Origin of the sequence: Afipia broomeae ATCC 49717 (assembly GCF_000314675.2) — a bacterium.
Classification (GTDB): domain Bacteria; phylum Pseudomonadota; class Alphaproteobacteria; order Rhizobiales; family Xanthobacteraceae; genus Afipia; species Afipia broomeae.
Window position 1 is genome coordinate 1,481,134 of record NZ_KB375282.1, and the last position, 57,671, is coordinate 1,538,804.

Annotated in this window: 42 protein-coding genes (1 of these 42 running past the window's edge); 24 read left to right on the top strand and 18 right to left on the bottom strand. The window is 58.5% G+C overall.

Annotation, left to right across the window (positions count from 1 at the left end; genetic code table 11):
• The first annotated feature begins 133 nt into the window (after positions 1 to 133).
• Positions 134 to 5,968: an Ig-like domain-containing protein gene (locus HMPREF9695_RS25235; RefSeq protein WP_157223912.1), complete on the top strand. Its 5,835-nt coding sequence runs from the start codon at positions 134 to 136 to the stop codon at positions 5,966 to 5,968.
• A gap of 106 nt (positions 5,969 to 6,074) precedes the next feature.
• On the opposite strand, the gene HMPREF9695_RS06845 is transcribed toward HMPREF9695_RS25235, so the two are convergent.
• From HMPREF9695_RS06845 to HMPREF9695_RS06875, 7 genes are all read right to left on the bottom strand, one after another.
• A complete protein-coding gene (locus HMPREF9695_RS06845) occupies positions 6,075 to 6,542 on the bottom strand; it encodes a hypothetical protein (protein ID WP_006020095.1) in 468 nt (155 codons plus the stop codon).
• Between the two features lie 116 nt (positions 6,543 to 6,658).
• Positions 6,659 to 7,747: a transglutaminase-like cysteine peptidase gene (locus tag HMPREF9695_RS06850; protein WP_006020096.1), complete on the bottom strand. Its 1,089-nt coding sequence runs from the start codon at positions 7,745 to 7,747 to the stop codon at positions 6,659 to 6,661.
• Positions 7,748 to 7,976: 229 nt separating this feature from the next.
• Positions 7,977 to 9,227 carry an HlyD family type I secretion periplasmic adaptor subunit gene (locus tag HMPREF9695_RS06855; protein ID WP_006020097.1) on the bottom strand — a complete coding sequence of 417 codons (1,251 nt, stop codon included), beginning with the start codon at positions 9,225 to 9,227 and terminating at the stop codon, positions 7,977 to 7,979.
• Positions 9,214 to 11,406 (bottom strand): type I secretion system permease/ATPase, encoded by a 2,193-nt coding sequence (locus HMPREF9695_RS06860; protein ID WP_051054967.1) that lies wholly within the window; start codon positions 11,404 to 11,406, stop codon positions 9,214 to 9,216. The genes HMPREF9695_RS06855 and HMPREF9695_RS06860 overlap by 14 nt, the downstream gene beginning before the upstream one ends.
• A gap of 188 nt (positions 11,407 to 11,594) precedes the next feature.
• Positions 11,595 to 13,109 (bottom strand): TolC family outer membrane protein, encoded by a 1,515-nt coding sequence (locus HMPREF9695_RS06865; protein ID WP_051054999.1) that lies wholly within the window; start codon positions 13,107 to 13,109, stop codon positions 11,595 to 11,597.
• A gap of 514 nt (positions 13,110 to 13,623) precedes the next feature.
• Entirely contained in the window at positions 13,624 to 14,553 is a 930-nt protein-coding gene (locus HMPREF9695_RS06870) for a response regulator transcription factor (RefSeq protein WP_006020100.1), read from the bottom strand.
• On the bottom strand, positions 14,543 to 17,929 hold the full coding sequence (locus HMPREF9695_RS06875; protein WP_041711453.1) for a hybrid sensor histidine kinase/response regulator: 3,387 nt from the start codon (positions 17,927 to 17,929) through the stop codon (positions 14,543 to 14,545). Before HMPREF9695_RS06875 ends, HMPREF9695_RS06870 begins: the two co-directional genes overlap by 11 nt.
• A gap of 159 nt (positions 17,930 to 18,088) precedes the next feature.
• Here HMPREF9695_RS06875 and urtA point away from each other — a divergent pair, with 159 nt between their 5' ends.
• From urtA to HMPREF9695_RS06920, 9 genes are all read left to right on the top strand, one after another.
• Positions 18,089 to 19,351, top strand: a complete 1,263-nt coding sequence (gene urtA / locus HMPREF9695_RS06880) for an urea ABC transporter substrate-binding protein (RefSeq protein ID WP_006020102.1) — start codon at positions 18,089 to 18,091, stop codon at positions 19,349 to 19,351.
• Positions 19,352 to 19,461: 110 nt separating this feature from the next.
• Complete coding sequence (gene urtB / locus HMPREF9695_RS06885) at positions 19,462 to 20,388, top strand: urea ABC transporter permease subunit UrtB (RefSeq protein WP_006020103.1); 927 nt, start codon at positions 19,462 to 19,464, stop codon at positions 20,386 to 20,388.
• 13 nt (positions 20,389 to 20,401) lie between these two features.
• Positions 20,402 to 21,598, top strand: coding sequence for an urea ABC transporter permease subunit UrtC (gene urtC, locus HMPREF9695_RS06890; RefSeq protein ID WP_006020104.1), 1,197 nt, complete (start codon positions 20,402 to 20,404; stop codon positions 21,596 to 21,598).
• 9 nt (positions 21,599 to 21,607) lie between these two features.
• The gene (gene urtD / locus HMPREF9695_RS06895; protein WP_006020105.1) at positions 21,608 to 22,363 is read left to right on the top strand and encodes an urea ABC transporter ATP-binding protein UrtD; all 756 of its coding nucleotides are present in this window, start codon (positions 21,608 to 21,610) and stop codon (positions 22,361 to 22,363) included.
• Positions 22,364 to 22,385: 22 nt separating this feature from the next.
• A complete protein-coding gene (gene urtE / locus HMPREF9695_RS06900; RefSeq protein ID WP_006020106.1) occupies positions 22,386 to 23,075 on the top strand; it encodes an urea ABC transporter ATP-binding subunit UrtE in 690 nt (229 codons plus the stop codon).
• Positions 23,076 to 23,105: 30 nt separating this feature from the next.
• The gene (fmdA, locus tag HMPREF9695_RS06905) at positions 23,106 to 24,335 is read left to right on the top strand and encodes a formamidase (RefSeq protein WP_006020107.1); all 1,230 of its coding nucleotides are present in this window, start codon (positions 23,106 to 23,108) and stop codon (positions 24,333 to 24,335) included.
• An 89-nt stretch (positions 24,336 to 24,424) separates the two neighbouring features.
• Positions 24,425 to 24,763 (top strand): FmdB family zinc ribbon protein, encoded by a 339-nt coding sequence (locus tag HMPREF9695_RS06910; protein WP_006020108.1) that lies wholly within the window; start codon positions 24,425 to 24,427, stop codon positions 24,761 to 24,763.
• A gap of 516 nt (positions 24,764 to 25,279) precedes the next feature.
• Positions 25,280 to 26,110, top strand: a complete 831-nt coding sequence (locus HMPREF9695_RS06915) for an FkbM family methyltransferase (protein WP_006020109.1) — start codon at positions 25,280 to 25,282, stop codon at positions 26,108 to 26,110.
• Positions 26,111 to 26,116: 6 nt separating this feature from the next.
• Entirely contained in the window at positions 26,117 to 27,877 is a 1,761-nt protein-coding gene (locus HMPREF9695_RS06920; RefSeq protein WP_006020110.1) for an ABC transporter ATP-binding protein/permease, read from the top strand.
• A gap of 115 nt (positions 27,878 to 27,992) precedes the next feature.
• Here HMPREF9695_RS06920 and HMPREF9695_RS06925 read toward each other — a convergent pair whose 3' ends face one another.
• From HMPREF9695_RS06925 to HMPREF9695_RS06935, 3 genes are read right to left on the bottom strand one after another with little or no spacing between them, the layout of a single operon-like run.
• Complete coding sequence (locus tag HMPREF9695_RS06925) at positions 27,993 to 28,478, bottom strand: hypothetical protein (RefSeq protein ID WP_006020111.1); 486 nt, start codon at positions 28,476 to 28,478, stop codon at positions 27,993 to 27,995.
• Between the two features lie 53 nt (positions 28,479 to 28,531).
• Complete coding sequence (locus tag HMPREF9695_RS06930) at positions 28,532 to 30,142, bottom strand: MDR family MFS transporter (RefSeq protein WP_006020112.1); 1,611 nt, start codon at positions 30,140 to 30,142, stop codon at positions 28,532 to 28,534.
• Positions 30,143 to 30,146: 4 nt separating this feature from the next.
• On the bottom strand, positions 30,147 to 31,355 hold the full coding sequence (locus HMPREF9695_RS06935; RefSeq protein ID WP_006020113.1) for an HlyD family secretion protein: 1,209 nt from the start codon (positions 31,353 to 31,355) through the stop codon (positions 30,147 to 30,149).
• Positions 31,356 to 31,493: 138 nt separating this feature from the next.
• Here HMPREF9695_RS06935 and HMPREF9695_RS06940 point away from each other — a divergent pair, with 138 nt between their 5' ends.
• Positions 31,494 to 32,120, top strand: coding sequence for a TetR/AcrR family transcriptional regulator (locus HMPREF9695_RS06940; protein ID WP_245258724.1), 627 nt, complete (start codon positions 31,494 to 31,496; stop codon positions 32,118 to 32,120).
• A 406-nt stretch (positions 32,121 to 32,526) separates the two neighbouring features.
• Positions 32,527 to 34,767: an NADP-dependent isocitrate dehydrogenase gene (locus tag HMPREF9695_RS06945; protein ID WP_006020115.1), complete on the top strand. Its 2,241-nt coding sequence runs from the start codon at positions 32,527 to 32,529 to the stop codon at positions 34,765 to 34,767.
• Between the two features lie 24 nt (positions 34,768 to 34,791).
• On the opposite strand, the gene HMPREF9695_RS06950 is transcribed toward HMPREF9695_RS06945, so the two are convergent.
• Positions 34,792 to 37,008, bottom strand: a complete 2,217-nt coding sequence (locus HMPREF9695_RS06950) for a TonB-dependent receptor (protein WP_006020116.1) — start codon at positions 37,006 to 37,008, stop codon at positions 34,792 to 34,794.
• Between the two features lie 410 nt (positions 37,009 to 37,418).
• Between HMPREF9695_RS06950 and HMPREF9695_RS06955 the strand changes: the two genes are divergently transcribed.
• Positions 37,419 to 38,384 carry a 2-hydroxyacid dehydrogenase gene (locus HMPREF9695_RS06955; protein ID WP_006020117.1) on the top strand — a complete coding sequence of 322 codons (966 nt, stop codon included), beginning with the start codon at positions 37,419 to 37,421 and terminating at the stop codon, positions 38,382 to 38,384.
• Between the two features lie 45 nt (positions 38,385 to 38,429).
• Here HMPREF9695_RS06955 and HMPREF9695_RS06960 read toward each other — a convergent pair whose 3' ends face one another.
• From HMPREF9695_RS06960 to HMPREF9695_RS06975, 4 genes are all read right to left on the bottom strand, one after another.
• Positions 38,430 to 38,687: a hypothetical protein gene (locus HMPREF9695_RS06960; protein WP_006020118.1), complete on the bottom strand. Its 258-nt coding sequence runs from the start codon at positions 38,685 to 38,687 to the stop codon at positions 38,430 to 38,432.
• 439 nt (positions 38,688 to 39,126) lie between these two features.
• Entirely contained in the window at positions 39,127 to 39,384 is a 258-nt protein-coding gene (locus tag HMPREF9695_RS06965) for a hypothetical protein (protein ID WP_006020119.1), read from the bottom strand.
• 138 nt (positions 39,385 to 39,522) lie between these two features.
• Entirely contained in the window at positions 39,523 to 41,052 is a 1,530-nt protein-coding gene (locus HMPREF9695_RS06970) for an ABC transporter substrate-binding protein (RefSeq protein WP_006020120.1), read from the bottom strand.
• 87 nt (positions 41,053 to 41,139) lie between these two features.
• Positions 41,140 to 41,751, bottom strand: a complete 612-nt coding sequence (locus HMPREF9695_RS06975) for a hypothetical protein (RefSeq protein ID WP_006020121.1) — start codon at positions 41,749 to 41,751, stop codon at positions 41,140 to 41,142.
• A gap of 669 nt (positions 41,752 to 42,420) precedes the next feature.
• Here HMPREF9695_RS06975 and minC point away from each other — a divergent pair.
• From minC to minE, 3 genes are read left to right on the top strand one after another with little or no spacing between them, the layout of a single operon-like run.
• Positions 42,421 to 43,113: a septum site-determining protein MinC gene (minC, locus tag HMPREF9695_RS06980; protein ID WP_006020122.1), complete on the top strand. Its 693-nt coding sequence runs from the start codon at positions 42,421 to 42,423 to the stop codon at positions 43,111 to 43,113.
• An 18-nt stretch (positions 43,114 to 43,131) separates the two neighbouring features.
• Positions 43,132 to 43,947, top strand: coding sequence for a septum site-determining protein MinD (minD, locus tag HMPREF9695_RS06985; protein WP_006020123.1), 816 nt, complete (start codon positions 43,132 to 43,134; stop codon positions 43,945 to 43,947).
• Positions 43,944 to 44,225: a cell division topological specificity factor MinE gene (gene minE / locus HMPREF9695_RS06990; RefSeq protein WP_006020124.1), complete on the top strand. Its 282-nt coding sequence runs from the start codon at positions 43,944 to 43,946 to the stop codon at positions 44,223 to 44,225. Before minD ends, minE begins: the two co-directional genes overlap by 4 nt.
• Positions 44,226 to 44,337: 112 nt before the next feature.
• On the opposite strand, the gene HMPREF9695_RS06995 is transcribed toward minE, so the two are convergent.
• The gene (locus HMPREF9695_RS06995; protein ID WP_006020125.1) at positions 44,338 to 45,114 is read right to left on the bottom strand and encodes an SDR family oxidoreductase; all 777 of its coding nucleotides are present in this window, start codon (positions 45,112 to 45,114) and stop codon (positions 44,338 to 44,340) included.
• 21 nt (positions 45,115 to 45,135) lie between these two features.
• A complete protein-coding gene (locus HMPREF9695_RS07000; RefSeq protein WP_006020126.1) occupies positions 45,136 to 45,837 on the bottom strand; it encodes a GntR family transcriptional regulator in 702 nt (233 codons plus the stop codon).
• Positions 45,838 to 46,013: 176 nt separating this feature from the next.
• Here HMPREF9695_RS07000 and HMPREF9695_RS07005 point away from each other — a divergent pair, with 176 nt between their 5' ends.
• The 5 genes from HMPREF9695_RS07005 (at position 46,014) to kce (ending at position 52,699) form a co-directional block, all read left to right on the top strand.
• Entirely contained in the window at positions 46,014 to 47,270 is a 1,257-nt protein-coding gene (locus tag HMPREF9695_RS07005; RefSeq protein ID WP_006020127.1) for an ABC transporter substrate-binding protein, read from the top strand.
• A 104-nt stretch (positions 47,271 to 47,374) separates the two neighbouring features.
• A complete protein-coding gene (locus tag HMPREF9695_RS07010) occupies positions 47,375 to 48,253 on the top strand; it encodes a branched-chain amino acid ABC transporter permease (protein ID WP_006020128.1) in 879 nt (292 codons plus the stop codon).
• Positions 48,254 to 48,264: 11 nt separating this feature from the next.
• Entirely contained in the window at positions 48,265 to 50,784 is a 2,520-nt protein-coding gene (locus tag HMPREF9695_RS07015; protein ID WP_006020129.1) for a branched-chain amino acid ABC transporter ATP-binding protein/permease, read from the top strand.
• A gap of 18 nt (positions 50,785 to 50,802) precedes the next feature.
• Positions 50,803 to 51,741, top strand: coding sequence for a 3-hydroxyacyl-CoA dehydrogenase (locus tag HMPREF9695_RS07020; RefSeq protein ID WP_041711459.1), 939 nt, complete (start codon positions 50,803 to 50,805; stop codon positions 51,739 to 51,741).
• A 34-nt stretch (positions 51,742 to 51,775) separates the two neighbouring features.
• Positions 51,776 to 52,699 carry a 3,5-dioxohexanoate:acetyl-CoA acetone transferase gene (gene kce, locus HMPREF9695_RS07025; RefSeq protein ID WP_006020131.1) on the top strand — a complete coding sequence of 308 codons (924 nt, stop codon included), beginning with the start codon at positions 51,776 to 51,778 and terminating at the stop codon, positions 52,697 to 52,699.
• A gap of 89 nt (positions 52,700 to 52,788) precedes the next feature.
• Here the strand turns inward: kce and HMPREF9695_RS07030 are convergent, their stop codons facing one another.
• Positions 52,789 to 53,184, bottom strand: coding sequence for a hypothetical protein (locus tag HMPREF9695_RS07030; RefSeq protein WP_006020132.1), 396 nt, complete (start codon positions 53,182 to 53,184; stop codon positions 52,789 to 52,791).
• 286 nt (positions 53,185 to 53,470) lie between these two features.
• Here HMPREF9695_RS07030 and HMPREF9695_RS07035 point away from each other — a divergent pair, with 286 nt between their 5' ends.
• From HMPREF9695_RS07035 to HMPREF9695_RS07045, 3 genes are all read left to right on the top strand, one after another.
• On the top strand, positions 53,471 to 54,826 hold the full coding sequence (locus tag HMPREF9695_RS07035) for a nucleotide sugar dehydrogenase (protein ID WP_245258725.1): 1,356 nt from the start codon (positions 53,471 to 53,473) through the stop codon (positions 54,824 to 54,826).
• On the top strand, positions 54,807 to 56,090 hold the full coding sequence (locus HMPREF9695_RS07040; RefSeq protein ID WP_006020134.1) for a glycosyltransferase family 4 protein: 1,284 nt from the start codon (positions 54,807 to 54,809) through the stop codon (positions 56,088 to 56,090). Before HMPREF9695_RS07035 ends, HMPREF9695_RS07040 begins: the two co-directional genes overlap by 20 nt.
• A gap of 257 nt (positions 56,091 to 56,347) precedes the next feature.
• Positions 56,348 to 57,671: the 5' portion of an alginate lyase family protein gene (locus tag HMPREF9695_RS07045; protein WP_167540046.1), read on the top strand. 455 nt of this gene lie beyond the right edge of the window; only the first 1,324 of its 1,779 coding nucleotides appear in the window; its start codon is at positions 56,348 to 56,350; its stop codon lies off the right edge, out of view.

A 57,671-nucleotide genomic window follows, 5' to 3' on the forward strand; every position in this document is an offset into this window, starting at 1 on the left:
CGACACCAACAGCCTGGGGACGGCGGCGGTCGGCTCGCATGCCTCCGGTAATCTGATCGCTGGCACTATCAGCAGCGGTACAGGTACCGGCGGCGCCGACAAGCAGGGCGCTGACGGCGCTCACATCGGTGGCGTGACGAGTGGTGTTTCTGACGGCAATGGGGGCTTCAACGTCACCGGCACGTACGGCACCCTGCATATCGATGCCAATGGCAATTACGACTATACTCGCACGTCCAACTCCGGCGGCACCGATACCTTCCACTACACCCTGACCGACAGCGACGGTGACGTTAGCAATCAAGCCAATCTCACCATTTCTCTGACCGCAACGGCGCAGCTCTTCGTCGGCTCCAACGACAGCGACGACAATCCCAGTGACCCGCCGCATTTCGTCGATACGTCGCCGAACGTAAGGGGTGTGATCAATGGCAGCGCGGGCGACGACACCGTCGTTGGAGATCCGGGCGCGACGCCGACCATCTCTGCGGGTGCCAGCGCCAATGTGGTGCTGATCCTCGACACAACGAACAGCCTGACCGCCCAGCAGATGACGGCGATGCAGCAGGCGGTGGGAGCGTTACTCAACAGCCTTTACAATTCAGGTGCCGCCAATGTGCGGGTGGCCCTATTCGCCTTTGGCGGCGGATACAAGGAACTGGGCGTGTTCGACATCGTGTCGGGCAGCACAAAGAACCTGTCTGCTTTAACGACCGCGCTCGACGCAGCGAACGCTGACAGCACGATCGATAATACCGGTAAGCATCTGTACATCGGCTCCGATCCGGGCAGCGGCACCAGCTATGCGAGCGGCCTCGATGCGGTGATCGACTATCTCACGCCCGGCGGCACGACCGTAGCTACCGGTACCACCTCACTTAGCGGCGATGGCGTTGCGGAAAGTCCGCTTAGCGCTGCCTCGGTCAACAAGGTGATCTTCATTTCGGATGGCGAGCCGACGACCGACGCGACCGCGGCGCAGATCAATACCATCACTGGTACGGGCGCCGGCCAATACGGCTACACAATCGAGGCCGTCGGCCTCAACGTAGCCGGTAGCCAGAGCGCAGTGGACGCGCTCAACGCGCTGGACAGCGGCCATTCCTACACCAATGTGGTGAATCCCAGCGACCTGACCGGCGTTGTCGGCAGCCTGGCCGGCAGCGGCGTCGTACAGTCCGCGGCGGGTAACGACATCATCAACGGTGGCGCCGGCAAGGACATCATCTACGGCGATGTCATGAACACCGACGTTCTCAGGGCCGCGGCGGGCTTGTCTGCGGCGACATATCCGGCCGGCTCCGGCTGGGCTGTATTTGCAGCACTTGAAGGTACGACCACCGCATTCACCACGGCTAATGACCCGGGTGGCGACGGCGCGCAATGGACGCGCGCCGACACACTCGCCTATATTGCTTCGCATCAACGTGAACTGGCCACGGAAAGCGGTCGCACCGGCGGTGACGACACCATTACCGGCGGCACGGGCGACGACATCATTTTCGCCCAGGAAGGCAACGACAAGATCAACTACGCGCAAGGCGACGGCAAGGACACCGTCGATGGCGGCACCGGCTCGGACACGTTGTACATCACCGGCGCCACCGGCACCGTCACCATCGCTGCGGCGACGGGAGGCACCGATATCGTGCCGGCCACAGGCCCGAACTCGACCGATATCATCGTCACCATGTCGGATGGCGGCTCCATACGCATGGATAGTGTCGAGGACATCGACATTACCGCCGGCCCTGGCGGCGTGAACATTCAATACATCGGCTCGCTGGCGAGTACTGCCCTCGACACCTCGACCGTCACCGTCCATGGCGGCACGGGCGACGATATTCTCGATCTCACACAGCGCGGCAACAGCGATCCTCACAAGGTGATTGCCGACGGTGGCGCTCAGACCACCGCAGACATCGTGAAGCTGGATTTCAGCGTCAGCGAAATCACTGGGATCGAGGCGATTTCCGGTGGCGTGAAGATCACCCATGCCGGCGGTGCTGGCACCATCACCGACGAGTTCACCAATTTCGAAAGCTTTCAGTTCGAAGGTGGTGTCACCAAGAACCTGGCCGGCGTGCTGGCCATCGATCTGATCCCGCCGACAGTGACCTCTGTGGCCTATGGAGCAAACGACGGCGCGCTGGCTCTGGGCGAGGCGGTCACCCTAACTGTCAAGTTCAGCGAGGCAGTTGTTGTTGATACGACCAGCGGCTCGCCGGTTCTGAATCTCAATACCGGCGGGACAGCGAGTTATTCGGGAGGCTCGGGCACCGATACGCTCATTTTCACCTACACTCCGGCCACCGGCCAGACGACAGCGGACTTGGCGCTGGCGGCTTCGGCCGTCACCTTGGGTGGTGCGGTTATCACAGATACGTCAGGAAACGTAGCGACTCTGACCGGCGCGAATGGCGTCAATCCGACGGGCACGCTGGTGGTTGACACCACTGCACCGACGGCCACCATGAGCAGCACGATCACCACCAACACCGGCGCGACAGGTACGATCTCCAGCGGCGGCAACACCAAGGACAACACATTGCTGTTGTCCGGTACGGTGAGCGACACCGGCGGAAGCGGTGTGTCCCTGGTCCAGATCTATGACGGTGTCACCTTGCTGGGCACCGCGACGGTGAACAGCGGCAACTGGTCGTACACAACCTCAGCATTGGGCGACGGAGCCCACAGCTTCACGGCTAAGGCGACCGACGTTGCCGGCAATACATTCACGACCGCAGTGCCGGTAACCGCAACCGTCGACGCGACCGCGCCGACGGTGGCCATGAGCGGCACGATCACCACCGATACGGGGGCTGCGGGAACCATCACCAGCGGTGGCACGACGAAGGACAACACACTGCTGCTGTCCGGCACGGTCGGTGACACCGGTGGAAGCGGCGTATCCACGGTCCAGATCTATGACGGCGCCACCTTGTTGGGCGCCGCCACGGTCACCAGCGGTGCCTGGTCGTACACGACATCGGCTCTGGGTAACGGGTCGCACAGCTTTACCGCGAAGGTGACAGATGGTGCCGGCAATACGTTCACGACCGCAACGCCAGTAACTGCAACCATCGACGCAACCGCGCCGACGGTGACCATGAGCAGCACCATCACGACCAACACTGGCGTGACGGGCACCATCACCAGCGGCGGCTCCACGAAGGACAACACGTTGCTGTTGTCCGGCACGGTGAGCGACACCGGCGGAAGCGGTGTGTCGTCAGTCCAGATCTACGACGGCGCCACCTTGTTGGGCGCCGCCACGGTCACCAGCGGCAACTGGTCGTACACGACCTCGGCCTTGGGCGATGGAGCCCACAGCTTCACGGCGAAGGCGACAGACGGTGCCGGAAATACATCCACGACCGCAACGCCAGTAACTGCAACCGTCGACATCACCGCGCCGACGGCAACCATGAGCAGCACCATCACCACCGACACTGGTGCGGCAGGAACCATCACCAGCGGCGGCCTCACGAAGGACAATACCCTGCTGCTGTCCGGCACGGTGAGCGACACTGGCGGAAGCGGTGTGTCACTGGTCCAGATCTATGACGGTGTCACCTTGCTGGGCACCGCCACGGTGAACAGCGGCAACTGGTCCTACACGACCAGCGCTTTGGGTAATGGGTCGCACAGCTTCACGGCCAAGGTGACGGACGGTGCCGGAAACACATTCACGACCGCAACACCGGTGACCGCAACTGTGGACGCGACAGCGCCGACGGTCACGATGAGCAACACGATCACCACTGATACCGGCGCGACGGGGACCATCTCCGGCGGCGGCACCACGAAAGACAATACATTGCTGTTGTCCGGCACGGTGAGCGACACCGGCGGAAGCGGTGTGTCGTCAGTCCAGATCTACGACGGCAGCACCTTGTTGGGCACCGCCACGGTGAACAGCGGCAACTGGTCGTACACAACGACCGCCCTGGGTGATGGAGCTCACAGCTTCACCGCCGTCGCCACAGATGCTGTGGGTAACCAGACGACAACGACGCCTGCACGCACGGCAACCATCGACGCGACAGCGCCGACCGACATCGTTTTCACGGGCAACGCAGGGCTGACCGCCGGCACGAGCAGCGGCAATACGACGGTCAGCAGCGGTTCAACATTGCTGACTTTGACCAGCAACGAGGCCGGCACCTTTAGCTTTAACGGTACCGGCAGCCAGACGGTCAGTATTGGCGGGACCAATAACGAGACCCTGTCGATCACGAACGGTGGCGTCGTGTCGACCAGCAGCCTCAGCTTCAGCACTGTACAGACGGTGACCGTGAGCGGGTCAACTGTGTCAGATTCGGCTGGGAACAACCGGGTCGAGCAATTGACGCTTTGGCTCGGCACCAACGGTAACAATACCGCGATGGACGGCAGTGCGGTCAACAACGACCAGGTGATGTACGGCTTTGATGGCAACGACACCATCAAAGGCGGCGCCGGCAATGATTGGATCGACGGCGGTACGGGCGCCGACACGCTTACCGGCGGTGGAGGAACCGATACATTCAGCTTTGCCATTGGTGATAGCGTTCTCTCGATTACCGGTTCCGGCACAAGCGGCTTGATCACCGGTTATGATACCATCACGGACTTCAAGCCAAGCTCTGGCGAGCGCATCAGCTTTGCCAGCGCTTCAGTCGCCGTCAATGCAACAGGCAACGGAACGAACTCAAGCCTGCAGGTTGAAAGTGGCCGAGTGATCGGCTCGCACAGCATTACGAACGGCATCATCACTTTCGATGATGCGCCAAGTTCCGGTGGCAGCACCGGCGTAGGCTATAGTGCGGAGTATCAGCTCACCACGTTGGCTCAGGTTGCGGCTGCCGTTCAGTACCTTCAGGGTGTCGACATCGGCACCACGGGAACTGCGGTCGCCTTCGCCGCGATGATCGGTGGTGTCGATCACACCTTCCTTTACATTCAGGGCAGCGACAACGGTGCCCAGAACAACGGTGGAAATCCAAACAGCAATGACGTTCTCATTGACCTTGTCGGGGTGAATGCAACATCACTCACGGCATCCGGCGACCAATTCAGCGTGGCTGGAACGACTAGCGTCGACCCCGTTGTGCTCGACCTCGATCACAACGGCTTCGCATTCACCTCGCAGGAGAATGGTGTTCAATTCGACATCAACCACGACGGGGTGAAGGACCATGTTGCGTGGACCAATGGTCACGACGGCATGCTGGCGCTCGACATCAACGGTAACGGCAAGATCGACAGCGGCAGCGAGTTGTTTACCCCGAACTTCGCGGGCGGAAACTTTGCCGATGGTCTTGCGGCACTCGCCAGCCTCGACAGCAACCAGGACGGCGTGGTCGACAGCAAGGATCAGGCCTTTGCTAAGCTCTCGGTCTGGCAAGATGCCAACCACAATGGAATCACCGATGTGGGCGAACTGCTGTCGTTGACCAGCCTTGGCATCACCGGCATCGATCTCGCTGCAACGGCGGGGACGGGCGCTATCGATGGCCAGTCGATTGCTGCGAACGGCACCTTCACCTATGCCGATGGCTCGAAGGGTTCGTTCGTGGAAGTCAACCTCAATGCTTCGCTCGGGGAAATCACGGATGGCAATAACAGCAGCCATACGGTCTCCGGCACGAACGGCGTCGCGGATACGTTCGCGCTGCCGGCGAGCACGCTGGGACACGCCGATACGATCCTTAACTTCAACAATGCGGAAGGTGACAAGATCGATCTCTCTGCACTTCTCGATCAGGTCTTTGCGCCGAGCTCGAATGTGGAGAACTTCGTCCACCTCGCTCAGTCCGGCAACGATGTCACCGTTCAGGTCGACACCACCGGTCAGGGCAATTTCGCCGGCGGCTCACACGATGTAGCCGTGCTTGCGGGGTTTGCCGGCACCAGCCATGGTGACATCATCAACGCCACGTTCGCCAGCACCGAGCATCAGCTCCATCTGGCGGCCACGACCTAAGCCACCTCACAAGACGAACAAACCCGCCGGAGCGAACCGGCGGGTTTTTCTTTGGCTTTTCGGACGGATGCCTGATGCGGGGCTTTGCTTCGCCGCGCTTTCCTATTCAAATGTTTCGTCCGCCTTTGCCGTCGCCGACAGTGACGCTGATCTTTTGTACTTCGGTGCGGCCGTTCGGATACTTGACCTCAAGCGTCACGACATCCACGCCGATGAAGTCAGTCTTTGATTTGTAGAACGCAACATAGCCGGGCACCTCAAGCGCTAGGCACTGCTTGTAGTTGGTAGCAGTGACTTTCCCGCGTTTGACCTCAACCGTCCCGTTCGCAGGCGGGCTCAGAAGGCGGATGGTAGGGAGAACGCCGGAACTACAATCCGGCTGCACATTGAGATAGACGCCGACCCGGATTGGCTTCGCCGTAGCTCCCTTGGCCGTGCGCTCCACTGTTTGAGCATCTTGGGCGTGAGCAGACACGCCTAAACCCGCCAGGATCAATACACCAGTTGCGAAAGCCCTTCCGATTCCAATCCGGTGCCTGACATGTAGAATCTTGTTGCTCACGATCGTCCCCATAGTCACGCCTGTAGGTCTTGTACCGACCGAAGTCTACCACGCGACCGTTGCCACCGCACCGCGATAGCAGGTGCAGTGGTGGGTATTCTTAAGGAACACCTGTGCTGCGAAAACCGTCAGAGCAGAAGCGGAAAATTGGTCAGTCCCGATGCTCCCGAAGACGACTGAATGTCGCTTAGGTCGAGGTTCACGGCCGTGTCCTGGACAGCTGCATCGCTCGGAAGCGCCATACCCCAGGGATCGGCTGCTGCTGGTGCGAAGGCCTTGTCGTCGCTGTTCATGCGCTGGCTCAGATAAGGCGAGGCAAACAGGCTCACTCCACCTGTATCCAGCGCCACAAGCGGCGTGAACTGCGGCAGATCGCTGTCAGCGAACAATGTCCCGCGCCGGTTGTCGAGAATGGTCCAGCCGCTATCCTTGCGCACTGCGAGCACCGCGTGATCCTCACGGACAGCGCGGTCACGCACCAAGAGAATGCGAAGATCCTGTTCAGGAATGCCAGCTTCCCGCAGCACCATGTATTTTGCAATTGCATAATCCTCGCAGTCGCCCCGGCCAGTGCGTAGCGAAGCCAGCGGAGAAGACCACAGATCGACCTCGCCATGCTGGATGAGGTCGCTGGTGTAGCGGATCGCGGTGTTGATAAGGCGATTGACGGTCTCGAGCCTTGCCGCGCCGTTGCGTTCACGCACGTCATCGACCATCAGCATAAACCGTTTGGCAGCGCTACTGCAGGTCGAAGAATTCGCCTTGCAGCTCGAAATCTCGCTCATCTCTTTGTCAATCTGGCTCTTTACGCTGCGCCACTTGCGCCACAACATCCCTTCGGGAGCGCGGAAAGTGAAGAGGCCAAAAGGCTCGGTTGTCGAGAGTTGTGACTGCTCGACAACGGTGAATTCGCTGGGCGCGTCCGAAATAACGCTATCGCTTGCGACGGAGGCGAGTCGAACGGGCTCGTTCGGAACGGACTTGCCATCAAGCTTTGCCAAAACGCTGTTGATCGAAAAGAAGCGGGCGCCTGTCGCGGCCTGCGTCGGGACCGGCGGTACTGGCGACTCCAGCATCGACGGGGTAACGAGGTCGTCGAAAATATACTTCCTGGGTTTGGCCCTTGAGGCGGCCTCCCCAGGAAAAACGCCAACTGTCAAAACCGCGAGGCCAACAATTACCCCTGTAACGGTACGCGCCGTTGAAAAACTTGCCATGATAACGCCCCTGCATCCCGGGAGCGTCGGCCAACCTTAAAAGCTGATCCCGTTCCCGTGTGATGGAGCGATCATTGAATGGAGGCGGCTAGCGCAGCGTTAAACGGCGCGGGCAGGGGCGGGTATTCTGCGCCGCAGAGTGAAGAGCCAGAAACAGAATACGTAGAATTTGAAATATCGCCGATGGGTAACGCAGCGTTAATGCTGACTATTTCGTTACCGAAAGGCTTCAACGCTCGCGAAGAGCTTCATCGCGAAGCATACGGGCGGGCTTCACGACATAATCGAGCACCGATTTTGCGCCAGTCAGAATTTCCACGGTGGAAACCATGCCGGGAATGATCGGAAGCGGAGTTTCGGTGGTTCCAAGATGGTTCTTGTCTGTGCGAACCATGACTCGATAGAACGTTTCGCCCTTTTCACCGCGCTCGGGCTTGTCGTCGGCTATCGTATCCGCGCTGATACGCTCGACCTTCCCCTTGAGAGAGCCATAGACCGACGAATCGTAAGCGGTAATCTTGACTACCGCATCCTGTCCCGCCCTGATAAACGCGATGTCCTGCGGACGAATTCGGCCCTCGACAAGCAGGCTGTCATCTAGCGGAACAATGTCCATCAGGTTCGCGCCCGGCTGAACCACTGCTCCGACAGTGGTCACGTTCAGCTTATTGACAATGCCGTTAACCGGAGATTTGAGATCGGCCCGGCGGACGCGATCCTGCGCGGACTTGATATTCTCTTCCAGCACAGCCAGATCTCCGCGAGATTTAGCCAGATCTTCTTCCGACTGCGACCGGAACGCGGTCTTGATATTGGTGATGCGCGATTGCGTTTCGGCAAGTTGCCCACGAATTTCGCTGGCCTGCCGTTCGAGACGCAACATCTCAATCTCGGGCACTACCTTTTGCGCATACAGATTGCGGGTGATTTCTACCTCGCGGCTGAGCAGTTTGAGTGAGGCGGCAAGCCGCGTTTCCTGCTGCGCGAGAACGTCGATGTCTTGAGATACTTTCTTCACGCGCGCAGTAAACAGGTTCTGCTCGGTTTCTACGATCTGGGGGGCGAGCTTGACGAGTTCCTCTGGGAAGATGGGCTTTTCAGCGCCGATCACTTCAGCCTGAAGGCGCGCAACACGTGCAGCGTTTGACGCGCGCCGTTCACGAACCTCACCAAGGTCTGCTGAAAACTTGGTGTCGTCAATTCTCATCAAAACCTGGCCTTGCTTTACGATATCTCCTTCCCGCACCAGAATTTCCAGGACCAGCCCGCCTTCGAGACTTTGCAGAACCTGAGTCTGACGGGAGGAAATCACCCGGCCGTTACCGCGTTTGACTTCGTCGAGGACGGCAAAATGCGCCCAGACAACGCCAACTACAAGAAGCGCCAATGTACACAGTAAGACCAGCCGCGATGTGCGCGGCGTGCGCAACTCGACCGCAGCTCGAATATCATTTGCGAAAGCAAAGTCAGACTGCTGCATTTGTTTTCACGATAGGTTTGTCGAACTTCGGTGCTTCGGCTGCCCGCTTTGCTCCAGCCTGAAGACTGGCGAGAACGCTTTCGCGGGGGCCATCGGCCACGAGTTTGCCCTGTTCAAAAACAAGAATCCGGTTGACTAGCGTCAATAGGGAAGGGCGGTGGGTCGAGACGATGATCGTCATGTCGGACATCGCTATTGATTTCAGACGATCAAGGAATTCCGCCTCGCTGCGTACATCGAAATGCGCAGTCGGTTCATCCATGAAGATGATCTTGGGTTTCCGGATCATGGCACGTGCCAAGCCGATGGCTTGCTTTTGCCCGCCGGAAAGGCTGCGGCCCCCCTCGCTGATCGGCATATCGTAACCGAGCGGATGGCCGGCGATGAACTGCTCGACACCGGACAGGCGAGCGACTTCGATGACTTCTTCGTCGCTGGCTGACGGTTTTCCGAGTGTGATGTTGTCACGCAGCTTTCCGAAGAACAGGTCGGTATCTTGCATGACGAAGCCGACGCCGGCGCGAAGGTCAGCCGGGTCATACTGACGTGAATCGATACCATCGATGGCGATACTGCCTTCAAGCGGTTCGTAGAATCCGGTCAAGAGGCGACCGACCGTCGTCTTCCCCGAGCCGACGCGGCCAATGATGGCAACTCGCTCTCCCGGAGCGATCTTGAACGACACATTTTCAAGCGCGCTTTGCTTGGTGCCAGGGTAGCGGAAGCTTACGTTGTCGAAACTGACGGCGCCTCGTTCGATCTTCCGGGTTACGAAAGCGCGACCCGGCGGGCGTTCGCGTTCAAGTGACATCAGCCGGTCGATCGAACGCAACGCGCTTACTGTCTGGGTCGCCCGGGTGATAACGGATGCAAGGCTCGAAATCGGGGCCAGTACGCGGCCGGACAGCATGTTTGCGGCAATCAGGGCGCCCATGGTGATCTTGCCGTCGAGAATCAGGAAGACGCCGATCACCACCAGCAACATGCTCGTGATCTGCTGAGCGGAGCTTGAAATCGTCAGGGCAAGCGATGACCAGAAATGGACATCTTCGCCCGAGCGCGCCGTTGCTGCTACGGATCGCTCCCAGAGGGTTTGCATGCGGGATTCTGCACCCGTGGCGCGAACGGTTTCAATGCCTGACAATGATTCGATAAGCACGCCATGCCGCGCAGCCGATTCCGCCTGCAGCCTCTTCATGGCACGGTCGAGCGGCCGCTGGAGAATGAAGCCGGTTGCGATAATGATCGGCAACATCAGCAAGGGAATCCATGCGAGCGGGCCCGCAATAACAAAGAGTATGCCGATAAATATCATCGCAAAGATAAGGTCAGTGGTTGCGACCACCGTTCCCGATGTAAAAAACTCCCTTACTGAATCGAAATCCCTCATTTGGTTGGCGAGAATGCCAACAGACGCCGGTCTGTTTGCCATTTTCACTGCGAGGATATGCTCGAAAATATTGGCGGCGAGCACGACATCGATCTTCTTGCCCGTCAGATCGACGATCCGGCTTCGGACAATCCGGATGACGAAATCGAAAACGATTGCGAGGCCAAGGCCGACAGCAAGAGCAACAAGAGACGGGATCGCTCCGTTCGGGACGACGCGATCGTAGACGTTCATCGTAAATAGCGGTGCAGCCAGGGCCAGCAAGTTAACGAGGAGTGCCGCGAGCGCAACATGTCCGTAATTCGATCCGAATTTGCGGACCACGGACCAGAACCAGTGTGATTGAGGGAGATCGCCCGCGGCAACCGTGCGCGCGTCAGCTGTCGCTGCGGGTTTGACCAGGAACGCATAGCCGGAATAGAGCGAGGCCAGCGCAGCAATGGTGAGATTTTTCGTCGCGTCGGGTCGCTCCGGGTCTATGACGTGAGCCGTTTCACCGGCCGCATCGACGCCTGTCATGATCAACGGCATGCCGTCCTTCAAGATCAGTAGAACCGGTAAAACGAGAGCGGGAATGTCGAGGAGCGCGCGTTTGACCGGCTCAATCTCGAGCCCGGCGCGCAAGCCTGCACGTTCGACGAGCGTAGCGGTCAGCCGGCCGTTGACGATGGGCAGGCCGGCTATCAAGGCTTCACGGCTAATGGATCGTCCATGAAAGCCAGCAAGGTAGACCAGCGCAGACGCAAGCGGATCCCTTAAGCGACCACCGGTCTCGGGCCCGCTTGGCATCGACGCATTTCGTTCAATTGCCGCTTCGGGTTTCAAGGGTTGTCGTCCTGCCAGGGGTCAATGCGTTATCCTAGCCCGGTCGGTTAAAAAGATAAGAAAACCTTAATGTTAAGACTAATGTGGGAGCGCTCGCGCCCGCATTTGTCGGCTGTTCCTGGCCCTTGCTTCGGACGCTTAACCCGGCAGTTTCAACGTCCGGGCTGCGTCCCGACGCTTGGCCATTTTGATGCGGCGTCGATCAGCTCCTGCGCAGGATTCGAGCCCTGCCACCGGCCTGAGAAACTGTCGTTTCCGGGTCCTGGGCTGAATCCAGTGGCAGACGCATAGTTCAAAGCTGGAACCGGTTCGACCCGCTTAACGGGCAAAGGCTCGGGGCCCGAATTTGGCGTGTGGAGAATGATAGGTGGCAATTTGGTGGGGAACAGACCGAAAGGTTCAACGTCTAGCGGCGCGGAATCGGCCGGTGGCGGTGCCTTTACATATTCGATCAGGCCCCCCATGGCAGCAAGCAACTGATAGTCAGCGAACACTGCAACGCTTTGCGAAGAGACCAGTGAGACGAACCCGTTAAAAAGCTGGTTCTGACCGTTCAACAAATCGACCAGCGAGCGTTGACCGAGCTCATACTCTTTCTGGTAGGAGACGATGACTTTCCGATCGGACGCGATTTGCCGCTGCAAAGCGGCAATTCGGTCTGCGGTCAGCGTGCGCGCAGCCCAGGCCTTATCGATTGATTCCACAGCATCCCGCTGAAGCCGCGCGTGCCGCATCGTTCCTTCAACATATCGCTCCGCCATTTCGGATCGGCGCCATGTATCCTGGCCACCCCGGAAGATGTCCCAGCTTACGACAACCTTTCCGCTGACATCATCGCGCTTGCCAACATATGAGTTGGCATCGATGCCCGATGCCGCGCGGCCTTCCAGATACACGTTTGGAACGAACGCGCCGGACGTGCTGCGGAACGCATACTTCGCCGCTCGCGCATCCGCTTCTGCAGCCTGGATAGTGGGATTGAATTTGATAGCGACAGCGAGCGACTCATCCTTCGTTCTGGGAAGCCCCGGAAGGCGGTTGGGATTGCGCAGGTTGAACGGTTCAAGGCCGACCGACTTGCGATACTTCGCGCGGGCTTCGTCGAGGCTTTGGCGGAAACCTGCCAGGGTCGCCACCGCGTTCTCCACGCGCTCACGGGTCTGTTCTAGATCGCCTTCGCCCGCGCGGCCGCCGTTGAAGCGGGCCTGCACGTTTGCAAACAGGCTGCGATGGACACGCACGTTGTCTTCGGCAATCGTGATCAGGCGGGTGTAGCGAATGACATCGATGTAGGCCTCGGCGGCGTCGAGGGCCAGCAACTCTGTTCTTTCATGGACGCGCGCTGCAGCGGCGTTCACGCGTGCAGACTGTCGCCAGATTTCGTTCAGAGATGTAAATCCGTCGAAAATCAGCTGGCGTCCGACAATCGAAACATCGCGCCCGTTTCGCCATGTATCGTTGCCCAGCGGTGCGGGCACAACTTGCTGATTGAAGCGTTCCGGGCCGGCGCGAGCTTCGATTCGTACCTGCGGCAGCAGTGTTGATTGTTGTTGGCGTAATTCCGATTCGGTGGCGCGACGGTTAGCCGCCGCCTCTCCAACTCCGGGATGTGTCGCTATGGCTTGCTTTAGTGCATCGTTGATTGAAAACGCTTGCCCATAAGCCATCGGGGAAAGCGAGCAGCCCAGCAAGAACGCTGGAACGGCGAAAAATGATGCGCGCATCAGAAAATCCCCTACGCCGAAAATACTTAAAAATTTCTTCACAACTACCGTTTTGACCTTACCAGAACACACATGGGGCGAAATAACGTCTTTACCGAGTTTCGGGAACTGTGGCGCGAGCGCAACGAATTTTGACTTAAAAGGTACTTAAATACCCGAAATCCTTCACTATATTGCGAAAATGTCTGCTCGGCATTGGCCGGGCGGACGCAATCTGGATCACCTCGAGCGCGAAGTCGAGAACTTGAGGTATCGGCTATTGCGGCGAGCCGGCCGTCCCCATTTAGCGCGATAGCGATAAGCAGCGGCTGACTAAGGAATCCTCGAGGATGCGTGTTGGAGCGGGCTTTTCGCTCCAATAAGTCCGGTTCATGGGCTGAGAACGGAATCTACCCGGAGACGGGCGCGATCAACACTGCGTCGCCAGCCAGCCGGCACGCTTTCAGCGAGTCTCTGGTTAAGCGGAAGACCTCCGGTTAGCGTTAGCAACCGCGGCAGCGGCGGTCCGGTTCTCAACTCCAAGTTTCGCGTAAATCTGTTCAAGGTGCTTGTCGATAGTACGCGGGCTCAGGCCGAGGATCTGGGCAATGTCGCGATTGGTCTTGCCCTTGCTGAGCCACGACAAGACCTCTCCTTCACGCAGGGTCAGTCCGAGTTGTTTGCTGAATTCATCAGGAGAACTGGAAGCTGCATCATTGGCCAGTCTGAACAGAAACTCATCCGGACTGAGCCGCCCCACGTAATGAATCCGAAATTTACTGTTGCGGTCCAGCGATTGATCTGACGGCGCCCTGGCATCGCCGTTTCCTTTGGAAATCTGATCGAGCCAGGCAAGCCATGATGCAGGAAGCTCGAATTTCCTGCCGGTGGCATCGAGCGGATCTGGACACAGCAATTTTTGGGCCTGCGGTGTCGCCCAGATCATCTGACCAAGATGATCGGAGACGAAGAGAAAGCGCCCGGATACGTCGAGGGCCGCGCGCGCGCTGTGAGTCATGCGGGCATTGGCGGTGTGAACCTTTATCCGCGCCAGCATCTCGGCGATCACGATCGGCTTTGTAACGTAATCGACGCCGCCGGCCTCAAGACCGCGCACGATATGCTCCGTTTCGGCGAGACCGGTCATGAAGATGACCGGAACATTGGCAAGCCCTGCCTCACGTTTGAGGCGTCGGCACGTCTCAAATCCATCGATGCCAGGCATCACCGCATCGAGTAAAATCACATCGGGAGTGATCTGCTCGCCGATGCGCAGGGCGGACGCACCGTCGAGCGCAACCATCACTGTCATGCCGGCGCCATCCAGCGCATCGGTCAGCATGCGCAGTGTCTCCGGCGAGTCGTCGACGATCAGCACGGTGTCGCGTGATTTGGCTTCAATGCTCATGGCGCTGCACATTCTGAAGGGTTGCCATGTATTGCCCGAGATCGAACCGTTCCACCAGCGAACGCATCTGCGACACGAAAGCCGCATGCTCCGGATGATCGTTGTTGATCTGGTCGAGCTTGAGGTGGATGGCTGTGACGTAGCCGATTTGTCCGAGATCGATCAACTCATTGACATATTGAACGGGCGGCCCCGGATCGTCGTTAGCATTCCATGTGGCGACTTCGGCCTCGCTCGGCTGAACCGGGCCGGGTTCATACGACCACTCGATCTTGAGCAACTGGCCGATCAGTTCCAGCAGGCGCGGGACATCGATCGGCTTCATCAGGTAGCCGTCATGGAACGGCTGCGCCAGCGGCGTGCCGTGAGCTTCAAGCGCGCTCGCCGAGATCATCAGGATGCGGGCATTGTGATGGCCGGCCGTGCGGAGGCTTTCGGCGACCGACCAGCCGTCGGTCTCGCCCATCGAGATGTCGAGCAGGAACATGTCCGGCTGGCAGTGCTGCGCGAGATTGAGACAGGTCGCGCCGTCTGGCGCGCTCAAGATGATGAAACCGAGGGGGGCCAGGACTTCACGCAGCAGATCGCGGTGAGTTGGATCGTCGTCGGTGATGAGGATGGTCTTGCGCGGGCCGTGGTAGCCGTAGATCGGCGCATTGATCGCCTTGATGCGTGTGGGGTTGGTGACCTCCGACAGCAGCATCTTGACCTGAAATGTGCTGCCCTTTCCGACGGTGCTGGTGACGCGGATGTCACCGCCCATCACGCCAGCAAGCAGCTTGCTGATGGTCAGGCCGAGGCCCGTTCCGGTTTGCGGCTGGGAGATGCCGAGGGCGCCGCGCTCGAACGGCGCAAAGATGCGCTCCAGATCGTCGGCGTGAATGCCGGGGCCGGTGTCGCGCACCTCGAATTCCGCGACCGGGCTGCGGTAATGCACGATGAAATGCACGCTGCCGCTCTGGGTGAACTTGATCGCGTTCGACAGGAGGTTGATGAGAATTTGCCGCAGACGTTTCTCGTCGGCATAGACAACAGGGGGCAGGGTTTCAGGCCGCTGAAACACGAAGTCCACGTTTTTTGCCGCGGCCTGAAGTCGGAACATGCCGACAAGCTGGTCGAGAAACGCGTGCAGCCGAACTTCGTCACGCGACAGATGAAGCCGTCCGGCCTCGATCTTGGAAATGTCGAGCAGACCATCGATCAGACCCGAAAGATGATCGGCGCTGCGGCGAACGACGCGGATCTGGTCGCGCGGCTTCGGCTGGATGGTCGCGTCCTGTTCGAGCAGTTGTGCGTATCCGCTGATGGCGTTGAGAGGTGAGCGCAGTTCGTGGCTCAATCCGACCACGTAGCGACTCTTGGCGAGGTTGGCGGATTCGGCGACTTCCTTGGCGCGCTGAAGCTCCATGTCGGTCTGCCGGTGGGCGTCGATCTCCTGCATCAGCAGCGTGGTCTGCCGTCTGGTTTCGGCCTCAGCAGCCTGGCGGCTCTGCCGCGCCAGCACGAACAGCCATGCCACCACGCCGATGATGATCGAGAGCGCGAAGAAAACTTTCCATAGCACGTCGGAGAGTTGAATCTGATCGAACCGGATCGCGGTGGAGGTCTGAAGGTAAATCAGGGCAAGCGTCAGCCCGACCAGTCCCGCAGACAGCGCAAACACGCCGAGATAATGCCCGAGCTGCGAGTTGATCCGCGCGTATATGAACTCCGGAAGCATCTTGCCAAGGGTTTCGGAAAACTGGGCCTGTACCCGCGCATGCGGCTTGCACAGATCATGGCAGCGGGCATCGAGCGAGCAGCACAGCGAGCAGATCGGACCGGCATAGGCTGGACAGGAAGCCATGTCTTCCGGCTCGAACGCATGTTCACAGATACAGCACTTGATCGTTTCGAGGTTCTGCCAGCTCCGCTTGGGTTTTCGCGCGATATAATACTTTCCACCCGTCGCCCACGCGATCACCGGCGCGGTCAGGAATGCCACGGTCAACGCCACGAATGGCGCAAGCGCCTTCGCTGTGGTTCCAAAGAAGCCGTAGAATGCGCTGATCGAAACGATCGTCGCGATCGTCATCGCGCCGACGCCGACCGGATTGATGTCGTAGAGATGCGCGCGCTTGAACTCCATGTGTTGCGGGCGCAGGCCGAGCGGCTTGTTGACAATGAGATCGGCGACCAGCGCGCCGACCCATGCGATGGCGACGTTCGAGTAGAGCGCCAGCGTTTGCTCCAGCGCCTTGTAGACGCCGATCTCCATCAGCAGCAGCGCGACCAGCACATTGAACACCAGCCACACCACGCGGCCTGGATGGCTGTGCGTCAGGCGCGAGAAGAAATTCGACCATGCGATCGAGCCTGCATAGGCGTTGGTGACGTTGATCTTGAGCTGCGACAGGATGACGAACGTGCCGGTTAGGGCCAGTGCGAGATCAGGCTGCGCGAGCACGTAGCGGAACGCTTCGAGATACATGTGCGCGGGCTCGGCGGCGTATTCGGCGGTTACGCCGTGCTTGATCGCAAAGAATGCGAGAAACGATCCGGCCAGCATCTTGATCGCGCCGGGCACGATCCAGCCGGGACCGGCGCTGATCATCGCAATCCACCATGCGCGCTTCGAGGTCCGGCGGTCGCGCGGCAGAAACCGCAGGAAGTCGACCTGTTCGCCGATCTGCGCAACCAGCGCGAACACCACGGAAGCTGCGGTTCCGAACAACAGCAGGTCGAGATGGCCTGATGGATTGCCATGCTCGCCCGGAAACGCGGTCCACTCGGTAAACGAGCCGGGGCTTTTGATGGCGATGGCCGCGAAGGGCAGAATGTGGAGCAGAACCCAGAACGGCTGGGTCCACAACTGGAAGCGGCTGATCAGTGTGATGCCGTGAGTGACCAGCGGGATGATGACCACCGCGCTGATGAGATAGCCGATCGGGCGGGGGATGCCGAAGCATAGTTCCAGCGCCATCGCGAGAATGACGGCCTCGATGGCGAAGAAGATGAAAGTGAAGGACGCGTAGATCAGCGACGTGATCGTCGAGCCGATGTAGCCGAACCCGGCGCCGCGGGTGAGCAGATCGATGTCGACGCCGTATCTGGCGGCATAATAGGCAATCGGCAGCCCGCAGCAGAAAATGATGGCACTGACCACCAAGATCGCGGCGGTGGCGTTGGTAACCCCGTAGTTCAGCGTGATCGTGCCGCCGATGGCTTCCAGCGCGAGAAACGAGATTGCGCCCAGCGCCGTATTCGCCACGCGCGCCGCCGACCAGCGGCGCGCACTCTTGGCCGTGAAGCGAAGCGCGTAGTCCTCAAGGGTCTGGTTCGCAACCCATTGATTATATTGGCGCCTGACGCGGTCTATCCGCTGCCGCCCGGCCACTTTGATCTCCATCGTCACGCGCTTTGCGTCCTGATCCTGTTCCGAAAATCTACGTCGCGCTTTTGCGGTGCCGTATGCGCGATTTCGCGTATCTGTGCGCTGCACAATCCGGGCCATCTTTTCCCCATCAAGACGGTTTTCCAGCAAAAAGGGGTGGTCATGTCAGACGACAAAAATCAGGGCTTACAGTCCGCGTTCCGGCGAAAAATGCTGATGGGGATGGCGGCGCTGCCCGCCATGTCACTGGTCTCAAAGCCATCGTTCGGTGCCGGGCCGGCAACATCCGCGGTCAACACCACAGGCCTTGCGGTTACCGACACCGAAGTCACGGTCGGAATCCTGCACTCCGTGACCGGCACCATGGCGATCTCGGAAACGGGATCGGTGCAGGCTGAAAAGCTGGCCATCGAGCAGATCAACGCGTCGGGCGGCGTACTCGGCCGCAAGATCAAGTTCATCCAGGAAGACGGCGCGTCCGATTGGCCGACCTTCGCCGAAAAGGCAAAGAAGCTACTGGTCAACGACAAGTGCGCATCTGTGATGGGCTGTTGGACCTCGGCGTCGCGCAAGGCGGTGCTGCCGGTGTTCGAGCAGTACAACGGCATGCTCTACTATCCGACCTTCTATGAAGGCCTCGAGCAGTCGAAGAACGTCATCTACACCGGCCAGGAAGCCACCCAGCAGATCATCGCCGGTCTCGACTGGGTCAACAAGACCAAGGGCGCCAAGACATTCTATCTGCTCGGCTCGGACTACATCTGGCCGCGCACCTCGAACAAGATCGCGCGCAAGCACATCGAAGGCCATCTCGCCGGCTCGAAGGTTGTCGGCGAAGAATACTTCCCGCTCGGTCACACCCAGTTCAACTCGGTCATCAACAAGATCAAGCTGACCAAGCCGGATGTGATCTACGCCATCATCGTCGGCGGCTCGAATGTCGCCTTCTACAAGCAGCTCAAGGCGGCCGGCATCGACCTGTCGAAGCAGACGCTGCTGACCATCTCGGTCACCGAGGACGAAATCGACGGTATCGGCGGCGAGAACATCGCCGGCGCATTCGCCTGCATGAAATACTTCCAGTCGCTCGACAACCCGAATAACAAGGAATTCGTAGCGGCCTTCAAGAAGATGTGGGGCGAAAAGACCGTGATTGGAGACGTCACACAGGCTGCCTATCTCGGCCCGTGGCTCTGGAAAATGACGGTCGAGAAAGCTGGCAGCTTCGACATCGACAAGATCGCCGAAGCGTCAACCGGCATCGAGTTCACCAAGGCGCCGGAAGGCTACGTCAAGATCCACAAGAACCATCACCTGTGGTCCAAGACGCGCGTCGGTCTCGCCGGTCTCGATGGCCAGTTCAAGGTAGTCTACGAGACGCCCGATCTGATCGAGCCCGATCCGTTCCCCAAGGGCTACCAGTAAGTCTCTCTTCGATAGCTGAGCTCCCTGGCGTGGATCGTCAGTCCACGCCCGCCGCCCTCGCGCCGCGGATTCGTCTGCGGCGCGAGACTTCCTCTTCGCGGAGAATTGAAATGTTCGGCGACTATTCGATTGGTGATCTTGGCGCAATCTTTGCGATGCAAGGCTTCGCAGGTCTCATTCTTTTCTCCGTTTACGTTCTGATGGCGCTTGGCCTCGCGATCATTTTCGGCCAGATGGGCGTCATCAACATGGCGCACGGCGAATTCATGATCCTTGGCGCCTACGTCACGTGGATGACGTCGAATTTCTTTCAGGCCTATTTGCCCTCGCTGTTCAGCGGCTACTTCTTCATCGCTATGATCCTTGCGTTCATCGCATCCGGCGCGCTCGGAATGCTGGTGGAGTGGGCGCTGATACGCCATCTCTACAAGCGCCCGCTGGATACGCTGCTCGCGACCTGGGGCCTGAGCCTGATCCTGCAGCAGGCCTATCGCTCGATCTTCGGCGCACGTGAAGTCGGCGTCGAACTGCCGCAGTGGATGCTGGGCTCGCTGAAACTCACCGACACCATTGAAGTGCCCATCAACGGCATCTTCGTGATGTGCCTGACGGTGCTGATCACCGTTGCCGTCGCCTACATCATGTACAGGTCGCGCTGGGGGCGACAGGTCCGCGCCGTGGTGCAGAACCGCGTGATGGCCGGCGCTGTCGGCATCAACACCGAGAAGGTCGACCGCTATACCTTCGGCCTCGGATGCGGCATCGCAGGTGTTGCAGGTTCAGCCTTCACGATGATCGGTTCCACGGGCCCGACCTCCGGCCAGCTCTACATCGTCGATACCTTCCTGGTGGTCGTGTTTGGCGGCGCGGCGAGCCTGCTCGGCACCATTGCCTCGGCTTTCACCATCTCCCAAGCCCAGTCGACCATGGAGTTCTTCATGTCGGGATCGATGGCCAAGGTTCTCACGCTGCTCGCGATTGTCGGCATCCTCATGCTGCGGCCGCAGGGGCTGTTCGCCCTCAAGGTCCGGAAGTGAAAAGGCCAGGAAGATGTCCAAGAAAAGCTCCGAACCAACTGTTGTCGCCAAGACCGTGCACGACAATCCGCGCTTCACGAACCGCTCCGAACTCATCGGCATCATTGCGCTGGCGGTACTGCTGGTCGTCATCCTGCCGCTGACGCTGGATATTTTCCGGCTAAATCTGGTCGCCAAGTATCTCACTTACGCGTTCGTCGCGATCGGCCTTGTCATTTGCTGGGGATACGGTGGCATTCTCAGCCTGGGGCAGGGCGTGTTCTTCGGCCTCGGCGGTTACTGCATGGCGATGTTCCTCAAGCTGGAAGCATCCAGCGTTGCGAACACCAAGATCCAGTCGACGCCCGGAATTCCGGACTTCATGGACTGGAATCAGCTCACGCAGTTGCCCTTCTTCTGGAAACCGTTTCACAGTTTGTCGTTCACGATCATCGCGATCATCGCAGTGCCCGCGATTTTTGCCTTCATCATCGGCGCCGCGATGTTCAAGCGCCGCGTCGGCGGCACCTACTTCGCCATCATCACCCAGGCGATCGCGGCGATCCTGACGATTCTGATTATCGGTCAGCAGGGCTACACCGGCGGCGTGAACGGCATTACCGATCTGCGCACGCTGAAGGGCTGGGATATCCGCACCGACAATGCCAAGTTCATCCTCTACTTCGTGGAAGTGGCATTGCTGTTCGGATGCATCGGCATCGCGCAGTTTATTCGTCATTCAAAACTTGGGCGTATTCTGGTTGCGATGCGCGAGAAGGAGGATCGCGTCCGGTTCTCCGGCTACAGTGTCGCCAACTTCAAGATTTTCGCTTTCTGCGCGGCGGCAGTGTTCGCCTCTATCGGCGGCGCGCTGTTCGCCCTCGAAATCGGTTTCATGTCGCCGTCCTTCGTCGGCATCGTGCCATCAATCGAGATGGTAATCTATGCCGCCGTCGGCGGGCGTCTCTCCATCCTCGGCGCGGTCTACGGAACACTTCTCGTCAATTTCGCCAAAACCAGCCTGTCGGAATCCTTCCCGGAACTGTGGCTGTTCGGCCTCGGCGGTCTGTTCATTGCAGTGGTGCTGGCTTTCCCGAACGGTCTCGCCGGTATCTGGCGCGATCACATCCAGAGCCGCATCGACCGTCTGATCTCATCGCGCAAGCCGAAGGCGGACGGCAAGAACGGCTGGACCGGCGGCTCGGTCGCCGACGGCGCACCGGCGGAATAGGAGCACATCATGCTGGTCGGTCATCAACCCAAGGAATTCCTGCTCGCGGTCGAGGCACTCACGGTCTCGTTCGACGGCTTCAAGGCGGTCAACGACCTGTCGTTCTATGTCGATGAGAACGAGATCCGCGTCATTATCGGTCCAAATGGCGCCGGCAAGACCACAGTGCTCGATCTGATCTGCGGAAAGACCAAGGCGACATCCGGCTCGATCCAGTTCCGTAATCAGGAGCTGACCAAGATGAAGGAGAACCAGATCGTGCAGGCCGGCGTCGGCCGCAAATTCCAGACGCCGTCGATCTACGACGATCTCACTGTGTTCGAAAATCTCGAAATCTCCTATCCGCGCGGGCGCACGGTGTTCGGTGCTCTGACATTCCAGCGCGACGCGACGGTGCGCGACCGGGTGGAGGAGGTCGCCGAGATGATCTTCCTGAAGGACCGCTTGGGCATGAGCGCCGAATTACTGAGCCACGGCCAGAAGCAGTGGCTCGAGATCGGCATGCTGCTGATCCAGGACCCGGACCTGTTGATGCTCGACGAGCCGGTGGCCGGGATGAGCGTCAGCGAGCGGATTAAGACCGCCGAGTTGCTCAACCGCATCATCAAGGATCGTTCGGTGCTGGTGATCGAGCATGACATGAAATTCGTCGAGGACATCGCGCACAAGGTGACCGTGCTGCATCAAGGAAAAATTCTGTCGGAAGGTTCGATGGAGGCGGTCCAGAACGATCCGAAGGTCATTGAAGTCTATCTAGGCCACTAGGTCCGCAATCAAGGAAGACACCATGCTGGCGATTTCCGATCTTCACGTCGCATACGGACAAAGCGAAGTCCTTCACGGTCTCAATGTCTCCGTCGCGCCCAACGAGATCGTTGCGATCATGGGCCGTAACGGCATGGGCAAGACCACGCTGATGAAGTCGCTGATGGGAATCGTTCCGACCAAGAGCGGTTCGGTCACCATGGAAGGAAGCGAACTCAGCACGCTCAAGAGCTATGAGCGCGTCGCCAAGGGCCTCGCTTATGTGCCGCAGGGCCGCATGATCTTCTCGACCATGACGGTGAAGGAAAACATCGAAACCGGGCTGGTCACGTCGGGTGGCAAGGAAGTGCCAGGCGATATCTATGAGCTGTTTCCGGTGTTGCTCGAGATGAAGGGCCGGCGCGGGGGAAATCTCTCGGGTGGCCAGCAGCAGCAACTGGCCATTGCACGTGCGCTTGCGACCAAGCCGAAGGTTCTTCTGCTGGATGAACCGACCGAAGGCATCCAGCCGTCGATCATTCGCGAAATGGCGCGGACGCTGAAGCGCATCCGCGACGAGCGGGGGTTATCGATCATCGTGTCCGAGCAGGTTCTCAGCTTCGCGCTCGATGTCGCCGACCGCGTTCTCGTGATCGAGAACGGCGAGATCGTCCGCGACGAGAAGCGCGACGGCATCGATGCCGCGCAGGTCGCTAAATATCTTTCAGTTTAACGAAGCCGTTTGTAACCAGGGGAGCATCTAATGCCAGATACACTGATCAAGGTCGATCTCAACCAGTCGGCCTACGACAACGACAAGGTTCACAATCGCTGGCATCCGGATATCCCGATGGTGGAGTGGGTCAGTCCGGGCGATGATTTCATTATCGAGACCTATGACTGGACCGGCGGCTTCATCAAGAACAACGACTCGGCCGATGACGTGCGCGATATCGACCTGTCGATCGTGCACTTTCTGTCGGGGCCGATCGGCGTCAAGGGCGCGGAGCCGGGCGATCTGCTGGTCGTCGATCTGCTCGATGTCGGCCCGATGAAGGAAAGCCTGTGGGGCTTCAACGGCTTTTTCTCCAAGCAGAATGGCGGCGGATTCCTGACCGATCATTTCCCGCTGGCACAGAAGTCGATCTGGGACTTCAAGGGCATGTATACGTCGTCGCGGCACATTCCCGGTGTCAACTTCGCGGGGCTCATTCACCCCGGCCTGATAGGTTGTCTGCCCGATCCGAAGATGTTGTCGATGTGGAATGAGCGCGAGACTGCCTTGATCGCGACCAATCCGACCCGCGTACCGGGCCTTGCCAATCCGCCGTTCGGCCCGACCGCGCATATGGGACGCCTCAAGGGCGACGCCAAGGCGAAAGCCGCCGCCGAAGGTGCGCGCACAGTTCCGCCCCGCGAACATGGCGGCAACTGCGACATCAAGGATCTGTCGCGCGGTTCGAAGATCTATTTCCCGGTCTATGTTCCGGGCGCGGGTCTCTCGATGGGCGACCTGCATTTCAGCCAGGGCGACGGCGAAATCACCTTCTGCGGCGCTATCGAAATGGCCGGCTGGCTGCACATCAAGGTCGATGTCATCAAGGACGGCATGGCGAAGTACGGCATTAAAAATCCCGTATTCAAGCCGTCGCCGATGACGCCGAATTACAAGGACTTTCTGATCTTCGAAGGCATCTCGGTCGATGAGGCTGGCAAGCAGCACTATCTCGATGTCACGGTTGCCTATCGTCAGGCGTGTCTGAATGCCATCGAGTACCTGAAAAAGTTCGGATATTCCGGCGCGCAGGCCTATTCCATTCTCGGAACAGCGCCGGTGCAGGGACATATCTCGGGTGTCGTGGACGTGCCTAACGCCTGCGCCACGCTATGGCTGCCGACGGAAATCTTCGACTTCGATGTCATGCCGTCGTCGGCGGGCCCGATCAAACACATCAAGGGCGGCATCGATATGCCGCTGTCACAAGACAAGTAGCTCCCGCGCGACGTGGAGGCGGTGCGTACCTTGCCGCCTCCATGTCGGTGGAATCGAGCGACAACAGGACAAACCGAGGGAGACGGGCTGTGCCGGTTTACGAGTATCTTTGCAACGACTGCGGACCATTCACCGAGATGCGGCCGATGTCGGAATACGACATGCCGCAAGACTGCCCGCATTGCTCAGTCGCTGCGCCGCGGGCGATCCTGACCGCTCCACATTTCTCGTGTATGCCGGCGTCGACCCGCAAGTCGCATGCGATCAACGAACGCAGTGCCAACGCGCCGAAGACGCTCGGCGAATACAAGGCTTCACACAAGCCGGGTTGCGGCTGCTGTTCGACCAAGCCGTCGCGGCTGGTAACAAAGTCTCGTTCCGGTGCGAAAGGTTTTCCTACGGCAAGGCCGTGGATGATCAGCCATTGATTGTAATTTGAATGGTCTCTGGTGAGTAGCTTCAGGCCGAGCAAGCTTCTTTCAATTTTTACGACGATTCCAATCTGGACAGCAGTCTCGCTTCCCCGAAAAGCCAGACAGATGCTGTCGGAAACGCCGCATAGCCGACTAAAAGGGCGAGCGTGACTCGCACGCCGGATTGCGAGCGGCTCCGCGGGCGCTGTCGAAAATATGATCCGGTCTTTGCCTCAGCAACTCGCAAAAACCGTGGATTTCGCGTAGGCTAACGACCGCTTAGACCAGCACGTCTGGAGCAATGAATGATAAATGCTCGGCAATTGTCGCAAAACCTTAGACAATTGGAACTGGCACAAACTGATAAAGCCGGATCCCATAAGTCTTTTGCCGACCGAATGAGGTGAAAGCATTTTTGCTCTCCCCGAACTGCCAGTGCGATGTTCAGGTGGAGTAGCAACTGCAACAATCGGAGCAAGATCTGGTCTTCCGGCAAAATAATTTGGCCAAGTGTGGCACACGGAGGGTTTGATGAATGCGATCGGTGCGAAGCATGTCGTGCTTGATTCTGCCGAGGACGAACTCCCTCCTGAACTTTCTGTCGCGAGGGGTGCCTCTGATTGGCGCCCGGATTGGAAAACTCAACTTATTTCACAGTTGCTGACATTGCGCCGTGAGACATTGATCGATGTCGGCGCCAATCGTGGCCAGACCCTGCTGGATTATCTCTCCGTACCTCATACGCACGGCTATCTCGGTTTCGAACCGAATTATTATTGCGCCAGCCTCGTCAGCGATATCATTGCCTCCGCGCGGAGGCCGGATTGCCGGATTGTGCCAGCGGGCCTTTCGGACAGGAGTGGATTGCAGCAGCTCCTTCTTGATCCAGAAGAAAATCTGGATCCTTCCGCAAGCCTGGACGTGTCTCTGCGCCCGGGCCGAAACTGGAAAGAGCAGTTTGCAGCGTGTTATCGGTTTGATGACATCCGCGCTGCGCTGCAAATAGGCAAGATTGGATTGCTCAAGATCGATGTCGAGGGGGCGGAGCTTCCGGTGTTACGCGGCATGGAAGCAAGCATTGTAAAAGATCGGCCATGGATACTATGCGAGGTGCTTCACAGGGACTTCAGGGCTGAAGCGTCAGATCATCAGCTGCGCCTTGACGCTCTCATGTTCTGGCTCAGCCGAGTCGACTATGTCTGCCTGAATGTGATCAAGAGTGCAGATAGTCTCCGAGCTACGGAATTGGTCGTCATGCCGGCAATTCCCAACAAGGTCTGGACGTGGGAGAACGCGATTCAGTGTGACTACCTGTTTGCTCCTCGCGCCGATACGGGATCGCTCATCGAAGCATTGAGGTAAGATCCGATGCTTGACACAGAAATCAATGCATCTCACCGCAAGAAGCTTCTTCTTCGCTTCTGGTCCAGCGCACGAGGGTTTTGGAACATCCGTCAGGGTGATCGCCACGCGCTATGGATGAGTACGGGTTTACTCATTCTGATTCTTGCTCAACTCGGATTCAACTACGGAATCAATATCTGGAACCGATCTCTCTTTGATGCCGTCGAGGGGAAAGATCAGGCCTCCGTCGTGCATCAGACATTGATATTTATTCCACTGGTCTGTGGTGCCTTGCTGTTCGGTGTGGCTCAGGTAGCAACTCGCATGAGCTTGCAGCGGCGATGGCGGGCGTGGCTCACGGCCAGGGTGACATCCCGGTGGCTGGCCGACAATCGTTACTATCAACTCAATTTTGCGAGCGGCAGCCACCAGAATCCCGAGTATCGTTTGGCGGATGATCTCCGAATTGCAACCGATGCGCCCATTGATTTTGTCGCCGGCATTATCTCCGCATTTCTTTCCGCGATGACGTTCATCGCGGTTTTGTGGACGATTGGCGGGCAGGTCACGTTCAGTATTTTCGGTATCTCAATCACGATTCATGGGTTCCTGGTTGTCGCGGCTGTTCTGTATGCGGTGATAACCAGCAGTGTCATGATCGTTATCGGTCGACGTTTCGTGACGATCGTCGAGCGGAAAAATCAGGCTGAGGCGGAGTATCGCTATTCCCTGACGAGAGTACGGGAGAATAGCGAAAGCATTGCACTCCTGGGTGGAGCGAAGGAGGAGCGCGAAGGGCTGGATCGTTCACTCTCCGCAGTCATTCATCATTGGTCGCTGCTTGCCGGTCAACACGTTCGCGCCACAGTGGTGTCTCAAGGCTCCAGTCTCATCGTTCCTATCGTTCCTCTGCTGCTGTGCTCTCCGAAGTATCTGGAGGGTAGCATGACGCTCGGACAAATGATGCAAGCGGCATCAGCGTTCGCGTTCGTGCAAAGTGCGTTCGGCTGGTTAGTGGACAATTATCCGCGATTTGCCGACTGGACGGCTAATGCGTCACGGGTGGCATCGCTCATGGTGTCGCTTGATCGGCTCGAAGCGGAGGGCGCGCAGACTGACAATCGTATCCGCCACAAGGTGACAACAGGTTCCACTGCCGTCAGTCTGGAGAATGTGTCGGTGGCTCTGGATGACGGGAAGACGGTGTTGAACGAGTTCAGTCTCTCAGTCGGTCATGGAGATCGCGTCCTGATCGAAGGGGAATCCGGCACCGGCAAGAGTACGCTGGTTCGAGCGATCGCAGGACTGTGGCCCTGGGGGCGGGGAAACGTCGGTGTGAGCCCCGGCCGTTTGTTGTTACTTCCGCAGAAATCCTATCTGCCATCGGGCACGCTCGGACGGGCGGTGGCTTATCCAGAGGCGCCAAATAGATGGTCAACGTCGCAACTATGCAATGCACTCGCCAAGGTCGGATTGATGCATCTGCAATCTCAGCTCGATAGTGATTTGCCGTGGGATCAGATCTTATCGGGAGGTGAAAAACAGCGGCTCGCGTTTGCAAGGCTTCTGCTGCATCGGCCGGATATCATTGTTCTGGATGAGGCTACCTCGGCGCTGGATGCTCCCAGCCAGAGGCGGATGATGCAGCTTCTTCAGTTAGAGATGGGTCATGCAACGATCATTAGTATCGGGCACCGCGCAGACCTAAGCGCCTACCACTCGCGGCGGGTAACAATTGGCGCTCAGAGGTCTGATCGACTGGCGCTATCCGTCGCTGCGCCATGACGAGACGAGGTGAAGGACAGGTCAAGGCCTCCACGCCGCATCAGCCGTCTGTGGGAACCACGGCGGCAAGTGCAGCCGTGCTTCGCATCTTTAAGAGCATTTGCGTGCCCGTCGCTCAGGCTGCGAGGCTGGAGTTAGCCGTGTCTGAGCGCGATGCGGCGGCGTTTCTGTCTTCGATCGCTCTGACGGAATTTTCAAACGCGGTGCTCAGGACGCGCTTTCCAATGGTCGCAAGCACGAAGCCGAGCAGGTATCCTTTGAGGTTCTTTCCTTCGCGGACGACAACGACATCTATGTCAGTTGTGCCATCGGACCAGCGCTTGAAGATGTAGGTATGGCCCGATGTGCCGCCCCAGACGTTCGAGTCGGTCGTTACAAGAACCACGCGGTTAGGGTCTGACCAGTCATAATGCAGGCGTTCCCAGACGCCTCCGGAGCCCTCAGTGACATCGGCCATCGTGCGGTCTAGGTGATGCACCTTGAGATATTCGTCGGCGCTGTTGCCAAAGAGCTTCGACCGGCCGGGTCCAAAATCGGTCAGACCGGCGATGTACTGCTCGGGTGTCAAACGGGTGGTGCGGTGAAGGCGGATCGTCGACATTTTATGCTCCATACTGCGTTAGGGTGAATTTGGTCGTCTTCGGTTCTCGAGACTTAGTGGGCGCCGCCCGCAGCGGCGCCGCCCTTTGGCTTTCCGGTCAGGAGAAGGGCGATGCCTGCGAGCACCAGTACGATGCCAACGACGGCAAACGTGTCGCTGAAGCCCATGATCAGCGCCTGCTGCTTGACGGTCTTGCCCAGCGCGATGATGGCTTGGTGCCTGGCTCCTGCAGGGTCGGTCATGCCGTGTGCCAGGAAGTAGTCGGTCATGGTCGCGATCCGCTCCCGCACTTCTTCGCGGGCGAGATCGACGGACTGACCAATGATATTGGAGTGAAACTGCTCACGCTTGGTCACGATGGTGGACAGCATCGCAGTGCCGACCGCGCCGCCGAGATTGCGCATCATGTTGGAAATACCCGAAGCGGCCGGCGCGTCCTGCGGCGCCACGCTTCCCAGCGAAATCGCACTGAGCGGGGTCAGCAGCAACGCCTGACCGACGGCGCGAACGACGTTCGGGAGAAAGAGCTGGTCGCCGGAATAGTCGAGCGACATGGTTGTATTCATGAAAGAACTTGCCGCGAAGATGGCGGTGCCGAGGAAGGCGATGAAACGAATGTCGAAACGCCCCATCAGCTTGGGCACCAGCGGAATCAGCAATAACTGAGGCAGACCGGTCCAGGCCAGCACTGCCCCGATCTGCTCCGCGTTGTAGTGCTGCACCTGGCCGAGATAGGCCGGCAAGAGATAGATCGATCCAAACAGCGCGAAACCGATAAAGACGGCTGCGACGGTTCCCAGTCCAAAGCTGCGAATTTTCAGCAGGCGCAGACGAATGAGCGGCTTCTCAACGAGCAACTCGTTGGCGATGAACAGAGACAGGCTCACACCAGCGATGAGCGCCAGCTTGACGATAAAGGGCGAGCCGAACCAGTCGTCCTTGTTGCCTTCCTCCAGCACCGATTGCAAAGCAGAAAGGCCAACCGCCATCGTCGCAATGCCGAACCAATCGCCCTCGCGAAGCAAGGCAAGGTTCAGCGGCTGCCGTTCGAGCGTGAAGTAGAGCGTCGTCACCATTACGGCCGTCGGCACAACGTTGACAAAGAAGATCGTCTGCCAGCCGTAATTCTCTGTGAGATAGCCGCCGATGGTCGGGCCGATCGCCGGCGCGAAAGTCACCGCTAACGAGAACATCGCAAGTCCGATCGGCTGCTGTGCTTTCGGCAGCTTGGTGAACACGAGCGTGAAGGCCATGGGAATCAGCACGCCGCCGAAGAATCCCTGAAAGGCGCGAAACCCGATCATCGTCGGCAGGTCGGTCGCAAACGCGCACGCTACCGAGAAAACGGCAAAGAGGCTCGCAAAGCTCAGCATGATGTTGCGGAAGGAAAACACGCGGCTGAGATAGTCAGTCAGCGGGATCACAACGATCTCGCCGATCAGATAGGACGTCGAGATCCATGATCCGTTATCGACGCCGGTGCCGATGCCGCCTTCGATGTTCAGCAGCGAGGCATTCGTAATCTGAATATTCAGGATCGCCATGAAGGCACCGATCATGGCGGCCAGAATGGCGACCCATACGGTGGCGCTGGCGCGCTCTCCTTGAACTATCGGCGCAGGAGTTGGGCGGGGTGCAGAACCGGAGAGGGTGAGGCTGGACATGGCATCACCTGTTCGAAACAAGCTGTGATTTGGCGGACTGACCGTGCGGGTGTTGCAGGTTGGCCGCTACTACGGCCTTTGTCTGAATGCTGGGAAGCACCGACATGCCGGGCCGCAGGTCCACATCAGCGCTATCGAGAACGATCTTCACAGGAATGCGCTGCACGATCTTGGTGAAATTGCCTGTGGCATTGTCCGGCGGCAACAGCGCAAATTCCTGTCCGCTGGCGGGTGCGAGGCTGTCGACATGGCCATGCACGGACTTGCCGGGGAACATATCGACCTCAATATCGACCGGCTGGCCGGCCTGCACACTGCCAAGCTGCGTTTCCTTGTAGTTCGCGATGATGTAAGCGCCGTGCGAGGGCACCAGCGACATCAGTTGCGTGCCGGCCTGCACGAACTGCCCGACGCGAAGGGTTCGATTGCCGACCACGCCGTCGATCGGAGCGGTGATGGTCGTGTAGGACAGGTTGAGCTCGGCTTGCCGCTGTTGTGCCCTTGCTCGCGCGTTCGCCGCGATCGCCTGTGCCAACTCCGCGTTTAACAGTTCGACCTGCTTCTGTGCGGACGTCAGGTTCGCCTTGTCGCGCTCGATGGCTGCAAGCGCTGTGCCGTCACGTGCCTGTGCATTCTGTGCGTTCTGGATGCTGCCAAATCCCGTCGCCGCGAGATCGCTGTATCGCTTGTTTTCCTGGGCTGTGAATGTCCGCGTGGCAATGTCGACATTAAGTGTCGCCTCCGCTGCGGCGATCACTGCCTGCTGCACGTCGAGCTGGGCGCGCTTGCTTTCGACTGTAGCGTCGGCTGCGGCGACATCGGCTTTGGCCTGATCGAGCGCGACCTTGAAGTCGCGATCGTCGATCCGTGCCAGCACATCACCGGCCTTCACTTGTTGGTTATCGCCGACCGGAACGAGATCGAGATAGCCCGAAATCTTTGGGGCGATCGTGGTGTTGTCGGCCTTCACATAGGCGTCGTCGGTCGAGACCAGGAAGCGTCCGACGGACCAGTAATCCCAGCCATACCAGGAGGCGGTGGCGAGAAGGGCGACCGCAACCCCAGCGATCAGGGTGCGCTGGACCCGGTTCCTTTTTCCGGGCTGCGACGGGGGCGCGGTGGCAAGATCGGCTGTTTCCGGTTCCGTAACCGTCTTTTGGGTGGTCGGCTGAAAGCTGTCGACGGTCTTCAATCCGGCGGTCTGGGTGCTCATGGCGAGCCTCGCAATTAGGAAACTTGATATTTTCCAAAATAGGGACCATGTTGGGACTGTCAATGGAATGACAGTCATCATCTAAAGGCATGGCTCGCGATGGCGATCACAAAATCGAGAGAACCAGGGAAGAGTGAGGTGCGGCGCGGTCGCGGGAGACCACAGGCGCGCCCCGACGACGAAACGCGCGCGGTGATTATCGGCGCAGCGAGGGAGGAATTCGCTGTCAGCGGATATGCCGCGACAAGCATGGAAAGCGTCGCGCGTGGAGCGGGGGTTTCCACGAAGACGCTTTATCGGCTGATTCCCAACAAGGCTGCTTTGTTTGAAGCGATCATCACTGATGGCCTTGACCAGTTCACCACGCGGATTCGATTGAGGGCTTGCGACGGTAGCAACATTGAAGCCTCGTTGACCGAAGCGCTGACGCTGTTCGGCGAGCTTGTTCTCGACGACACGGTGATTGCGATGCAGAGAATGGTACTGAGCGAGAGCGAGCAGTTTCCCGAGATCGCCGAGACGTTCTACAGCAAGGCGATCAAGCGTAGCGAGAATACGCTTGCCGGCTGGCTGAAGACACAGGCCGAACGTGGCCTGATCAAGATCGAAAATGCCGCGGAAGCCGCCGGCATGCTGCTCGGAATGTTTGCGTTCCAGCCGCAGCGTGCGGTGATGTTCGGTCACGCAGCGGTTCCCGGCCACAGGGAGATTGAACGGCGTGCGCGGACCACGGCCCGGCTTTTCCTGAAGGGCAGCGCGGTTTGACGGATGCTCGCCGCTTGGTTACCGGCAATGGCGATCATCGGCGCAGGCGCTCATGGAGCAGGCCGCTGCGACCCTGGCAGGTCGGAGACGATCGGGTTTATGCAGCCAGAATGTTCCGATATTGATGGACAGTGGCACGGCGAGTTCGGTTTGGTTGACCACTGCATCGATCAAGACCGGCCCGTCATGCGCCAGAGAATTGGGTCAGGCCGATCAGGGCTATCAGCGCCCAGATCCACCGATTCATTCTTTATTCCGGCCGGGTGTTACTGCGGGAATGATCGCCAAATTGCCGATTGCGGTCGCCAGTAGCTCGTGAGAAAGCGATTGGCGAGGGACAAGCATGTCCTGTTTATACATTGGAATTTACGGCTCCAGGCACGCCGGTCAGTGAGGAAACCAGGATATGACTACGGCATCTCCCACGATCATCTACACTCTGACCGATGAGGCTCCCGCGCTGGCGACAGCATCTTTCTTGCCTATTGTGCGCACGTTCGCTGCGCCGGCGGGCATTGATGTCGTCACCAGCGATATCTCTGTGGCTAGCCGGATTCTCGGCGAGTTTCCGGAATTTCTGACCGAACAACAGCGCGTGTCCGACAATCTGGCTGAACTCGGTCGACTGACGCTTCTGCCTGACACCAACATCATCAAGTTGCCGAACATCAGCGCCTCGGTCGCGCAGTTGAAGGTGGCCATTAAGGAATTGCAGGACAAGGGGTACAAAGTCCCAAATTATCCCGACAGTCCAAAGACTGACGAGGAAAAGGCGCTCCGTGCGCGCTATACCAAGTGCATCGGCAGTGCTGTGAATCCGGTCCTGCGCGAGGGAAATTCCGATCGCCGCGCGCCGCTAGCAGTGAAGAATTTTGCGCGCAAGCATCCCCACAGCATGGCTGAATGGAGCCAGGCATCGCGTTCGCACGTCTCGCATATGCATCACGGCGACTTCTATCACGGAGAGAAGTCGATAACGCTTGACCGCGCGCGGGACGTCAAGATGGAGCTTATCACCAAGAGCGGCAAGACGATCGTGCTCAAGCCAAAGGTGTCGCTCCAGGATCGTGAAGTCATCGACTCCATGTTCATGAGCAAAAAAGCCCTCCTGGCGTTCTATGAGCAGCAGATCGACGACGCCTACAAGACCGGCGTCATGTTCTCGCTGCACGTCAAGGCCACCATGATGAAGGTCTCGCATCCGATCGTGTTCGGCCACTGCGTCAGGATTTTCTACCGTGACGCTTTCGAAAAGCACGGCGCGCTGTTCGAAGAGCTAGGCGTCAATGTCAATAACGGCATGGTTGACCTCTACAACAAGATCGCCAGTCTGCCACAGAGCAAACAGGATGAGATCAAGAGCGATCTGCACGCCTGCCACGCGCATCGTCCCGAACTGGCGATGGTCGATTCCGCCAAGGGAATCACGAATTTCCACTCGCCGAATGACATCATCGTCGATGCGTCGATGCCTGCGATGATCCGCAATGGCGGCAAGATGTGGGGCGCCGACGGCCGCCTGAAGGACGTCAAGGCGGTGATGCCGGAAAGCACCTTCGCCCGCATCTATCAGGAAATGATCAATTTTTGTAAGTGGCACGGCGCATTCGATCCAAAGACCATGGGCACCGTGCCCAATGTCGGCCTGATGGCGCAGCAGGCCGAGGAGTACGGATCGCACGACAAGACGTTTGAAATCCCTGAGGATGGTGTCGCCAATATTACGGACATTGCGACCGGCGAGGTCTTGCTCAGCCAGGACGTCGAGCAGGGCGATATCTGGCGCATGTGCCAGGTCAAGGATGCGGCCATCCGGGACTGGGTGAAGCTTGCTGTGAGCCGCGCTCGTAACTCCGGGATGCCCGTGCTGTTCTGGCTGGATCCCTATCGTCCGCATGAGGCGCAGCTTATCGCCAAGGTCAAATTGTACCTGCAGGAACACGACGTATCCGGCCTCGATATCCAGATCATGAGTCAGGTCCGCGCCATGCGTTACACGCTTGAGCGTGTTATCCGCGGTCTCGACACCATCAGCGCGACTGGCAACATTCTGCGCGATTATCTGACCGATCTGTTTCCGATCATGGAGCTAGGTACTTCGGCCAAGATGCTGTCGGTCGTTCCGCTCATGGCAGGGGGCGGCCTGTATGAAACCGGAGCGGGCGGCTCGGCACCCAAGCATGTGCAGCAGTTGGTGGAAGAAAACCATCTGCGATGGGATTCTCTCGGCGAATTTCTTGCGCTTGCAGTCTCTCTGGAAGATCTCGGAATAAAGGCGGGCAACTCGAAAGCCAAGCTCTTGGCGAAAACGCTGGACGCTGCCACCGGCAAACTGCTCGACAACAACAAGTCTCCTTCACCGCGCACCGGCGAATTGGACAATCGCGGAAGCCAATTCTACCTGGCAATGTATTGGGCGCAGGAATTGGCAGCCCAGACAGAGGACAAATCTCTTCAGGAGCAGTTCAAACCGCTGGCCGAAGCACTCACCAAAAATGAAGGAAAGATTGTAGCGGAACTCCAGGCGGTGCAGGGGAAGCCTGTGGACATCGGTGGCTATTATCTCACCGACCCGAAAAAATGTGCAGAGGTTATGCGTCCGAGCGCGACGTTCAATGCGCTGCTGGCTCAGATGTCATCCAGGTAGATCAATCGGTCAAGGACGGCTGCGTCAGAATTGGCCAGCGACAGTCAGACGAAGGGCGAAGGGTTCGACGGGGTGCAGGACACGATCCATTACGCAGGTCGTACACACCGCTGCGGGCGGTGGATTTGCGGATCGGCATTGCGCAAACAACGCATCGGTCTTCAGGAACGATCCATAGGCGTAGGTGATCTGGTCGGATTTGCTGTCGGTCAAATTGAAGGCGTCGAGTTGAACGCGCCATCCATTCTGGAAGCTGTAGCCGACCTGGCCGTTGAGAAGGCCGGCCGCCGGTGAAACGAAGGCGCCGTCTTCGGTGAGCGGCCGCGGCCCGAAATAGCGATACCGCAGAGCGCCGAACCATCCTGTTCGCTCGCCGATCCTGACCCCGGCGGACGCGACCATGTTCGGCGCGCCCGGAATATAGTTGCCGGGTGCATTTCCGATCTGGGCTTCGGGGTAGCCAGCCAGGTCCGCATAGGCTGCAGCCTGATCCCGGTTGGCGCCGCGGAAGCGCGCATGAGTCACAGCGATGTCACCGTCGAACGTCAGCCAGGGGGTAGGCTGATAATGGTTGGTCCACTCGATACCGTAACGCCGGCTGGGACGGCTTGGCTCGGTGTCGCCGGCGTCACCCACGAAAAGAATCTCGGACGCAGAGTCCAGCATGAACAGGCTTAGAGAGCTGTCCAGGCCGGGAATGATCCTGGTGCGAATACCGACTTCAGCTCCGCGTGTCTTGACCAGGAATGGCGACGGCGACACAGCTTCGCTGGGATCGGTCGGCGATACCTTGATTGTCACGCCTCTGGCATCGTTGCTGTGGAAGCCTTCACCGGCGTTGATGAAGAATTCGGTCTTGGCGAACGGTCCGAATACAATGCTGGCTTTGGGGCTGCCAATCGAAGAAGTCGCCTTGCCGGAATTGGCTGGAGTGAGAAGTGAGTCAACGTTGGTTGCATAGAAGTCGCCGCGATAGCCGACAATAGTCCTGAGCCAGCTGGTCCAATGAACGGTGTTTTGTATGAAGAGGCCGGTGCTGCCTTCCTGGACCTTGTCTTCTCGCGTGCCCGACACAAACTGGCGCTGAACGGTGTTCGAGAGGCCGACCCTAATGCTGTCGTAGCGATTCTGTATGCCAACCTCGGTCTGCATCGGCAGGCCAGCGAACGTATGGTTGAAGGTATGAGACGCGTTCAGCCCGCCGATCACACGGCTGTCGCGCTGGTGGAATTGGTCGCCGAGAAGAGGAGCGTTGGGATCCAAGCCGGGGGCAGCTTCATTCAGGAAGTAGGTGAAGTTGTTGTAGAGATCGAGCGAACTCCTGACGACGTAGAAATTGAGCTTCGTGGTTCCTTCCGCCTCTGTTTTTCTAAGCTGGCCTGAAATCGAGAAGCGGTTGGATCTGCCGCCGTCGGTCGGATCCAGCGCGCCGTAAAGCCCGATCTGTCCGGACGTGATCGCACGCAGCGGAATTTGGTCGGTCGAATTCCAGCTATTGCTGTAAGCCATGCCTGTCAGCGAGAAACCGTTGTCGGCTGTACCCTGTGTGTAGCGGACAACACTGTTCAGCTTGCGCACCTTGTCGGGATTGTCCCAAGGTCCATTGTAGGTGCTCGCCTCACCGGCGATGAGGAGCGTGCCGTCTCCGGCTTTCGTGGACGTGATCCCAAGTATCCGGCGATAGCCGAAGCTGCCGATACTGGTCGACAGCGTCGACTTCGCGATGCTGTCGATGAGATTGACATGCACGGCTCCTACCGAAGCGAAGTCCCCCTCGTCCGCGAAGTAGGGGCCTTTCTTGATGTTGACCGATCCGATCAGTTCAGGGATCAGGAAGTTCAGGTCCGCGTAACCTTGCCCGTGGCCATGGGTACGCATGTTGACCGGCATCCCGTCGATGGAAATGGCGAGGTCTGTTCCGTGGTCGAGGTTGAATCCGCGCAGAAAGTACTGGTTGGCTTTTCCTTCGCCGCTGTGCTGCGTGATCATCAGACCGGGGACGACCTCGAGAGCTTCGGCAGGCCGCGAGAAGGGCCGTGCGTTGACCTCTTCGCCGCTGACATTTTTCTGGCTGGCCGAGGATACAGGTTCATTCTCCGGTGCATCGGGAGACCCGGATGTGCTGCTGACCTGATTTGCAGGAGGGCTGTTGTCCTGTCGCTTGCCGGTGACCTCGATTGAGGGAAGCGTGCTGGTGGCCGAAGACGAAGGGTCATGTGCTGACGCATCCGGTGCGCACATGATGGATGAAACGAGAGCGATCGCCCCAAATTGGGCCGTTCCAGACTGGAAGCGGCGGGAAAAATGCGTCAGCAGAAATTTTCCTGAAGCCCGAAGAACAACATCAATCACTGCTGCACCTGCACTCACCAACGTTAGGTGAGGCCTTCACGTCGCATGGTGAGTATGACGATATTAATAAATTATCATACACGCAAGATGATAAATGGGGCAATAAAATCAGTCGGTTCTTGAAATCCCCAAACGCGACTGGAGCGGCTTCCGAAAGAGCTGCTCGACACGTACGCATTCCCCTTACGGACAATCGGATGTCCTTTCGATGCGGATTTGGCACTCGCTTCCTTGGCCGCTATAAGCGGCTGAGCTTGCTTGCTGAGTAGCTGAAGTCATCACGCAATTGGAGTTTCCGGATGTCGAAGGGTGCGTTGGCGCTGCTTATCAGCGGAGGCACTGATAATTGGGCTCCTGATCGCTGGAAGCTGCGGTTCAATCAAAAGCTCAAGGACCGGGATGTTGCTTTGTTTCCGGCTGACGCAACTGACCCAGACGCGGTGGACTATGCGGCTGTTTGGCAGCCGGAACCGGGCCTTCTTCGCACTTTCCCGAACCTAAAAGCGATATTCAATCTGGGTGCGGGTGTTGATGCCGTCTTGCAAGATCCGCTGCTTCCAGCCGTGCCGCTTGTCCGCGTCGCGGATGATGATCTGACGTCTCGCATGACAGAGTATGTCGTCATGCACACGCTGATGCATCATCGGCAACAGGCTTATCTCGCTGACTGTCAGAGAACGCGTGTCTGGGCACCCCGCGTGCAATGGCCGGCCCGAGCTGTCCGTGTCGGCATACTTGGAATGGGCGTATTGGGCCGGCAGGCTGCATTTGCACTTCGCGAAATCGGCTTTCAGGTCGCGGGATGGAGCAAGCGTGCAAAATCAATCGACGGTATCCAATGCTATGCAGGATCCGGCCAGCTTAGTGCGTTTCTTGCTCGAACGGATATCCTCGTCGTGCTTCTGCCTCTGACGCCCGAAACGCGAGGGTTTCTTGCGCGAAATCTTTTTGAGCAGCTTGCAAATGACGGTCCTCTTGGCGGGCCGGTGGTCATTAACGCCGGCCGTGGCGGACTCCAGAACGAGAGGGACATCATCGCCTGTCTTGAGGATGGAACGCTTAAAGCAGTGACGCTGGACGTGTTCGAACGAGAGCCACTCCCGTCTGACAGCCCTCTTTGGGCACATCCTGCGGTGACGATCTCCCCACACAATGCGGCGGATACAGATCCCGACTCTATCGCGTCATATGTTGCCACGCAGATATTGAGCTTCGAGGCAGGGCGACCGCTTCAAAATGTGGTGGATCGCCAGCGCGGCTACTGATTGCGGTGATGAGAGAAGTTTGGGCAGTGGTATTGCACTTTGGAATTATCCACCCCACCAGGAGCCATCCAGGGTTTCGCTAAACTGGTCGCGGCCACCTGTCTTGCATTCAAGAATAGCCGCAGTGCGAAGCCGGACGGGATCACGCTCTCCTTTCGCGGCGCAGATCAGGATTCTATGCGCCATAAGTGCCTTGGTTTCTGAAGTGCGCTTTTGGGCGGGAAGCAAGGACGCAACTTCATCCAGAATGGTTCTCAGCAGGGCGATCTCATCGGGGTTGAATAATGTGCGCTGAGAATTCATGGCACGCTCCTGTCGTAAGAAGCGTCAGATACCCGATCCAAGGGACGTTGTTAAACGATCAATCGGTAAGCTCGCATCAGTCAAGAGAGGTATGCTCGATGCCGGTTTCCTTTCCGTCCTTCAACCAGCGTCTCACGTCTGGGAGGTTTAACGGGTCAGGCTCGTCACACTCGATGCATCGATAGAAACGCGGCCCAACGCCTGTCTGCGGCAAAAGAAGCCGCTCCGGAAAATAGCAGTTTGGGCAGATGGGAGTCGTTGATCGGGCCATAGTGCAACTGTGAGATCAGAAGCTGCACGCGTCAATTGGAACCCCCGAATGGCGTTCGTTTGACGCATGGAGCGGTGAATTGTGGGGAAGAATGAGATCCCGCGTGCAACGCTCAAGCGTCGCTGGCGTTGCTAGATTTCCTGCGATGGACGCGGGCGCCGCGCGCAATCACACGAGCTCATTCTTCGCGTGTTTGGTCTCGAGCCCGTTCATTTGAATTGCGCGAACAACTGCGATCCGCGCGAACCAGATAGAACCGATCTCATCTGCAGCTTGAGCGATTGCATCGCGAGCATTCTTCCATTCACTGGTTTCCCTTTCAGCTTCTGAAAGCTCGTCGATATACCCAATGGCGTCGCGAAGGGTTGTCGCAACCGCGCCGTTCGGTAAGTCGATTTGCGCTGCAAACGTTTGATCCCAGGACATCACATAACTCCACGCAGGATTGTTAAAGCATGCAGGTTCTTGCCTGTTACGATCGTCGATAATTCCCGATTGAGTTAGAACATTGGCAATAATGTGCCTCGAAAGGGAGTTCACGCTTCGCCTGGGTGACATCGAACTCTATTCCAGTTCGATTGCCTGATACTTTCCGGTTTCATCCAACGCTGTACCCCACACCTTGTGAGAGGCCTGGTGTTCACCGCGCCCAAAATTAAGATATGTGCCAAGTCCCATGTCCAGGTTGCGCATACTTTCGAGCGTGTCGACGAGTTTCTCGGTGTCGAGTTGCGGACCGGCACGTCTTAGCGCTTCCACCAGCACGTTAGCCGCAACGTACCCCTCGAGCGAAACATAGTCCGGCGCTTCACCGGGAAAATATTTCGCCAAGGCCGACTTGTATTCGAGAACCACGCTCGAGTAACCGGCCACCGCGGGCACAACCTGCGTTACTATAACGCCAGCGGCATAGCGTTTTCCCAACAACATCAATTCATCGGCAAGGGCCGTGCTGCCGACGAACGATACATTGGTGTAAATCATCGCAGGATAGAGGTCGCGGGTTTTTTCAATGAACCTTGCGGCGGCTCGATAGGTCGCAACCATGACAATCGCTTTGATCGGCGTCTTATGCGCCTTCAACTGGGCAACTGCATCATCCACATCCACGGTGTTGCGCTGGTAATTAAGCCGCAGAACCGTGCTGTCGCCAGCTCCTAGCGTCCGCATCGCCTTGGCAACGCCGGCAAAGCCTGAATCTCCGTAGGGATCCTGCTGGGCAAAAACGGCGATCTGTTTCGACGGTATCCGTCGCACTTTCACCAAGTATCGCACCACGGCATCGGTCTCTTCTGCGTAGCTCGCGCGATAGTTGAACACGTAGCGGTCGGGCGGGTCCCGGCGGAGGAGATTGGCTCCGGTAAAGGCGCCGAAGAACAACATCTTTCGCTCAAGTGCGTACGGGACCGCGACGACAGCTGTGGGCGTTCCAACATTTCCGATGATGCCGAACACCCGCTCTTTCTCGTAAAGCTGCTTCATTGTCTCCGCGGTTCGTGTCGGCTCGTAGCCGTCATCTGCCGCTATCAGCCGAAGCATCCGGCCTTCCACGCCCCCGGCGTCGTTCACTCGATTAAAGGCAGCGTCGATCCCGAGTTTCATCTGGCGTCCAAGCTCCTTTGCGGAGCCGGAGAATGGTGCCGAAATCCCGAACCGGATTTCTCGATCGCTTACGCCGCGGACCGCCGTGCTTGCGGCACCGGGTGAAGTCGCTGGTGCTGCAGTTATGGCACCGGGTGAGGCTGGCCCGGTGATCGATTTTTCGAGATCAGCGAGCTGACGTTCCGCCGAAGCGCAATCGATCTGACCTGCCGTTACTGCACGGCGGCCGTCCGCCACGGCGCGATCAAACAGCTGCGTAACGTCGGCGCGCTCAGCCTCGCCTGGCGAGGCTTCCTTGATCACGACGGCAAACTTATCGACGATCACCTGAATGCGGGGCCGGGCGATGTCGCGGCAGACCAGCGCCGAACCGATAACCGGCCCGACGCGACCCGCAAGGTCTCGGACAACATCCAGCTTGTCTCCAAGCGCCGCACCCGCGGAGCCTGCGAGCAAAACACCAAGTGCCGGAGCGATCCAACGACAGGTCATCGCTCACTCCACGAGACCACGGTCACACTGGACCTGTCGTGCAGCATCGTCAATTGTCCTTCGCGTTCCGGTCGCTCACCCTCGTGATTAAGGCACCTGAGCTGGTTTTTGCTGCCATTGCAAAAATTGCTGCAGCAGCGTTTCGGACTGCTCGTGCGTGGGAGCAGGCTGGTTGGTTCGGGCTGACGTGAGAACGGTCTGAAACTCTGAAACAGCGGATTTCGAATCCTCGCGTTCCTGGGTTGGCGCGTAAAGTGCGGCTTTCATCGATTGGAATATCCCGGAGGCGGATGAACCGGCGCCGTCTGGCTGTCGTGTATTGTCCTGCGAAGCAGGAACCATGATCACGAAGAAGAGTGCCACAATGGCCGAAATGCCGATGGCTGCGCCGAAGCGGCCGGCGACGCCAAGCAGAGCCCGCCGCTGGTCACGGTCATGCGCGAATTCCGGCGGCTCGTGGATGACCTCAGGATCAAGGGGATGCTGCAAGGCTTCGGCAACCGCTCCCTCAAGAAGAGCGTCGTAGGAAGACCGAGTGGAAATTGGGCGCCGGATGCGCTCAGATCCCGTTTCTGAAAACTCGGATATCGATTCTGAAAGCGAGGCTGAAGGACGCGCCGATCTTTCACGCAACCAGCGCGGCGCATAATACAACGGATTTTGGGGATTGAGATGGTCCTGCGGGCTTAAGGTACTCATACGCTACTCCTCACAACGTTTAACCGCTTGGTCTCAGTCACCTCAGGGGTGATGTGGCCATGGCGGTGGATGGTTTCGTGGGTGTGATGAACAAGATTCCAGTGGTCAAAGCCGGCCGCACGGAAAAGCCGCGAGATCGGTCAAGACGAGACACAAAGTTTGGTAGTCGGGAAACTTGAAACAGGGCGTCGGATACCGGACCTGCATATTGCAATGTCGTCCGCTTCAGCCATTGAGTCATATCTCGCGGCTGCACCGTCCATAACGCTTTCATCGCCTGTCCCTCGGCAAATGTTCCGTCTGCTGAACGAGCGGCGGACAATCACCCACATTTGATGGAACCGCGACCGGACATTAGTAAGTCAAAAACTCGACCGAACTGAGATAAGAATCGGTTCCCGACAATTTTCAGTTGTTTTGATTCTATTTTTACAGCCGTTGATTGCGCAGAAAATTGTCTTTTCGGCAGATGCGATGTGTGTTTGGAGAGCGACGCAATCGCATATGAAAATGCTGCCGCAACAGATTCGATTGCAAGTGTGGAAGGCCTGTGTTGCCGGTCACACCGATAGTTGTTCGTTATCGCAATGAAAAAGGGCGCATTAACTAACCGTTAACCAACGCGGCTCAGTCTTTAACTATTCAATAACGAAGAGTGAGTCGGCGGTCATGGACGCAGAAGCGGTACCACAACGTCAATTGGTGCGTCTCCGGGGGCGGTCCTATGTCGCGTTCGTGTTTTCCCCAACGGTTCCAATTGTCGGTTGGCTTGAGGAAATAGACGCGACACTCGCGCGTTCGCCCGGATTTTTTGTCGGAAAGCCGGTCGTTCTGGATCTATCGGCACTGGCCCTTAGCCAATCCGCGATCGCTCATCTCGTCAAAAGCCTGGAAGATCGGAATGTCCGCGTTCTCGGGATCGAGGGCGTGGATGCGTCACTGCTCACCACGAGCATGCCGCCGATGCTGAGCGGCGGACGCCACTGCGTGCTCGAGCAGACCGAAACGAAGAAGCCCGAAGCGAAACCGCAACCAACGTCTCTTCTGCTGGAACAGCCTGTGCGCTCAGGCCAATCCGTCGTCTTTACCGAAGGCGACGTAACGGTGCTGGGTTCAGTCGGGTCCGGTGCCGAGATTGTCGCCGGCGGCTCAATTCATGTCTACGGAACGCTGCGTGGCCGGGCGATGGCCGGCGTCAACGGCAACGCGGCCGCACGGATTTATTGCCAGAAGATCGAAGCCGAGCTTCTGGCCATCGACGGTTACTACCAGACTGCAGAAGACATCAACGCGACGCTTCGCAATCGGCCCGCTCAGGCGTGGCTCGACGGCGATATCATGAGAATTACACCGCTGAATTAACCAGCGAAGGAGGTAAGGATGGCCAAAGTCTTGGTCGTGACGTCAGGTAAAGGCGGCGTGGGAAAAACGACTTCCACCGCCGCACTCGGTGCAGCACTCGCGCAAAGCGGGGAGAAGGTCGTTGTCGTCGATTTCGACGTCGGGTTGCGCAATCTCGACCTTGTCATGGGAGCGGAGCGCCGCGTGGTGTTCGACCTCATCAATGTTGTGCAGGGCGTAGCAAAGCTCTCCCAAGCGCTTATTCGCGACAAGCGCCTTGAGAATCTTTGGTTGCTTCCAGCGTCCCAAACGAGGGACAAGGATGCACTGACTGAAGAGGGTGTCGGGCGCATTATCGAAGACCTGCGCAGCAAGTTCGACTGGGTTCTTTGTGATAGCCCGGCGGGCATTGAGCGCGGAGCGACCCTTGCGATGCGCTATGCGGACGAAGCCGTCATCGTTACCAATCCCGAAGTCTCGTCTGTGCGTGATTCAGACCGAATCATAGGCATGCTCGATTCCAAAACCGTGAAGGCCGAGAAGGGCGAACAGGTGAAGAAGCATGTGCTGATCACCCGCTACGACCCGGGGCGCGCCGCACGGGGAGAGATGCTGAGCATCGATGACATCCTCGAGATTCTCGCCACACCGCTTCTGGGGATCATTCCCGAGAGCCAGGACGTGCTGCGGGCTTCGAACGTCGGTTCTCCCGTTACGCTCAACAATGCTGCGAGCGCACCAGCCCGCGCCTACATGGATGCGGCCCGGCGCCTGATGGGTGAATCGATCGCAATGACAGTGCCGGTCGAGCGCAAGGGCTTGATGGACCGATTGTTGGGACGGAGGGCTGCATGAGCATGAATCTGTTGCGGCTGTTCAGCGGCCGTCCTGCTTCCGCGCCGGTTGCTCGGGAACGGCTGCAGATTCTGTTGGCGCATGAACGCGGCTTACGCGGCCAGCCCGATCTTCTGGCAATCCTGCGAGAAGAGATCCTTGCCGTGGTTTCACGGCATGTCGTACTCGATCCGGAAAAGGTCATCGTTCGGATGGACCGCGGCAAGAGCGTTTCGACGCTGGAGGTTGATATCGAACTTCCCAACGGATTCGACAAACGGATGGCAGCTGCTGTTTGACAATGGCTGCCTTCGGCATCTGCTGGCGCAGTTTCCCTTCACCGGATGTGTTTGGGCGCCAGGCGAGGAGAGGCATACCTTAAATGCTGTAATTTCTGTTCCTGCTCCAGGATTAGCCCAGCATTTGTGTGTCGCCGCAGATCGAGATGGCTTGACCTGAAATGGTCCGGCCTTTCGGACTGCACATGAAGATGATTTGATCTGCAAGTTGCTGCGGCGTGACATATTCCTTAATCGATGTGTAGGAAAACGCCGTCTGCTCCATCTGTGTAAATGAGATGCCGCGCTGCTGTGCCTTGGATTCAAGTACACGCCGCTGGCGGTCCCCAGCCACCAGTCCGGGCAGGACGGCGTTGACGCGGATGTTATCCGGGCCGAGTTCGATGGAAAGGGATTTCGTGAACCCGATAACCCCCCATTTGGCAGCGGCATAGGGCGCACGCATCGCAAATCCAAGTCGTCCTGCTGCGGACGAAATGTTGACGATCGACGCGTTCTTGCTCTCGCGTAGCAGTGGCACAGCAAGACGAGTGCAGTTGAACTGTCCCGTGAGGCAGATATCCAGACAGCGATCCCAGTCCTCGGGATTGATCTCATCGACTTTGGCGGTCGGTCCGGCAATGCCGGCATTGTTGACCAGCACATCGAGACCGCCGAGAACGGAAGTCGCTTCCGCGAAAAGCGATTTCACCGCCGCCCGATCCGCGACATCGCAGACAGTTTGCGTCAACGTCGGATCGCTGGCTCTTAGTGCCTTAAGTGCTTCGGTATCGACGTCGCAAATGTGAACATTTGCGCCTTCGCCGGCAAACGCCCGCGCAATGGCGAGCCCGATTCCGTTGGCGCCAGCCGTCACCAGCACGCGCAGTCCCTTGATATCGAGATTCATGTCATCTCCAGGCAATAACAACTATTGTTCAGGAAGACCGCCGCGCGACAGAATGACCTCTGCGGCGTTGTTGATGTCGGCGGCGATCCCCTCGCGTGCGCCGGATTCATCCCCGGCCTTGATGGCGGCCAGAACCTTCGCGTGGAAACGCACGGCATCGCCTTTCGCCAGGCGTTCAGGATTGGCACGCAGGTCGAGGTTGATAACCGGCCCAGCCTTTAGCCAGAGCGCGCGGATGATGTCCACCAGAGTCGCCGAGTGTGCCGCCTCATAGACGGCAAAATGGAACGATTTATTGTATTCAACCGCACGGGGAAGGTTTGGTTTGGCCGCACGGCTTTCAGAGCGCATCTCGGCTTCTGCGCGCGCGATGGATTTGAGATCGTCGTCGTTCCGGTTTCTGGCGGCTGTGGCCGCGACATGTCCTTCGATCGCGATGCGCGCTTGCGTCAGATCGCGGAACTGAGCTGCCGTCATCAGACGCACGCGGACGGCGCGGTTTGGTGTCACTTCGAGCGCTCCGTCGGCCACCAGCCGCGAGACGGCCTCGCGCACCGGCATAATAGAGACGCCGAGGACCTCTGCGGTTTGACGCAGCGAAATCTTTTCGCCGGGCGCCATCCGGCCGGAGATCAGAAGGTCGGACAATTGCGCATAGGTGCGCCCGCCCAACGTCTGCCGGTCAAGCGGCTCAACTAGATCAAGCGCGGCGGGGCGATTCATGACCGTTTATCCTGCGGGGCGTGCATCGCGAAACAAGGGACTCGACAAGGCGACGATGGTTTGTCAGTCTAAGTGTGATCACAGATCACGGCAAGCGATATAAGCGCCAATAATCGCGCGGCGCCCGGCCGGAAAGTAAGCGCCGCAAAACGCGGCCGTCACAGGGAGGAAGGCTTATGTCGATCAAGGATAAATTCACGCGACGCCGTTTGCTGAAGACCGCCGGCGGTCTCGCGCTGGTATCTGGACTTTCCGCGCCGTCGATCCTGCGCGCTCAGTCGGCCGACGTCATCCGGTTCGGCCATCTGACACCGCGCACCGGCTTTCTCGGGCCACTTGGCGAATACGGCGTGATGGCCGCGGATCTTGCGGTGGAAGAAATCAATGCGGCGGGCGGCGTGATGGGCCGCAAGGTCGAGTTGCTGAAGGAAGACTCGGTCAATCCGCAGACCGCTTCGACCAAGGCGGAACGCATGATCGAGCGCGACAAGGTCGCCTGTATCATCGGCGAGATTTCGTCGGCGTCGTGCCTGACCATCGCGCAGGTCGCATCGCGCAACAAGACGCTGTTCATCAACACCGGCGGCAACTCGGATGCGCTGCGCGGCAAGGATTGCCAGCGCTACATGTTCCATGTCGAGTCCCAGAACTCGATGTATGTGAAGACGGTGGGCCGCTCATTCCTTCAGGAAGGTCTCGTCAAGGGTAAGAAGTGGTACTCGCTGACGGCGGACTATGCATTCGGTCATGACCTGCTGCGCGTCGCCAAGCGCTTCATGGAAGGCAACGGCGGCCAGTTCGCCGGTGACGATCTGGTGCCGACCGACGCCACCGATTTCTCGGCCTATCTGCTGAAAATCCGTGATGCGAAACCGGATCTCGTCGTCATCAATCTCGCCGGAAACCAGATCACCAATTTCCTCAAGCAATATGCTGAGTTCGGCCTGACCTATCCGGTGGGGGGCTTCGGCTTCGACACAGCGCTGGCCTGGGCGGCGGGCAAGGGCAACTTCGTCGGCACATGGCCGGTGGTCTGGCATCATCTGCTCGACACGCCCGGCAGCAAGGCGTTCGTGGCAGCCTTCAGCAAAAAGTACGGGAAGCCGCCGGAAAATCAGGCGTGGGGCGATTACATCGCCACCAAGATCGTGGCGCAGTCCATGAACGATCTGAAGTCGGCGGAATCGCCGAAGATCATCGAGCACCTCGAGAAGGGTGCAAAGTTCGATCTTCTGAAGACTAGGCCGGGCTATTTCCGCGCCTCGGATCATCAGCTCATGCACGAGATGTATGCGGTGAAGGCCTTACCTGCCGCTCAGATCAAGAATCAATGGGACATCTTCTCATCGAGCGGTCCCGTGCCCGGTCCGAACGAAGACCTCGAAGTCATCGCTGCTACCAAAGAAGAGAACAGTTGCACGTTCCCGTCGTAACACCGACTTGATGCGATCCTCCGGGGCATTCGGAGGATCGCACTCTTCTTTCCTTGTTTCGGCACACGTGTTGCGCGTGGCTCATCGATCGCGGGGCGGCGACTATGTCCGGTATATTGCTCGCACAGCAGATTCTGAACGGACTGCTTGACGGCGTTTACTACCTCCTGATTGCGCTTGGGTTATCGCTGATCTTTTCGCTCGGCGGCATCGTCAATCTTGCGCACGGCGCGTTCTTTGCCATCGGTGCTTACCTTACTCTGGTGATCTCGCCTTATCTCGGGTTCAGCGGAGCATTTGTACTATCGCCGGTGGCGGTGGCATTGCTCGGCGTCGTGATCGAGCGGCTGCTGTTCCGGCGTTTCTATCGCGCCGATCCCATTCTCTCCCTGTTGCTGACATTCGGACTGGCGATGGTCGCGGAGCAGGCGCTGCGTATGATCTTCGGCGCGCCGCCGCTGTCATACTCGATCCCGCAGGATTTGCGCGGGCAGGTGGCGATCGGCTCGTTCATCTATTCGTTCTACCGCGTTGTCCTGCTCGGCATCGCCGTCGTCTGCGTCGCGGGATTATGGTTCCTGCTGAGAAAAACCGCGTTCGGCCGTGTGGTGCGTGCGGGCGTGCAGAACCCGGACATGGTCGGCGCACTCGGGATTTCCCTGCAGCCTTACATGTCCGCTGTTGCTGCACTCGGTATCGGGCTTGCGGGACTGGCCGGTGTGCTGCTCGCGCCGATCTACGCGATCCATCCGGCGATGGGCAATGAGATCATCACACCGGCCTTCGTCGTGGTGGTAATTGGCGGTCTCGGATCGTTCTGGGGCGTCGTCGTTGCCGCGCTGTTGGTTGGGCTGGTGAAGGGCGTCATGGTCGGCATCGGCTACTCGGCGGCATCCACTGCTGCGATTTATTTCCTTATGCTTCTGGTGCTTGTGTTCAGGCCGCGCGGTCTGTTCGGCGAGCGAATCACGCGCTTCGAGTGAGGCCGTCTGTCATGCTCAAGCGGATTCCCGTTCAACTGGTCCTTGCCGCCATCGGGTTGCTCGCGTTGCCGCCGGTGCTGGTCGCGCTCGGCTTGACGACGACGTCGGCCACGGAAGTCGTCGTGTTCGGCATTGCCTGCATGGCGCTGAACATTCTCGTCGGTCATACCGGACTGGTGTCGTTCGGTCATGGCGCATGGTTCGGGCTTGCGGCCTACGCCGCGGCACTGCTCCAGCGCAACGTCATGCCTGATTCATTTTTCGGTCCCGCGATCGGCGCCATCCTCATTATTGTGCTCGTCGCAGTGCCGTTCGGTTTTCTCATTCTGCGGCGGCGAGGGGTCTACTTTTCGCTGCTGACGCTGGCACTGGCTGCGATGCTCTACACGGTGTCGTTTCGCTGGACCGATGTGACCGGCGGCGAGAACGGCATCGGCGGGATCGTCCGTCCGGCGATTTTCGGCTTCAACCTTGATTCCCAGGTCAACTATTACTGGTTCGTCGCATCCATCGCCTTCGTGGTGCTGGTGCTGCTGTGGCGTTTTCATAACTCGACTGTCGGAACCGTATTGGTGGCGATCCGCGAAAACGAGCAACGCGCGCGATTTCTAGGTTATCCGACCAATCGCTACAAACTCGCGGCTTTCGTACTGTCTGCAGCCCTGACCGGTCTCGCCGGCATCCTTCTACTTTACAAGAACCGCATGACATCCGCGGACCCGATCTCGGTTGCGTTTTCCGGCGAGCTGTTGGCCATGGTCGTGATCGGCGGTATGCGCAGTTTCCTTGGTCCTGCGCTGGGCGCGCTGTTCTTCATCCTGTTTCGCGAGTTTCTCGGTATCTACACCGAAAACTGGCTGCTCTGGTTTGGCCTCGTATTTGTGGGCTTTATCGTGTTCTCGCCGAACGGCCTGATCGGCGTGGGCGAGAAACTTCTTGCGCCGTTCCGTAAAAGGATCACGGAGGAAGCAGCGATGTCGGCCCGCAAGGTCGAGGCGTTGCCGCTGCCGGAATTCTTGCGGCCGAAAGCCGTGATCGAAGGGCCGGTGCTGGCCGCCCGCGACATCGTGAAGAGTTTCGGCGGCATCAAGGCGGTGCAGGGAATCAATATTTCAATCGCCGACCGAACGCTGCATGCGCTGATCGGCCCCAACGGCGCAGGCAAGACCACGGCATTCAATCTCCTGTCCGGCATGTTTCCACCAGATGAGGGGCAGGCCTCGCTGATGGGCAAGCCTATTGCCGGTCATTCACCGGAGGAGATCGCTGAAGCAGGCATCGGCCGCTCATTCCAGATCACCAATCTGTTTCCGGAACTGAGTGTCGGCGAAAATATCCGCCTGGCGGTGCAGGCGCGCCATCCGCGCCGGTTCGATCCCTTCACCAACGCGCTGTCTATTGAGGCGATCAACCGCGAGACCGACGAGGTCATCCGTTATCGGGGCCTCGCGGGCATCGAGAAGGCGGAGGCGGGCGCGCTATCCTATGGCGGCCAGCGGCTGCTCGATATGGGCGTTGCGCTGGCGACCGCGCCGCGTGTGCTGCTGCTTGATGAGCCGCTCGCGGGGCTTGCCGCTGCCGAGCGTGAACGCATTGGAGCGATCATCAAGCGCATCTCGTCTGATCTACCGGTGCTGCTCGTGGAACACGACATTGATCGGGTGTTCCAGCTCGCGGACCATGTGACGGTGATGAACGAGGGGCGTGTGCTGCTTGACGGCACCGTCGAGGATGCGCGCAGCAGCAAGAAGGTTCAGGAGATCTATATTGGCTCCGGTGCTGCCGCCGTGGCGGCAAAGCCGCGCGAGACATCGGCGAAAGCAAGCGCCTTGCTCACTGTAGCAGGCGTCGACACGTTCTACGGCAAGAGCCATATTCTCAACGGCGTGAATTTCACGCTGCATAACAACGAAATCGTCGCGCTGCTCGGCCGCAACGGCGCCGGAAAGTCTACGCTGCTGAAGACGCTGGTGGGCATCGCGCCGGCATCAAACGGGTCGATCAAGCTTGCCGACGCTGAACTTGTCGGGCGTGCATCCGCCGAATGCGCGCGGCTTGGCATCGGTTATGTCCCGCAGGGGCGAGGGTTGTTCGCGGGCATGAGTGTTGAACACAATCTCGATCTGGGCGGCTTGAAACGACAGACCGGTAATGGTGTACATTGGACCCGCGAGCGGGTTTACGAATACTTCCCGCGTATCCGGGAGCGGCTGGATAGCCCCGCGGACTATCTGTCTGGCGGCGAGCAGCAGATGGTGGCGGTGGCGCGCGCGTTGTCGGGTGACGTGCGCGTGCTGCTGCTCGATGAGCCGTTCGAGGGACTCGCTCCCGCCGTCGTCGAGCAACTGTTCGAGGCGTTCGACCGGTTGCGCAAGGAGGTCGCGATCATCATCGTTGACCATCATCTCGATCTTGCGCTGGCTTTGTCGGATACGACAGTGGCGCTTGAGCGTGGGCGTATCATTCACGAGGGGCCCTCGAAGGCTCTGCGCGACGATCTCGATCTGCGGCGCAAGGTATTGTGGTTGTAAGGCGAAAGACAAGAAAATATGTCCAGTAAAAGAAGCGTCGCCATTGTCGGAGTTGGTTTGATCGGACGCGCCTGGGCCGCAATCTTTGCGCGCGCGGGCTGGAATGTGCGGATCATCGATCCGCATGCGCCGACATTGAGTGCTGCGCCCGATCTTATTAGGGATGAGCTGCGTTCGCTCGCGAAGCATGGGCTTGCCGAGGACCCGGATGGCGCAGCGGCGCGTGTCTCGGTGGCGAGCGATCTGGCCGATGCCCTGAAGGACGTTGAATTCGTTCAGGAGAACGGTCCCGAAAAAATTGACGACAAGATTGCGCTGTTCGCCGAAATGGATCGTCTTGCCGCGCCGGATACGATTCTGGCGTCGTCGACATCGGCCATCGTGGCTTCACGTTTCACGGAGAACCTGAATGGCCGCGCTCGCTGTCTCGTTGGTCATCCGGTCAATCCACCGCATCTGGTGCCTTTGGTCGAGCTTTGCGGTGCGCCGTGGACATCCCCCAAGTCAATTTCGCGTGCACGCGAAATCTATCGCACCATCGGTCAAGTGCCGGTCACGGTGAATAAGGAGATCAACGGCTTCGTGCTCAATCGGTTACAGGGCGCGCTGCTGGCGGAAGCTTTCCGGCTGGTGGGCGAGGGGTACATATCGGCCGAAGACCTCGATCACACTGTTAAGGATGGCCTTGGGTTGCGATGGTCATTCCTCGGGCCGTTCGAGACAATCGAACTCAACGCGCCCGGTGGAATCCCGGATTACTGCGCGCGCTACACCGGGTTTTACAAGGAACTCGCGGCAGCGTCCGCCGGACCTGAGGTGTACCAGAGCCCTAACGTCGATCACGTCATTAAGGCTTGGCCGCACCTGCCAACGCCTGAGCGCGTTGAAAAATTGACGATCCGCCGCAACGAGCGTCTCGCGGCGCTGGTTGCGCACAAGGCCAAACAGAGCGACTAGTTCCACGAGCCTGCAAAAAAGAAAGAGACAAGAAATGAGCCGCAAAATCATCATCACTTGCGCCGTGACCGGCGCGATTCATACACCGTCGATGTCCAAGGCGCTGCCGGTGACGCCGCAGGAAATCGCCGACGCTGCTATCGGCGCGGCGGAAGCGGGCGCCGCTATCGTTCATCTTCACGCACGAAATCCCAAAACCGGCCAGCCAGATCAGAGCCCGGAAGCGTTTGCGCCATTCCTCAAGGTGATCAAGCAGCGTTCAAATGCGGTGGTCAATCTTACGACCGGCGGTTCGCCAACCATGACAGTCGATGAACGGGTCCGGCCCGCGGAATATTACAAACCGGAGGTAGCGTCGCTGAACATGGGATCGATGAATTTCGCGTTCTTCGGCATGCTCAATCGTTTCAAGAAATTCGAACACGAGTGGGAGCGCAAGCATGTCGAAAACAAGGATATCGTCTTCCGCAATACGTTCCAGGACATCGAGTATGTGTTGAGCAAGCTTTCGGGAAGCGGAACGCGCTTCGAGTTCGAGTGCTACGACACCGCTCATCTCTATAATCTGAAGTACTTCCTCGATCAGGGCTTGGTGAAGGCTCCACTGTTTGTGCAGACGGTGTTCGGTTTGCAGGGCGGCACCGGTGCCCATCCGGAGGATGTGCTGCATATGAAGCGCACAGCGGATCGGTTGTTTGGCGATCAGTACGTTTGGTCGGTATTGGGTGCCGGCCGAAACCAGTTACCGATCGCGGCAATGGCGGCTGCGATGGGTGGCAACATCCGCGTCGGACTTGAAGATTCCCTATGGGCAGCGCCGGGCCGCATGGCGGAGTCCAACGCCGAGCAGGTGCGTCTGGCGCGCAAAATTATCGAGGGGCTCGGCCTGGAGGTCGCCACGCCTGATGAGGCCCGCGAAATCCTCCATCTCAAGGGTGGTGACACGCTTGAAGTCTGATCGTCTGGATAAAATGCGGTTCCGTCGCCGAGGGAAATCGCGATCAACTTCACGATGGCACCAAGGTCGGATGCGCAGTTACCTGACTATCAGGACTGGTTTGCGGCCTTGGGAAGCGCTTTTGGATCGCCCGAGAATCTCGCGCGTATCAGGTTAATTCCGGCCCGCAAGAAACAGCCAACCGCCAGTCCGGCGAAGACACCGAGCACTTTGACGCCAGCATCCCGCAAGCGAGCATGCCGGCCGAATGAGGCGACCTGTGCAAACTCAATAACGAAGACGGCGAGCACGAGCGAAAGCCCAATAAAGGAAATTCGGTTCGGATAGGCGAGCGTGAACAGCGTCGCGACCGTGAGAAGAGCGAAAAATCGTTCAACGCTGCCCGGCAGGTGAGTGACCGGACGCAACCCAATCGGGCCGTCCGTTATAATCACGATTGCGAGAATAGAGGTCCACGCAAGCACCTGAAATGTGGTTCTGAGCATTACGCTTTGCTTCGCCTTTAGATCTCACGCCGTTCTGACGCGCTTATAGAGCCAATTTTATACATCCAATCCTGTTCTGATCGGTAGGTTAACAAAGCGTTAATCGATGCAATCATTTTGAGGCAAGGTAAGCCTAACAAGCGATGAGATCCCGCATTGTCTTTCCCTTTCATCATCGTCAGCATAGGACATAAAAAAAGACGAGGCGGCTCAAATGAATTCATGGCTCGATGGCTCCGATCTAATCGAACTCGCTCCGGGAAGCGCGCAAACGGCGACTGATCGTTTGCCGGTCATTGCTCCCGTTATACCGCAAAATACTGCTCCCCGCCGCATCAGCATTTTCGGGTTGGGCTATGTTGGTGCGGTATCGGCCGCATGTTTTTCGCGCACTGGTCACACAGTTATTGGGCTTGATACCAATGAGATCAAGCGGCAGTGCTTTCGCGAAGGCAAGCCGCCGGTCGTGGAGGCCGGTCTTGACGACTTTATGCAGCAAGGGGTCCGGTCTGGACGCTTGACGGCAACCGACGACGTCAATCAGGCGATACGCGATACCGACATCTCGCTGATCTGCGTTGGGACGCCCAGCCGGGATAACGGCAGCATCAACATCGATACCGTCTGCAGCGTTATTGCGGAAATCGGCCGCGCGCTTCGGGAAAAGCAGGGCGATCACCTTGTCATCGTGCGATCGACGATGATTCCGGGTTCGATGCGCAACACAATCATTCCGATCCTCGAGCGTGAATCCGGACGACGCTGCGGCGAGGGGCTATCCGTCGCGTACAATCCCGAATTTCTCCGCGAGAGCACGGCGGTTGCCGATTTCTTTGCACCGCCAAAGACCGTCGTCGGGGCGGACGATCCAGCCGCCGCCCTTGCGGTTGCGAACCTCTACGAAGGAATTCGCGCGCCGCTTTTCACGGTATCATTCGAAGCCAGCGAAATGATCAAGTACGCTGACAACACATGGCATGCCCTGAAAGTCTGCTTCGGAAACGAGATCGGAAACATCTGCCAGGCGTTGAATATCGACAGTTATGAGCTGATGAATGTGTTCTGCTCCGATACGAAGCTCAACATTTCCCCTTATTATCTCAAGCCGGGGTATGCGTTCGGTGGATCCTGCCTGCCCAAGGATGCACGCGCGCTGACGTATCTTGCACGTCAACTCGACGTCGAAGTGCCGATCCTCTCCAATATTCTTCCGAGTAACCGCAATCAGATCGAAAGAGCTATTGCGAAGGTTGTTGGGTTCGGCCAACGCGACATTGCCGTGCTCGGATTCAGTTTCAAGCCCGGTACGGACGACTTACGCGAGAGCCCGCAGGTCGAATTAATCGAGCGTCTGATCGGCAAGGGGTTCAACCTTAAGCTTTATGACCCGAGCGTCAATCTCTCGAAGCTCACGGGTGTGAACAGGCAGTACATCGAGAAAGCGATCCCACATATTGGTTCGATCATGATGACTTCGCTGCGAAAGACCGTGGTCGCAGCCGACGTCATTATCATCGGCAACGCCTCGCCTGAATTCCGAAGCATTGAGCCGATGCTCAGCGAAGATCAGATCGTTCTCGATCTTGCCCGGTTGTGGGAATCTCCAGACATGAAGGCGCGTTATGTCGGAATCAACTGGTGACCCGCGCCTGGTCAAGGATGGACGGCCGCTTCGCGTCCTGATCATCGTCGAAAATCTATCCGTACCTTTCGACCGTCGTGTATGGTCGGAAGCAAAAACGATGGCGAAAGCCGGCTGCGTGGTCTCCGTGATCTGCCCGAAGGGGTTTAACGCGCAGAAGAGCTACGAACTGATCGATGGCGTTCATGTTCATCGCCACGGGATGCCCTTCGAAGCCAAGCGTGCATCGGGCTATCCGCTCGAATACGGCTGGGCGCTGGCTTGTGAGTTCGTCCTGAGCTGGAAGATTCTTTTCGCGCGCGGGTTCGATGTGATTCATGCATGCAACCCCCCCGATACGATCTTTCTGATCGGCGGTTTCTTCAAGTTCTTCCTCGGTAAGATGTTCGTGTTCGATCATCACGACATCAATCCGGAACTCTATGTATCGAAATTCGGCCGGAAGGACGTGTTGTATCGGTTGCTTGTCCTGCTTGAGAAGCTGACTTTCAAAACGGCGGACATCTCGCTCGCGACAAACGAATCCTATCGCAGGATCGCACTGACCCGCGGCGGCATGCGTGACGAAAACGTTTTCGTAGTCCGCTCCGGCCCGGACCTCAATCGCATCCAAATCATTCCCCCCAACCCGCTGTTGCGAAAGGGACGCCGCTTCCTGATTGGTTATGTCGGCGTCATGGGTGCACAAGAGGGGATCGACCTTTTGCTGAACGCCGTGAAGGTGATTGTGGAAGATTTCAAGCGGTCTGACATTCATTTCGGGCTGGTCGGCGGAGGCCCCGCGCTCGAAGAAATGAAGGCGCTGGCGAAAACGCTCGGCGTGGATGACTTTGTCACGTTCACGGGCCGCGCCAGTGATCACGATCTCTTCGAGATGCTGAACACGGCGGATGTCTGCGTTAATCCAGATAAAGCTGACGAAATGAACGACAAGTCCACCATGAACAAGATCATGGAATACATGGCGCTGAGCAAGCCGATCGTTCAATTCGATCTGACAGAAGGGCGAGTCTCCGCAGCAGATGCATCGCTTTATGCCCGGCACAACGATCCGAAAGACATGGCGGCCAAGATCATCGAACTCCTCGATGACCCTGAACGTCGTGCAGCGATGGGCGCTTTCGGCCGGCAGCGCATTGAACGCGACTTGTCCTGGGAGCACGAGGCGCCGAAGTTGCTCGGAGCGTACGCCGCGCTGATCAAGAACAGGACCACCCGGCCTAAGGCTAAAGCGCCGGTCACCGTGACCCCGCAAGCACGCTAGGATCGTCTGTCGACATGGCAGCTTCGTTCGCCAAACTTGGATGGTACGTCAACCGGCTGCGGGCTATGAGCATTCCGGAGCTTGGCCATCGGTTGCGCGAAGCCGGAAAGCGCCGCCTGTCCGCGACAAGATCTTACGACTATTCAGCCTTTGCGATCGAATCTTCGGATCTGCCGTTTCTTTCAATCGATATCGACCGGCTGCAGTCGATCGACGCCGGCACGCGTGCGCTTTGGCAATCGGTCGCCCCGACCGCGATGTCGCCGGGAATCTATCGCGCGCTCGGCCACGATTTCCATCTGTCCACTGAGATGGATTGGCATCTCGATCCCGTATCGGCGTTGCGCTGGCCGGATAACGCCTATTGCTTCGATATCGAGTATCGGCACGATCGCCTCCGCGGCGACGTGAAGCTGGTCTGGGAATTGAACCGCCTGCAATTTGTGCCGGTGATCGCGGCGCTGTCCAGACTGAAAAATGATGATGAATTGGCGCAGTCGGCGCTCGATCTGATCGAGAGCTGGATCGATGCGAACCCGCCATTCAAAGGGGTCAACTGGATATCCGGGATCGAACTGGCCCTCCGCGTCGTCTCGATCCTGCTGACAATCGGACTGGTTGGCCGGGAGCGGGTTGGGGCGCGGCTTTCTCGCAAGATCGCGGCCTGCTTGGCCGCGCATGCTTACTGGCTCAAGCGTTTTCCATCGCGCTATTCGTCGGCAAACAACCATCTGATTGCGGAGGAGGCGGCTCTTTTCGTTCTGGGCACGCTTTGGCAGGGGGCTGAAATTGATGCGTCGGCGGCGAGGGCAATACTGATCGCCGAAGCATTCCGTCAGATCCACGACGATGGCGTGGGTGCGGAACAGTCGCCGACATACACCGCGTTTACATGCGAGTGGTATTTGCTTGCATTCACTGTCGCCGAAGCGGCCGGCATGCCGTTTCCGGATAACGTCATTGCACGCGTCGCGTCCGCTGGAGAACATTTGCGATGGTTGCTCGATAGCTCGGGAAATCATCCTCGCATCGGTGATGACGATGAGGGCCGTGTCATAGCGTCCGGCGCAGGCCATGAGCCACTTTATGTAGGATCAGTTGTGAACGGGATTGCGGCCTTGACCGGCCGCCAGGATCTGGCTGCGGATTACGGCGCTCCACAGTTGCGAAATCTTCTTGTCGGCTGGCCTGACGCTACATCGGTATCAGGTGCAGGCACGCGCATATTCGAGCGCGGAGGATATACGGTCTCACGAGGCCAGATGAGCGGACGCGAGTCGTTGGCCGTGTTTGACCATGGCCCCCTCGGCTATCTGTCGATTGCGGCGCACGGCCACGCTGATGCGCTGTCGCTGACGCTGCATCTTGACGGAAGACCGGTGCTCGTCGATCCCGGAACGTACCTGTACCACTCTGGTGGCAGCGTCCGGGACCGCCTGCGCGGGACGGCGGTTCACAATACACTCTGCATTAATGGAACCGACCAGAGTGAAATTTCGGGTGCATTCAATTGGCGGCGTAAGGCCACTTCGGAATTTACCGGTCTGCGTGAGACGGGTCACGGCGTCGATGTCTCAGCTC

Bases quoted from the DNA above. Each gene is read 5' to 3' on its own strand.
- HMPREF9695_RS06845 (WP_006020095.1), bottom strand. From the start codon at position 6,542: ATGGGGACGATCGTGAGCAACAAGATTCTACATGTCAGGCACCGGATT.
- HMPREF9695_RS06850 (WP_006020096.1), bottom strand. From the start codon at position 7,747: ATGGCAAGTTTTTCAACGGCGCGTACCGTTACAGGGGTAATTGTTGGC.
- HMPREF9695_RS06855 (WP_006020097.1), bottom strand. From the start codon at position 9,227: ATGCAGCAGTCTGACTTTGCTTTCGCAAATGATATTCGAGCTGCGGTC.
- HMPREF9695_RS06860 (WP_051054967.1), bottom strand. From the start codon at position 11,406: ATGCCAAGCGGGCCCGAGACCGGTGGTCGCTTAAGGGATCCGCTTGCG.
- HMPREF9695_RS06865 (WP_051054999.1), bottom strand. From the start codon at position 13,109: ATGGCTTATGGGCAAGCGTTTTCAATCAACGATGCACTAAAGCAAGCC.
- HMPREF9695_RS06870 (WP_006020100.1), bottom strand. From the start codon at position 14,553: ATGAGCATTGAAGCCAAATCACGCGACACCGTGCTGATCGTCGACGAC.
- urtA (WP_006020102.1), top strand. From the start codon at position 18,089: ATGTCAGACGACAAAAATCAGGGCTTACAGTCCGCGTTCCGGCGAAAA.
- urtB (WP_006020103.1), top strand. From the start codon at position 19,462: ATGTTCGGCGACTATTCGATTGGTGATCTTGGCGCAATCTTTGCGATG.
- urtC (WP_006020104.1), top strand. From the start codon at position 20,402: ATGTCCAAGAAAAGCTCCGAACCAACTGTTGTCGCCAAGACCGTGCAC.
- urtD (WP_006020105.1), top strand. From the start codon at position 21,608: ATGCTGGTCGGTCATCAACCCAAGGAATTCCTGCTCGCGGTCGAGGCA.
- urtE (WP_006020106.1), top strand. From the start codon at position 22,386: ATGCTGGCGATTTCCGATCTTCACGTCGCATACGGACAAAGCGAAGTC.
- fmdA (WP_006020107.1), top strand. From the start codon at position 23,106: ATGCCAGATACACTGATCAAGGTCGATCTCAACCAGTCGGCCTACGAC.
- HMPREF9695_RS06915 (WP_006020109.1), top strand. From the start codon at position 25,280: ATGAATGCGATCGGTGCGAAGCATGTCGTGCTTGATTCTGCCGAGGAC.
- HMPREF9695_RS06920 (WP_006020110.1), top strand. From the start codon at position 26,117: ATGCTTGACACAGAAATCAATGCATCTCACCGCAAGAAGCTTCTTCTT.
- HMPREF9695_RS06925 (WP_006020111.1), bottom strand. From the start codon at position 28,478: ATGTCGACGATCCGCCTTCACCGCACCACCCGTTTGACACCCGAGCAG.
- HMPREF9695_RS06930 (WP_006020112.1), bottom strand. From the start codon at position 30,142: ATGTCCAGCCTCACCCTCTCCGGTTCTGCACCCCGCCCAACTCCTGCG.
- HMPREF9695_RS06935 (WP_006020113.1), bottom strand. From the start codon at position 31,355: ATGAGCACCCAGACCGCCGGATTGAAGACCGTCGACAGCTTTCAGCCG.
- HMPREF9695_RS06945 (WP_006020115.1), top strand. From the start codon at position 32,527: ATGACTACGGCATCTCCCACGATCATCTACACTCTGACCGATGAGGCT.
- HMPREF9695_RS06950 (WP_006020116.1), bottom strand. From the start codon at position 37,008: ATGTGCGCACCGGATGCGTCAGCACATGACCCTTCGTCTTCGGCCACC.
- HMPREF9695_RS06955 (WP_006020117.1), top strand. From the start codon at position 37,419: ATGTCGAAGGGTGCGTTGGCGCTGCTTATCAGCGGAGGCACTGATAAT.
- HMPREF9695_RS06960 (WP_006020118.1), bottom strand. From the start codon at position 38,687: ATGAATTCTCAGCGCACATTATTCAACCCCGATGAGATCGCCCTGCTG.
- HMPREF9695_RS06965 (WP_006020119.1), bottom strand. From the start codon at position 39,384: ATGTCCTGGGATCAAACGTTTGCAGCGCAAATCGACTTACCGAACGGC.
- HMPREF9695_RS06970 (WP_006020120.1), bottom strand. From the start codon at position 41,052: ATGACCTGTCGTTGGATCGCTCCGGCACTTGGTGTTTTGCTCGCAGGC.
- HMPREF9695_RS06975 (WP_006020121.1), bottom strand. From the start codon at position 41,751: ATGAGTACCTTAAGCCCGCAGGACCATCTCAATCCCCAAAATCCGTTG.
- minC (WP_006020122.1), top strand. From the start codon at position 42,421: ATGGACGCAGAAGCGGTACCACAACGTCAATTGGTGCGTCTCCGGGGG.
- minD (WP_006020123.1), top strand. From the start codon at position 43,132: ATGGCCAAAGTCTTGGTCGTGACGTCAGGTAAAGGCGGCGTGGGAAAA.
- minE (WP_006020124.1), top strand. From the start codon at position 43,944: ATGAGCATGAATCTGTTGCGGCTGTTCAGCGGCCGTCCTGCTTCCGCG.
- HMPREF9695_RS06995 (WP_006020125.1), bottom strand. From the start codon at position 45,114: ATGAATCTCGATATCAAGGGACTGCGCGTGCTGGTGACGGCTGGCGCC.
- HMPREF9695_RS07000 (WP_006020126.1), bottom strand. From the start codon at position 45,837: ATGAATCGCCCCGCCGCGCTTGATCTAGTTGAGCCGCTTGACCGGCAG.
- HMPREF9695_RS07005 (WP_006020127.1), top strand. From the start codon at position 46,014: ATGTCGATCAAGGATAAATTCACGCGACGCCGTTTGCTGAAGACCGCC.
- HMPREF9695_RS07010 (WP_006020128.1), top strand. From the start codon at position 47,375: ATGTCCGGTATATTGCTCGCACAGCAGATTCTGAACGGACTGCTTGAC.
- HMPREF9695_RS07015 (WP_006020129.1), top strand. From the start codon at position 48,265: ATGCTCAAGCGGATTCCCGTTCAACTGGTCCTTGCCGCCATCGGGTTG.
- HMPREF9695_RS07020 (WP_041711459.1), top strand. From the start codon at position 50,803: ATGTCCAGTAAAAGAAGCGTCGCCATTGTCGGAGTTGGTTTGATCGGA.
- kce (WP_006020131.1), top strand. From the start codon at position 51,776: ATGAGCCGCAAAATCATCATCACTTGCGCCGTGACCGGCGCGATTCAT.
- HMPREF9695_RS07030 (WP_006020132.1), bottom strand. From the start codon at position 53,184: ATGCTCAGAACCACATTTCAGGTGCTTGCGTGGACCTCTATTCTCGCA.
- HMPREF9695_RS07040 (WP_006020134.1), top strand. From the start codon at position 54,807: ATGTCGGAATCAACTGGTGACCCGCGCCTGGTCAAGGATGGACGGCCG.